Source organism: Hyphomonas sp. (genome assembly GCF_041398385.1).
Lineage (GTDB): Bacteria > Pseudomonadota > Alphaproteobacteria > Caulobacterales > Hyphomonadaceae > Hyphomonas.
Genome location: NZ_JAWKUW010000002.1, coordinates 326,530 through 383,887, shown reverse-complemented (window position 1 = coordinate 383,887; position 57,358 = coordinate 326,530). Strand labels below are relative to the sequence as shown.

49 protein-coding genes, 1 tRNA gene and 2 pseudogenes (1 of these 52 cut by a window edge) are annotated in these 57,358 nt (G+C 64.2%); 26 read left to right on the top strand and 26 right to left on the bottom strand.

Features of this window, described 5'->3' with window-relative positions:
• Both mscL and R3C13_RS06665 read left to right on the top strand, forming a co-directional pair.
• Entirely contained in the window at positions 1–411 is a 411-nt protein-coding gene (mscL, locus tag R3C13_RS06670; protein ID WP_371310039.1) for a large conductance mechanosensitive channel protein MscL, read from the top strand.
• 143 nt (positions 412–554) lie between these two features.
• Entirely contained in the window at positions 555–1,265 is a 711-nt protein-coding gene (locus R3C13_RS06665) for an SDR family NAD(P)-dependent oxidoreductase (protein WP_371310038.1), read from the top strand.
• 2 nt (positions 1,266–1,267) lie between these two features.
• On the opposite strand, the gene R3C13_RS06660 is transcribed toward R3C13_RS06665, so the two are convergent.
• The 12 genes and pseudogenes from R3C13_RS06660 to R3C13_RS06605 all read right to left on the bottom strand — a co-directional run bounded on the left by R3C13_RS06660 (position 1,268) and on the right by R3C13_RS06605 (position 16,857).
• The gene (locus R3C13_RS06660; protein WP_371310037.1) at positions 1,268–2,521 is read right to left on the bottom strand and encodes a folylpolyglutamate synthase/dihydrofolate synthase family protein; all 1,254 of its coding nucleotides are present in this window, start codon (positions 2,519–2,521) and stop codon (positions 1,268–1,270) included.
• Positions 2,518–3,487: pseudogene (locus tag R3C13_RS06655) on the bottom strand (acetyl-CoA carboxylase carboxyltransferase subunit beta). Before R3C13_RS06655 ends, R3C13_RS06660 begins: the two are co-directional and overlap by 4 nt.
• A 28-nt stretch (positions 3,488–3,515) precedes the next feature.
• Positions 3,516–4,343, bottom strand: a complete 828-nt coding sequence (trpA, locus tag R3C13_RS06650) for a tryptophan synthase subunit alpha (RefSeq protein WP_371310036.1) — start codon at positions 4,341–4,343, stop codon at positions 3,516–3,518.
• Positions 4,343–4,663, bottom strand: a complete 321-nt coding sequence (cutA, locus tag R3C13_RS06645; protein ID WP_371310035.1) for a divalent-cation tolerance protein CutA — start codon at positions 4,661–4,663, stop codon at positions 4,343–4,345. The genes trpA and cutA overlap by 1 nt, the downstream gene beginning before the upstream one ends.
• Positions 4,660–5,019, bottom strand: a complete 360-nt coding sequence (locus R3C13_RS06640) for a hypothetical protein (protein WP_371310034.1) — start codon at positions 5,017–5,019, stop codon at positions 4,660–4,662. The genes cutA and R3C13_RS06640 overlap by 4 nt, the downstream gene beginning before the upstream one ends.
• 11 nt (positions 5,020–5,030) lie before the next feature.
• Positions 5,031–6,251 carry a tryptophan synthase subunit beta gene (gene trpB, locus R3C13_RS06635; RefSeq protein ID WP_371310033.1) on the bottom strand — a complete coding sequence of 407 codons (1,221 nt, stop codon included), beginning with the start codon at positions 6,249–6,251 and terminating at the stop codon, positions 5,031–5,033.
• Positions 6,248–6,883 (bottom strand): phosphoribosylanthranilate isomerase, encoded by a 636-nt coding sequence (locus R3C13_RS06630; protein WP_371310119.1) that lies wholly within the window; start codon positions 6,881–6,883, stop codon positions 6,248–6,250. The genes trpB and R3C13_RS06630 overlap by 4 nt, the downstream gene beginning before the upstream one ends.
• 36 nt (positions 6,884–6,919) lie before the next feature.
• Positions 6,920–9,445 (bottom strand): GEVED domain-containing protein, encoded by a 2,526-nt coding sequence (locus R3C13_RS06625; RefSeq protein WP_371310032.1) that lies wholly within the window; start codon positions 9,443–9,445, stop codon positions 6,920–6,922.
• Positions 9,445–14,445, bottom strand: a complete 5,001-nt coding sequence (locus R3C13_RS06620) for a hypothetical protein (RefSeq protein ID WP_371310031.1) — start codon at positions 14,443–14,445, stop codon at positions 9,445–9,447. Before R3C13_RS06620 ends, R3C13_RS06625 begins: the two co-directional genes overlap by 1 nt.
• A 234-nt stretch (positions 14,446–14,679) precedes the next feature.
• On the bottom strand, positions 14,680–15,828 hold the full coding sequence (locus tag R3C13_RS06615; protein WP_371310030.1) for a hypothetical protein: 1,149 nt from the start codon (positions 15,826–15,828) through the stop codon (positions 14,680–14,682).
• Positions 15,829–15,981: 153 nt separating this feature from the next.
• A complete protein-coding gene (locus tag R3C13_RS06610; RefSeq protein ID WP_371310029.1) occupies positions 15,982–16,455 on the bottom strand; it encodes a hypothetical protein in 474 nt (157 codons plus the stop codon).
• A gap of 312 nt (positions 16,456–16,767) precedes the next feature.
• Positions 16,768–16,857, bottom strand: a tRNA-Ser gene (locus tag R3C13_RS06605).
• Between the two features lie 107 nt (positions 16,858–16,964).
• Between R3C13_RS06605 and msrA the strand changes: the two genes are divergently transcribed.
• On the top strand, positions 16,965–17,615 hold the full coding sequence (gene msrA / locus R3C13_RS06600) for a peptide-methionine (S)-S-oxide reductase MsrA (RefSeq protein ID WP_371310028.1): 651 nt from the start codon (positions 16,965–16,967) through the stop codon (positions 17,613–17,615).
• 4 nt (positions 17,616–17,619) lie between these two features.
• Here the strand turns inward: msrA and R3C13_RS06595 are convergent, their stop codons facing one another.
• Entirely contained in the window at positions 17,620–18,687 is a 1,068-nt protein-coding gene (locus tag R3C13_RS06595; protein WP_371310027.1) for a hypothetical protein, read from the bottom strand.
• 140 nt (positions 18,688–18,827) lie between these two features.
• Here R3C13_RS06595 and gluQRS point away from each other — a divergent pair, with 140 nt between their 5' ends.
• From gluQRS to R3C13_RS06555, 8 genes are all read left to right on the top strand, one after another.
• The gene (gene gluQRS, locus R3C13_RS06590; RefSeq protein ID WP_371310026.1) at positions 18,828–19,673 is read left to right on the top strand and encodes a tRNA glutamyl-Q(34) synthetase GluQRS; all 846 of its coding nucleotides are present in this window, start codon (positions 18,828–18,830) and stop codon (positions 19,671–19,673) included.
• Positions 19,670–20,575: a DMT family transporter gene (locus R3C13_RS06585; protein WP_371310025.1), complete on the top strand. Its 906-nt coding sequence runs from the start codon at positions 19,670–19,672 to the stop codon at positions 20,573–20,575. The genes gluQRS and R3C13_RS06585 overlap by 4 nt, the downstream gene beginning before the upstream one ends.
• Positions 20,576–20,637: 62 nt before the next feature.
• Positions 20,638–22,215 carry an alkaline phosphatase gene (locus tag R3C13_RS06580; protein WP_371310024.1) on the top strand — a complete coding sequence of 526 codons (1,578 nt, stop codon included), beginning with the start codon at positions 20,638–20,640 and terminating at the stop codon, positions 22,213–22,215.
• Positions 22,216–22,228: 13 nt separating this feature from the next.
• Entirely contained in the window at positions 22,229–22,996 is a 768-nt protein-coding gene (locus tag R3C13_RS06575; protein WP_371310023.1) for a hypothetical protein, read from the top strand.
• A gap of 70 nt (positions 22,997–23,066) precedes the next feature.
• Positions 23,067–24,167, top strand: coding sequence for a Zn-dependent alcohol dehydrogenase (locus R3C13_RS06570; protein WP_371310022.1), 1,101 nt, complete (start codon positions 23,067–23,069; stop codon positions 24,165–24,167).
• A gap of 256 nt (positions 24,168–24,423) precedes the next feature.
• Positions 24,424–25,737 (top strand): DEAD/DEAH box helicase, encoded by a 1,314-nt coding sequence (locus tag R3C13_RS06565; protein ID WP_371310021.1) that lies wholly within the window; start codon positions 24,424–24,426, stop codon positions 25,735–25,737.
• Positions 25,738–25,867: 130 nt separating this feature from the next.
• Complete coding sequence (locus R3C13_RS06560; RefSeq protein WP_371310020.1) at positions 25,868–26,491, top strand: TetR/AcrR family transcriptional regulator; 624 nt, start codon at positions 25,868–25,870, stop codon at positions 26,489–26,491.
• An 89-nt stretch (positions 26,492–26,580) separates the two neighbouring features.
• Positions 26,581–27,912 (top strand): S41 family peptidase, encoded by a 1,332-nt coding sequence (locus tag R3C13_RS06555; protein WP_371310019.1) that lies wholly within the window; start codon positions 26,581–26,583, stop codon positions 27,910–27,912.
• A 32-nt stretch (positions 27,913–27,944) separates the two neighbouring features.
• On the opposite strand, the gene dapD is transcribed toward R3C13_RS06555, so the two are convergent.
• Genes dapD through argB form a run of 4 tightly spaced genes read right to left on the bottom strand, consistent with a single transcriptional unit; the run spans position 27,945 to position 31,447 of the window.
• Entirely contained in the window at positions 27,945–28,772 is an 828-nt protein-coding gene (dapD, locus tag R3C13_RS06550) for a 2,3,4,5-tetrahydropyridine-2,6-dicarboxylate N-succinyltransferase (protein WP_371310018.1), read from the bottom strand.
• 24 nt (positions 28,773–28,796) lie between these two features.
• Positions 28,797–29,540: a pyrimidine 5'-nucleotidase gene (locus R3C13_RS06545; protein WP_371310017.1), complete on the bottom strand. Its 744-nt coding sequence runs from the start codon at positions 29,538–29,540 to the stop codon at positions 28,797–28,799.
• Positions 29,530–30,576, bottom strand: coding sequence for a DUF1036 domain-containing protein (locus R3C13_RS06540; RefSeq protein ID WP_371310016.1), 1,047 nt, complete (start codon positions 30,574–30,576; stop codon positions 29,530–29,532). The genes R3C13_RS06545 and R3C13_RS06540 overlap by 11 nt, the downstream gene beginning before the upstream one ends.
• Complete coding sequence (argB, locus tag R3C13_RS06535; RefSeq protein ID WP_371310015.1) at positions 30,551–31,447, bottom strand: acetylglutamate kinase; 897 nt, start codon at positions 31,445–31,447, stop codon at positions 30,551–30,553. The genes R3C13_RS06540 and argB overlap by 26 nt, the downstream gene beginning before the upstream one ends.
• Positions 31,448–31,560: 113 nt before the next feature.
• Between argB and R3C13_RS06530 the strand changes: the two genes are divergently transcribed.
• On the top strand, positions 31,561–33,717 hold the full coding sequence (locus tag R3C13_RS06530) for an acylase (RefSeq protein WP_371310014.1): 2,157 nt from the start codon (positions 31,561–31,563) through the stop codon (positions 33,715–33,717).
• On the opposite strand, the gene yihA is transcribed toward R3C13_RS06530, so the two are convergent.
• The 4 genes from yihA to rpmH are packed head-to-tail and all read right to left on the bottom strand — an operon-like array spanning position 33,714 to position 36,774.
• A complete protein-coding gene (gene yihA, locus R3C13_RS06525) occupies positions 33,714–34,355 on the bottom strand; it encodes a ribosome biogenesis GTP-binding protein YihA/YsxC (protein ID WP_371310013.1) in 642 nt (213 codons plus the stop codon). The genes R3C13_RS06530 and yihA overlap by 4 nt on opposite strands.
• A 4-nt stretch (positions 34,356–34,359) precedes the next feature.
• Complete coding sequence (gene yidC / locus R3C13_RS06520) at positions 34,360–36,180, bottom strand: membrane protein insertase YidC (RefSeq protein WP_371310012.1); 1,821 nt, start codon at positions 36,178–36,180, stop codon at positions 34,360–34,362.
• Positions 36,181–36,232: 52 nt separating this feature from the next.
• Positions 36,233–36,601 (bottom strand): ribonuclease P protein component, encoded by a 369-nt coding sequence (gene rnpA, locus R3C13_RS06515; RefSeq protein ID WP_371310011.1) that lies wholly within the window; start codon positions 36,599–36,601, stop codon positions 36,233–36,235.
• 38 nt (positions 36,602–36,639) lie between these two features.
• Positions 36,640–36,774 carry a 50S ribosomal protein L34 gene (rpmH, locus tag R3C13_RS06510; protein ID WP_371310010.1) on the bottom strand — a complete coding sequence of 45 codons (135 nt, stop codon included), beginning with the start codon at positions 36,772–36,774 and terminating at the stop codon, positions 36,640–36,642.
• 318 nt (positions 36,775–37,092) lie between these two features.
• Between rpmH and R3C13_RS06505 the strand changes: the two genes are divergently transcribed.
• The 6 genes from R3C13_RS06505 to R3C13_RS06480 all read left to right on the top strand — a co-directional run bounded on the left by R3C13_RS06505 (position 37,093) and on the right by R3C13_RS06480 (position 42,549).
• The gene (locus R3C13_RS06505; RefSeq protein WP_371310009.1) at positions 37,093–37,803 is read left to right on the top strand and encodes a DUF547 domain-containing protein; all 711 of its coding nucleotides are present in this window, start codon (positions 37,093–37,095) and stop codon (positions 37,801–37,803) included.
• Positions 37,800–38,546, top strand: coding sequence for a TVP38/TMEM64 family protein (locus tag R3C13_RS06500; RefSeq protein ID WP_371310008.1), 747 nt, complete (start codon positions 37,800–37,802; stop codon positions 38,544–38,546). The genes R3C13_RS06505 and R3C13_RS06500 overlap by 4 nt, the downstream gene beginning before the upstream one ends.
• Positions 38,543–39,970, top strand: a complete 1,428-nt coding sequence (locus R3C13_RS06495) for an NAD(P)/FAD-dependent oxidoreductase (RefSeq protein ID WP_371310007.1) — start codon at positions 38,543–38,545, stop codon at positions 39,968–39,970. The genes R3C13_RS06500 and R3C13_RS06495 overlap by 4 nt, the downstream gene beginning before the upstream one ends.
• Positions 39,971–40,057: 87 nt before the next feature.
• Complete coding sequence (locus R3C13_RS06490; RefSeq protein ID WP_371310006.1) at positions 40,058–41,416, top strand: sensor histidine kinase; 1,359 nt, start codon at positions 40,058–40,060, stop codon at positions 41,414–41,416.
• Positions 41,413–42,069, top strand: coding sequence for a pseudouridine synthase (locus tag R3C13_RS06485; protein ID WP_371310005.1), 657 nt, complete (start codon positions 41,413–41,415; stop codon positions 42,067–42,069). Before R3C13_RS06490 ends, R3C13_RS06485 begins: the two co-directional genes overlap by 4 nt.
• Positions 42,070–42,123: 54 nt before the next feature.
• Entirely contained in the window at positions 42,124–42,549 is a 426-nt protein-coding gene (locus tag R3C13_RS06480) for a hypothetical protein (RefSeq protein ID WP_371310004.1), read from the top strand.
• Between the two features lie 19 nt (positions 42,550–42,568).
• On the opposite strand, the gene hrpB is transcribed toward R3C13_RS06480, so the two are convergent.
• Entirely contained in the window at positions 42,569–45,001 is a 2,433-nt protein-coding gene (gene hrpB, locus R3C13_RS06475) for an ATP-dependent helicase HrpB (RefSeq protein WP_371310003.1), read from the bottom strand.
• 142 nt (positions 45,002–45,143) lie between these two features.
• Between hrpB and R3C13_RS06470 the strand changes: the two genes are divergently transcribed.
• The 5 genes from R3C13_RS06470 (at position 45,144) to R3C13_RS06450 (ending at position 50,359) form a co-directional block, all read left to right on the top strand.
• Positions 45,144–46,457: a dicarboxylate/amino acid:cation symporter gene (locus R3C13_RS06470; protein ID WP_371310002.1), complete on the top strand. Its 1,314-nt coding sequence runs from the start codon at positions 45,144–45,146 to the stop codon at positions 46,455–46,457.
• 63 nt (positions 46,458–46,520) lie between these two features.
• Positions 46,521–47,168 carry a DUF937 domain-containing protein gene (locus R3C13_RS06465; protein WP_371310001.1) on the top strand — a complete coding sequence of 216 codons (648 nt, stop codon included), beginning with the start codon at positions 46,521–46,523 and terminating at the stop codon, positions 47,166–47,168.
• A 28-nt stretch (positions 47,169–47,196) separates the two neighbouring features.
• Entirely contained in the window at positions 47,197–47,976 is a 780-nt protein-coding gene (locus R3C13_RS06460) for a phosphatase PAP2 family protein (protein WP_371310000.1), read from the top strand.
• Between the two features lie 25 nt (positions 47,977–48,001).
• Positions 48,002–49,297: an MATE family efflux transporter gene (locus tag R3C13_RS06455; RefSeq protein WP_371309999.1), complete on the top strand. Its 1,296-nt coding sequence runs from the start codon at positions 48,002–48,004 to the stop codon at positions 49,295–49,297.
• Between the two features lie 78 nt (positions 49,298–49,375).
• Positions 49,376–50,359, top strand: coding sequence for a TSUP family transporter (locus R3C13_RS06450; RefSeq protein ID WP_371309998.1), 984 nt, complete (start codon positions 49,376–49,378; stop codon positions 50,357–50,359).
• Here the strand turns inward: R3C13_RS06450 and R3C13_RS06445 are convergent.
• Together R3C13_RS06445 and R3C13_RS06440 are read right to left on the bottom strand one after the other, a co-directional pair.
• On the bottom strand, positions 50,356–51,408 hold the full coding sequence (locus R3C13_RS06445) for a quinone-dependent dihydroorotate dehydrogenase (protein ID WP_371309997.1): 1,053 nt from the start codon (positions 51,406–51,408) through the stop codon (positions 50,356–50,358). The two genes, R3C13_RS06450 and R3C13_RS06445, sit on opposite strands and share 4 nt — an antisense overlap.
• The gene (locus R3C13_RS06440) at positions 51,408–51,749 is read right to left on the bottom strand and encodes a DUF952 domain-containing protein (RefSeq protein ID WP_371309996.1); all 342 of its coding nucleotides are present in this window, start codon (positions 51,747–51,749) and stop codon (positions 51,408–51,410) included. Before R3C13_RS06440 ends, R3C13_RS06445 begins: the two co-directional genes overlap by 1 nt.
• A gap of 92 nt (positions 51,750–51,841) precedes the next feature.
• On the opposite strand from R3C13_RS06440, the gene R3C13_RS06435 reads away from it, so the two are divergent.
• On the top strand, positions 51,842–52,255 hold the full coding sequence (locus tag R3C13_RS06435; protein WP_371309995.1) for a DUF4112 domain-containing protein: 414 nt from the start codon (positions 51,842–51,844) through the stop codon (positions 52,253–52,255).
• On the opposite strand, the gene R3C13_RS06430 is transcribed toward R3C13_RS06435, so the two are convergent.
• Positions 52,236–54,245, bottom strand: coding sequence for a cell envelope integrity protein TolA (locus R3C13_RS06430; RefSeq protein ID WP_371309994.1), 2,010 nt, complete (start codon positions 54,243–54,245; stop codon positions 52,236–52,238). The two genes, R3C13_RS06435 and R3C13_RS06430, sit on opposite strands and share 20 nt — an antisense overlap.
• 181 nt (positions 54,246–54,426) lie before the next feature.
• On the opposite strand from R3C13_RS06430, the pseudogene R3C13_RS06425 reads away from it, so the two are divergent.
• Positions 54,427–55,664, top strand: a pseudogene (locus R3C13_RS06425) (argininosuccinate synthase).
• 54 nt (positions 55,665–55,718) lie between these two features.
• A complete protein-coding gene (locus R3C13_RS06420) occupies positions 55,719–56,270 on the top strand; it encodes a thermonuclease family protein (RefSeq protein WP_371309993.1) in 552 nt (183 codons plus the stop codon).
• A gap of 970 nt (positions 56,271–57,240) precedes the next feature.
• On the opposite strand, the gene R3C13_RS06415 is transcribed toward R3C13_RS06420, so the two are convergent.
• Positions 57,241–57,358, bottom strand: partial view of a hypothetical protein gene (locus tag R3C13_RS06415; protein WP_371309992.1) — the 3' portion only. 98 nt of this gene lie beyond the right edge of the window; only the last 118 of its 216 coding nucleotides appear in the window; the start codon falls outside the window, past its right edge; its stop codon occupies positions 57,241–57,243.

Genomic DNA, 57,358 nt, shown 5'->3' with positions numbered 1-57,358 from the left:
ATGCTCAAGGAATTCAAGGAATTCGCGATGAAGGGCAACCTCATCGACATGGCCGTCGGCTTTGTTATGGGGGGTGCATTCGCAACAGTAGTAACGGCGTTTATACAGGGCGTGTTCCTGCCGATCCTCGCCCCGGTGTTGGGCGGCATCGACTTGTCCTCTCTCAAGCTGACCATCGTCCAGGAACAGCTCGACGCCGCTGGCGAAGTCGTGAAGCCCGCCGCGATCATGGAAATCGGCAGCTTCATCTCTGCCGTCATCTCGTTCCTGATCGTCGCCTTCGTGATGTTCATGCTTATCAAGGGCATGAACAAGATGAAGAAGGCCGAAGAAGCTGCACCGCCACCGGCCCCGCCGCGTCAGGAAGTGCTGCTCGAAGAAATCCGCAACCTGCTGGCCAAACAGTCCTAGCGGGCCCCTGCGGTCATCCCGTTCGGGTTCTGTTAATGTTCAATGCATTAAGGTCCGGACAGTAGAGTAAACGAGTAGAGTGTGAGGGGCGGCCTGTTTGGCCGCCCTTCTTTTTTGTTCGACCAGCCCTAGGTCGATCGCTCATGAAAGCAATTGTCTTCGGAACATCGGGCGGCCTCGGCCGGGCGCTCGCGCAAGGTCTCGTTGCGCGCGGCCGGCATCACGAGATCTACGCCGTCTCACGCCATGGCGATCCTCTGGACGGCGCCATCTCCCTTGCCGCGGATTTTACCGACGAACCCGCCCTCGCCGGCATCGCCCGCAAGCTAATCGGGCCGGAACCGCTGGCGCTCTGCCTCTTCGCCGGGGGGCTGCTCAGCGATGGCGCAGGCCTTCAGCCGGAAAAGACCTACCGGCACCAGACCGCTGCGAATTTCCAGAGGGTCTTCGAGGCCAACACCATCGCCCCTGCCCTTGTGGCAAAGCACATGTTGCCGCTGATGCCGAAGCACGGGCGCAGCGTATTTGCAGCCCTGTCCGCCCGGGTCGGGTCGATCTCCGACAATCGGCTCGGCGGCTGGCACGCTTACCGGGCATCCAAGTCCGCGCTCAACATGCTGATCCGCAATTATGCCATCGAACAGGCGCACCGGGCACCAGGCTGCATTTGCGTGGCCCTACATCCCGGCACGGTGGACACACGCCTCTCCCGGCCGTTTCAGGCGAATGTGCCGGGCGGTCGCCTGTTCCCCCCGCAGCAGTCGGCCGCGTATCTGCTGGACGTCATCGACCGTCTGGGGCCGGACGATTCCGGCAAATGCCTCGACTGGGGCGGACGGGAAATCCCGTCCTGATGTCAGACCGGCGGTTCGCCGTTAGCGGCAAGCACTTCGCCGGCGAGATAGAGCGATCCGCAAATCAGGATCCGGTCGGCGCCTGTGGCAGCCGCAGCCTTCAGGCCCGCCTCAAGGCTCTCGCAGGTGACAGCCTCCAGCCCGGCCGTCCGCGCAGCCTCTGCCAGGGCTTCCGGCTCGGCCGCCCGATGGCCGGGTGCATTCGGCACGGTGAACACGTCAGGCTTCAGGTAGCGGAAGGGCAGGAAAAACCCGGTCGCATCCTTTGACGCCAGCATGGCCGAGACGAGCACCGTCTTTCCCGGCTGCTGCTTCAGGTGGCGGGCAATCGCCCGGGCGGCGTGCGGATTGTGGCCGCCATCCAGCCAGAGCTCCACACCCGGCACAAGGGCCGTTAGCGGGCCGGGTTTAAGGCGCTGCATCCGGGCTGGCCAGGTCGCCGTGCGCGCGCCCTCGAAGATCGCGTCCTGCGTGATGCGCGTCGAATTGCCGAACAGCTGCATCGCCATGGCGGCAAGCGCCGCATTGGCCCGCTGGTGTTCCCCGATCAGGCCGAGGTCTTCCGGCATCGCATCGATAAAGTGGGCCTTCAGCCGGTAGTGCGGCGCCTTCATCTGCGCGGCTTCGGCGGCGATCACGTCATCGCACACCTTGCGCTGGATGGCGCTCAGCACCGGCCGGCCATAGCGGATGATGCCAGCCTTCTCGCCCGCAATCTTGCGCAGGTCCGATCCGAGAAAGGCCTTGTGGTCGAAATCCACCGGCGTGATCACGCACAGCGCCGGATCGTCGATCACATTGGTGGCGTCATAGCGCCCGCCAAGGCCCACTTCGAGGATCAGGAGATCCGCCGGCACTTCTGAAAAGGCCAGCATAGCCGTTGCCGTCGTCGCCTCGAAATGCGTGATCTCCTGGCCCCTGATCGCCTCATAAGTCCGGTCGAGCCAGCCGATGAGACGCGCGTCGTCGACGATCTCTCCGGCGAGCCGGATGCGCTCATTGAAGCGGACGAGGTGTGGGCTGGTGAAGACGTGCACCTTCAGGCCCGCCGCCTCGGCCATCGCCCGCATGAAGGCGCAGGTGCTCCCCTTCCCGTTCGTCCCGGCGACATGGATGACGGGCGGCAGCCGGTCCTGCGGACGGCCGAGCGCTTCGAGCGCGGTCTGGACGCGCCCGAGCGAGAGATGGATCACTTCAGGATAGAGGCCTTCGAAACGCTTGAGCGCCGCGTCAACGGCCGGACTGTTTCCGATCAAGCGTCTTTGGCCTTGGCGACATGGGTCTTCGGCGCGGTGAGCGAGGCCGGGAGACTGTCACTGCTGCGGCGCGACTTCGGCATCAGCATGCCGAGCACCCGCGAGAGCGTCTCTTTCATCTTCCGCCGGTCGATCACGATATCGACCTGTCCCTTTTCACGCAGGAATTCGGCGCGCTGGAAGCCCTTGGGCAGGCTCTCACGGATCGTCTGCTCGATCACGCGCGGCCCGGAGAAGGCGATCATCGCGCCCGGCTCGGCAATGTGCACGTCGCCCAGCATCGCATAGGAGGCCGACACGCCGCCCGAGGTCGGATCGGTCAGCACGACGACATAGGGCAGCTTCGCTTCGGCGAGTTCATTGATGGCCAGCGTCGTGCGCGGCATCTGCATCAGGCTCAGCGTGCCTTCCTGCATCCGCGCGCCGCCGGAAGCGGTGCAGACGACAAAGGCCGCTTTGCGGGCGAGCGCCATGTGCGCCGCAGTGATAAAGCCCCTCGCCGGCCGCCATGCCGAGCGAGCTGCCCATGAAGGCAAAGTCCTGAACCAGCACGACCGCGGGCACGCCGCCGATCTTGCCATAGGCCGCCACCATGCAGTCATCCTGCAGCAGCGGCGCGCCACCGCCCTCGGTTTCCTTCTTCTCCCGCGCAGCGATCTTTGCCTTGGCAGCCTTGAGGCGGGCCGGATAGGGCTTGTCGTCCTTGAACTTCAGCGGGTCCATCGGAACTTCCGGCAGCTCGATCGGCTCCCAGCGTTCGTCGTCGAACAGAAGGCGGAAGCGCGTGCGCGGGGAAATGCGCAGATGCGCCCCGGCCGGCGTCACATGCCAGTTTTCCTCAAGATCGGTCTTGTAGACGAGTTCACCGGAAACAGGACATTTCACCCACAGATCGTCGGGCGTGTCCTTCTTGTTGGTGAGCATGGTCTTCAGGCCCGGAGGCGTGACCTTGTTGATCCAGTTCATCCGACAACCTCCAAGGCTGTAGCCGGGTCTACACTTTGGCGATTGCGGCAATCGCCGTGCTCAGTTCCTTTGCAAGTGCGCCCATTCCCGCCGGCGCGCAAGCGAAATCCCCTGATTCCTGGGCCGCTTCTGCATGCTCCACGAAAGCACTGCCTACGACAACCCCATCGGCGATTTTAGCCATTTCCGCAGCCTGAATGCCGGTTTTTACACCAAAACCGACACAGACCGGCAGGCCCGAGACCCGTTTGACCATGTCGACATTGCCTTTGATCGCCGCAGGATCAGCGCTTCCGGCACCGGTCACGCCCGTGACCGACACGAAATAGATAAAGCCGGAGGCGCCTTCGGCCACCTTTTTCATGCGCTTTTCATGCGTGGTGGGCGTCGCCAGCCGAATGACGGAAAGGCCGTATTTGGCGTATTCGGTCCGGATCGGCGCATCTTCCTCCGGCGGCAGGTCGACAATGATCGATCCGTCGATTCCTGCAGCAGCCGCTGCAGCAGCGAACTCGGCATACCCCATCGAATGGATCGGATTGGCATAGCCCATCAGGATCAGCGGCGTCACCTGGTCATCCTTGCGGAACCGGGCGGCGAGCGCCAGCACATCCCGCAGCGTTGTCTTTGCGGCAAGCGCGCGCAGGCCCGCCTTCTGGATCGCCGGGCCGTCAGCCATGGGATCGGTAAACGGGGCCCCCAGCTCGATGATGTCGGCGCCGTTGTCGCGCAGGGCGCAAAGGCTTTTGTAGCTCGTCTCAAGGTCCGGATCGCCGCCCATCAGGTAAGCGACGAGGGCGGCGCGGCCCTCCCCCTTCGCGCGGTCGAAGGCGGCGGTGATACGTGATGTCGGCATCAGCTTTCCGTATTCTCGTGGACCCAGGCCTCATAGGGCTCATGCGCGCCCACGCAGGGCAGCGCCACCAGCGAGGGCACGTCATAAGGGTGATGGGTCAGCACCAGCGCCTCGATCCGGTCCCAGTTCGCCTTCGGCGCCTTGAGCCAGAGGATGAATTCGAACGCCTGCTCGACAACGCCCTTCCAGCGATAGGTGGACGAGACCGGCCCTTCGAGATTGGCGCAGGCCGCGAGCTTGTGCTCGACGGCGGCATCGCCGATCTCCTCCGCGACGCGACGCGAGGGGCATGTAATGCGGATGAGAAGAAGGTCGGTCATTGGATGAGAGACTCCGGGTCGCACTTGCCAATCTGAACGGCGGCCATGGGCACAACTGATGCAGACCGGCTTTCGTACGGAATGCCAATTCCTGCAAGGGCATTCCAATCATAGCATCTCATGCCGTCATCATCGCCGACGGGCGGGTGCGCCTGTCCGCAGATGCCGGCCTCGGTCCATTCCGCATCGCGCACCAGCGCTGTGCGCCCATCGGCAAAGCACAGGGCTGTTTCGTGTGCCACCAGCGGGATCTTTGCGCCATTCTGCGCCGCCTCGAAATTGGCCTCCGATACCGGAACATACCTGTACTTCGTCGTCGGGACGCAGCTGGCCAGGACAATGAAGGACAGACCCATCAGAAGCCGCCTCACATGTCCACTCCGAGATATTTCGCCACCGAGAAGACATCCTTGTCGCCGCGGCCGCACATGTTGAGGATGATGAGGCCATCTTTGCCCAGCTCATTCGCCACTTCGCCGACGCGAGCGAGCGCATGGGCGGGCTCCAGCGCCGGGATGATGCCTTCGAGGCGCGTGCACAGCTGGAACGCGTCCAGCGCCTCATTATCCGTGCACGACAGGTATTCCGCCCGGCCCGTATCGCGCAGAAAGGCATGCTCCGGCCCGATGCCCGGATAGTCGAGCCCGGCCGAGATGGAATGTGCGTCGACGATCTGGCCGTCATCGGTCTGCAGCAGGTAAGTGCGGTTGCCGTGCAGGATGCCCGGCTTGCCGCCATTCAGGGCAGCTGCGTGTTCGCCGGTTTCGATGCCATGGCCGGCTGCCTCGACCCCGATCAGGCGGACGGACTCATCCTCGATGAAGGGATGGAACAGGCCGATGGCGTTCGAGCCGCCGCCGATGCACGCCATCACCGCATCCGGCAGGCGCCCTTCCCGCTCAAGGATCTGCTCACGCGCTTCCCTGCCGATGACCGACTGGAAGTCCCGCACAAGTTCCGGATACGGATGAGGCCCGGCGGCTGTGCCGATGCAGTAGAATGTGTTTTCAACGTTCGTCACCCAGTCGCGCAGGGCTTCGTTCATTGCGTCCTTCAACGTGCCGGTTCCGGACGACACCGGCACAATCTGCGCGCCCAGCAGGCGCATGCGGAAGACGTTGGGCTTCTGCCGCTCCACATCCGTCTCGCCCATGAAGACGACGCAATCGAGGCCGAAACGCGCGCAGATCGTCGCTGTCGCCACGCCATGCTGGCCGGCGCCGGTTTCCGCGATAATGCGGGTCTTGCCCATGCGCCGGGCGAGGAGGACCTGGCCGAGGCAATTATTGATCTTGTGCGCGCCGGTATGGTTCAGCTCGTCGCGCTTGAAATAGATTTTCGCCCCGCCGAAATGCTCGGTCAGCCTTTCGGCAAAATAAAGCGGCGATGGGCGGCCGACATAATGGGTCCAGAGATCGTCCATCTCGGCCTTGAAGGCGGGGTCTTCCTTCGCCTTGCGATACTCGGCTTCGAGCTCGAGAATCAGCGGCATCAGCGTCTCGGCGACATAGCGTCCGCCGAATTCGCCAAACCGGCCATTCTCGTCCGGCCACTGGTCCCAGGTATTTCTAACGTCCATCGGGCTCATGCTTCCTTGGCGGCGCGGAGGAATGCCCGCACCAGCTCCCTGTCCTTTAACCCCCGCACGCGCTCCACGCCAGAGGACACGTCGACCGCGGCTGCACCTGTCGCGCGGATCGCCTCAGCGACATTGCCGGGCGTCAGTCCGCCGGCAAGAATCCACGGCTTTGGCGCCGTCCAGTCTTTCAGGAGGGACCAGTCAAAGGCCTGACCGTGCCCGCCGGTCCGGTCGGCGCCCGAAGGCGGCTTCGCGTCGATCAGCAGCCGGTCGGCCGCCTCATAGGCCCCTGCCCCGGCAAGGTCGGCCGCCGTCTCCACGCCGATCGCCTTCCACACCTCGCACCCGGTGCGCGCCTTGATGTCGGCCACCCGCTCCGGCGTCTCTGACCCATGCAGCTGCAGCACCGGGAAACCGATATCGGCAATTCGCGCAACCAAAGTTTCATCCGGGTCAACCAGAAGGGCCACGGGAGTCACGTTTCGGGCATACAAAAGCAGCGTTTCGGCCGCCTCGGGGGTTGTATAGCGGGGGCTCTTTTCCGCGAAGACAAAGCCGATCCAGTCCGCGCCTTCGGCCGCGCAGAAGCGCACCAGGTCAGGGTCTTTGAGGCCGCAGATCTTCACAAGGGTCATGGCCAGCCGGTTACGCCAGCCGGGCCCGCCCGGTCAATGATCTCAACGGATTCGGCCGCGAAAAGTGACCGAGAAGGACGGGTCCGGATCGCCCGCCGCCATCGCGCCCTTGGGGTTGAAACAGATAAAGGTCAGGTCCGGCCGGTAGGTGTCATCCACCACCTCCGCCGTGCAGTCGCCAAAAGTGGTCGGCGCCGTGGCGGAGGTCGAAAAGGCAACATCTGTCGCATAATCAAAGCTCAACGACGCCCCGTTCGCCTGCGAGAAGCCGACCGGATCGATGCCTGCATGCGTGTCAGGCCCACCTGAATCCACATCCCCGTTCCAGAAATCGACCTGATCGGGGATCCTGTCGGCCAGGAACACGCTGTCGGTATCGGCCGGTCCGGCGCCGGTATTGCTGACGGTGATCGTGTAGAGCACGTCATTGCCCGGCAGGGCATAGAGACCAAGGCCGTTCGGGTCATAGATCGACATGGTCTTGACGCCAGCAAGCGTGGCCGCCCCACCAATGATGACAAGGTGGTCCTCCACCTCCCCATCCGGCGCAGACCCCGTCGAAGAAAGTCCCGACTGGCTCGACCAGCGCAGCCGCATCACCGTATTCCCCGCCGGCGCACTCGCCGGAACTGTAACAGGAATCGTGATTGTGCCGGTCGCGCCGGCGGTTTGCAGGTCGGTGCCGACCCGCTCGCTCTGGCCATCCACGGTGTCGTTGAAGTCGCCGTCAGCGTTCCAGTCTATCCACGCCTGGAGATAGGCGCCGCTGCCCGTGACGCTGACATTGAAGCTGGTCGAGATGCCCTGCACGAAATTGGTGAGCGCGATGGTGTCTTCATCGTCCGTTCCCGTCGTATCGTCGCCGGAGGCATTGGCCGTGACCTGAGTTGCGCTCTCTCCGTCCGGCACCGTCGCCCCGATATGATAGCCCGCATTGATCAGGTGATACGGCGTGCCATAACTCGTCGGGATATCGCCAAAATCCCGTTGCCGCGGGCAATAGAATACGTCGTGGAAAGACAGTGCCTGATCTGACAGGCCGGTGCTCGCCAGCGGGTTCGAGTAAGTGATAACAACCGTGTCCACCGGGGACAGGAATGTGATTACGACCGTACCGGCGGCATCCGTACCGTCTGCCCCAGCTGTGCCGTATGCGATATTACCAATGACGCTGTTTGCCGCACCTGGGGTCAGGATCGGGGAGACAGCCGCACCGCCGAGAAATCCTGTCACCGCGATCTCGTCACGGAACTGGCCCGCCGCGTAGTCGACATCGAACACGCTTAGCTGGAAGTCCTGTACGCCTGTACCGCTGGTTCCGACGGTGACGGTCAGGCTAACGCTCTGCGAAGGCGATGTCAGATTCTGATAATAGAACAATGACGCTTGCACCGGCGACAGGCCGCCCGTGTTGTCGGTAGTGGTCGAAGGCGACGGACTGACACGATAGCTCGTGTCGCCTGCAAAGGCGAAGCTGAAGTCCGTTCCGTCCGTACCCCCACCCGGATAGGATTTTGACAGAACCGTGGAACTGTAGGTCCATGCGTGTGTATCCCAATCGAACTTGTCAGGCACAGAACAGGAAAGGTTCGGCGCAACACCCGGCGTGCCCGAATACCCCGGCGTGAGGGAAACCGACGCCGTATCGTCCTCGAATGGATCGGTACTCGCATTGTTCGGAGTCGAATCGAGGTCTGTTGCGCTTGAGGCGGATATTTCGGCCAGGAAGTTGTAGAGACCGGACGACTGGACCTGCACCGTCACAGTGCGGCTGATGACATTGCCGGGGGCGACGGTTCCGACGCTCCACTGCCCCGTGGAGCTGTTGAAGCTGCCGGAGCCCGTAGACGACACATAGGTCAGGCCGGTCGGAAGCGGAATCGAGACGGCGACGCCCGTCGCGGTCAGCGTTCCCGTCTCATGGGTGACGGTGAAGGTCAGGTCAACATTGTCGCCATAGTTCGGCGACGTCGTGCTGGCGCTTGCCGAAAGCGCCAGGTCGGCAACGCTCGTGGTTCCCGTGATGTAGAGGTCCGCCCGCCGGTAGTTGCCGGAGTCGCCGCCGTATTGGTCGCAGATTTTCAGTTTCCAGGTGCCCTGCGAGCTTTCGCCGTCAAGCGCCGACAGTGCGGTTTGCGGCCTCAGGGTATATTGATAAGGCGAGTAGGTGCTGTGGTTGCCGGTGTTGGACGTGTAGCCGCTGGCAGCCTCATCACTGAACCTCACATTGATGTTGTCCGCGCCGAGAGTTGAGGACCCCGTCACGAAGGTGACCGAGGCACCGGATGGGGCTTCCAGCGTCAGGACGACGTCACCGCGATAGGAATGCGCGATCAGGACGCCGACATCGATGTCCTGGACGATATAGCTCTGGCTGACCGAGAAGGTGCGGACCAGCGGCGCGGAACAAGAGGCTGCGGTCTCGCTTACGGTCGGATAGGACGCAGGCGCATCCGAATACGTATAAAGTGTCTGCGCCGCGGAGAGTCCCGCGGGCAGCATCAGCGCAAGTGCTGCACCGGTTGCCAACCGGGTCAGCCTGCGCAGGATCGTAGATGGCCCACCCATCAGTCGCGCTTCGGTGATATCCTCTCCAACAAGCCTGACGCAGTCTGCTGGTCAAACTTTACGCGCAACTTAATATAGGCGCCCCGGCGGGCATACTCGGCCGCCTCAAAGTCCCTGTCCTCGAAGCCGCTGAGATTGTATCCGGCACTCAGCCACATGTTTTCGGCCGGACTGAATCCCACATTTGGACCCACGGCATACTTCACCGTGCCGGTCTGATGTTCCACGAGCGCCGTCGCCGCCACACCGACATCCCATTTTTCCGAGATGTCGTGGCGCACTTCTGTACCAATCAGCTGGGTTACGCCGGAAACCCGGACGCCCGCAACATCGCCTTCCTGGTATTTGACGCCCCAGTTCACGGAAACCTGCGTCTTGTCCGTACCCTGCCAGTTTACGCCGAGATTGTTCACGACCTTGGCGACATCCTGGACCGTGTCGACCCGCTCCTGCTTCACATCCAGCCTGTCATAGACGGTCATGCCGGCCCCGCGCGGGCGATATGCCGCACCGAGACGCATCTCCGCAGTGCGCCGGTCGGGCGTCTCCATGCCGGTTTCATCCATGGCCCGAGCAGCGAGGCCAAAGGAAAGGGTCTCGCTTGCCTCGCGCGCGCCGCCGGCCGACAGGGTCCAGCGCTTGCCATTGTCGCCATCGCGCATCTCGGCGCGCACCGATCCGGCCGTCGACTCCGAGCGATAGCCGGCCCCGGCATAGGCCGAGGTGAAGGCTTCTGTGGCCGCCGCGGTCGTGCGCACGCCGTCCTTGAAGGGCGACAGCGAGTCGTCTGGCGTTGCGTCCCGCGCCTCGTCACCACCATCGATGCGGGCCCTGCGGGCGGCGCCCAATGAGACCGACCACTGTTCGGTGATGCGCACGGTCTGGTCGAGCCCGACGGTCGCGCCGAGCCGCTGGCCGGCATCCTGCGTCATCGAGTCGGCAGACACGCGCGCCTCGGCACCTGCCCAGGGCTTCATGGTCAGGCCGAGCAAGGTCGTATTGCCAGACGCATTGGCGCCGTTGCTCATCTCGTGCCGCAGGTTGAGCGTTACTTTTTCGGTCAGCACCTTGTCGGCACTCAGCTGGGTGCGCTCGGGGAACAGGGTCGCATCATCGCCGCGCGCCCCGAGCGGCTGTTCATGCGCGATGGCGACTGTAAGGCCATGGTCCGCGAAGTTCCGGCGGAACGACCCGGTTGCCAGCACCGAGCGGCGCTCGCCGGCTGACTGATAGTCTTCGTGTACGGACTTCATGCCCAGTGACCAGCCCTGAAGATCGTCGCCTCTGGTGAAGGCGGCTTCCGCCACATCGCGCCGGGCGCCTGATGTCAGGCTTTCTTCTCGATAAGCGCTTGCCTCGATACCGTGTGCATCGGCGGCGCTGCGCTCGGCGGCATCGCCGAATGCGTAGCGGCCTTCCACGCCGATCCGGCGAGTGGCGTCGGTCGCTGATCCCTGCTGGCCCAGACCGAACCCGGCATCCTGCTCCTGCATGTATCCGGTAACGGTCAGCGCCTCTCCTTCCCGTTCCACTTCGATCAGGTAGGCATCGGCATCACGCGCAGCCCCTTTGCGGGCGGAGACGGCCTTCTCAGCCCGCACTTCCGTATTCTCGTCGAGCCGGATGGTCAGGTCTGCGGCGGAAAGCTCTGCGCTGTTTCCGTCTTCCCGCAAATGCGTGACGCCGATCTCATATTTGCGGTTGTCCGTGCGTAGCGCGACCCGGCCGCCCGCAACCATTTCACGCGCCGCATCGGCGGCGGCCTCATAATCTACCACGATGACATTCGGGTTGAAGGAAAGATCGGTCGCAGCAACAGGATGGCGGAAAATGATCTCGCCACTGAGCACATCGAGATCGTAGTCGATATGCCGGACATAGGTCTGGCGTGACAGGATGATGTCGGGACGCACCCGGTCGCGCGTTTCCACGCTCACTTGTTCGGAGTTCCGCACGACCGGCGCAACGCTCAGGCGATAAGGGCCCGACGTCCCATCAGCGGCGATCTCATCCTTCACGAAATCCTGGCTCGTCTCGGAGGCAAAGGCGGTCACACCGATATTGCGCCCCTCATAGACGCCCTTCAGGCCAGACAGCTTGCGGGCATACCGGCCGAGATGCGTGTCGGTCAGGTCCGTCTGGAAATCACCGAACAGAAGCTGTGTCGTGTCACGCTCCAGTTTGACGTAGAGCGGATAGCGGCTTTCAGCATCGGAATACTGCCAGGTCCGGTCTCCATAGAGCGTATAGTACGCGTTCGGATCGATATGACCGTCAAACAGGCCGGTGTCGCTCTCGCCCCGACGCTTCGCAGTGTCGAGCGCCAGCGTCATCAGCCAGTCGCCCTTGACCATGCCTTTTGCGAAGAGGGCCACGCGCCCATCCGTGACCAGGTCTGACCCGGACCCGGCTGTGCCGTCGAGGCTTTCGAGACCGGTCATCCCTTCGGCAAGACCGACGACGATCCACTCCCGCTTTTCCGGCGCGAGCCAGGCTTCGATCTCTTCAATCCGGCCATCGTCCAGGTACACCCGCAGGCGCACCCGGCCGGTCTGCATGGTCGGCTCCAGCTCGACCAGGGCGACCCCGTCCTCCCCTGCCCGCAAGCCTGTATTGACGTTGAGCGCGCTGACGGCACTTTCACGCTCGAACTGTTCGATCGTGCGCAAAGTGTATGGTGCATCGACATCCACCTTCACGACCCGGCCCTTGTGCACCGGGCGGCCAGCGGCGTTCTCCAGCCGCACCGCTATGACGGGCGCATCCTGTCCGTCCGCCACCAGGACTGACTGGTCCGCCACAAGGCGCACGCGCTCGACGTCGGCGACGTACCAGACCGTTTCCTCCAGGACGCTCACTTCGGCGCCTTTCGGGTCGAGGATCCGTGCGCGGAACGTGCTCGCGCCTTCCCTGATGTCGATGCCACGCCAGCGGCTGATCTCGGCGGGGCCGTCTTTCGCGGCTTCGCGCCCAGCAAAGTTCACCGCCGGAACCGGCTCTCCATTGAGCATCAGTTCCACGGAATAGCGCTTCGGATGGACAATGCCGATATTGACGCTCTGCGAAGAGGGAGAGTGCGTTGTGTCGGGATAGAGCCAGCGCGGTGCCGGGTCGGCCGTTTCCAGCCATTCCGCATCAAACCGATCTGCTTCGGCGCCTTCGCTGGCCGTGACAGCCGCTTCCTCAGGAAGCTCGCCAGTGCGCTTCAGAGTGAAATCCACGCGCCACACCGTACCGCCCTGTACGTCGACGAATTCGGAGATGGCGGAGCCGGACCGGCGGGTCGAGTCCCTGCAAAGCACGGGCTCGTAGCCTTTAGGCACAGTCACCTGATCCAGCTGGACGACATGCGAGCCAGGTTTCACCGCTTCAAAGTGGTAGAGGCCTTCCTCATCGGTGGCGACATAATCGCCGGTTTCCATATAGAGGCGCACGCCCTCGATACCCGCGCCATCGTCACCCGTGCAGTCGGACTCATGTACACGGCCGATAATCGTCAGGCGCGAACTCAGCAGGTCTTCGGTGATCTCGACGGAGGCGGACGCCTCATTCGAAGCCGGACGGCCATTCGCGTCCCAGGCTTGTACGCGGTTGACCGCCTCACCGAGGCGCGCATCTGGCGACACGATTGCGACATAGGTGATGCGTGCCGATTCGCCGGGGCGGAGGAAGCCGGCCCGGATACGCAACAGGGATCCATCGGTGCTGACCGAGCTTTCGTCGACTGGCGCGCCATTACGGCGCGCAGACCCCGCCACATAGCGCAGGCCGCGCGGCATGATGTCTGTCAGGTCGACCGTTGCGGGGAAGCTGTCGCGGTTCGTCACATCGACCTGGAAGCCCACGGCGTCGCCGATCGAGGCTGTGGCAGAAAGCGCCGTTTTGCTGACGATCAGTTCCCCGGCCGGATCGACGGGAATGTCGAGCAGGAAGGGCTCGGTGCTTAGCTGTACGAAGTCTTTGCCCCGCGACGCCGGAACGATCGTGAACGGCGCACCCGGCAGGCTGGCCAGCTCCAGATCAGACCGGGTGGATGGGAAAGTATAACCAGCCGGTGGCACCACTTCGAGACGGTATGACCCGGGCGGGACCACCGGGAACATGAACTCGCCATCCGCCAGCGGATAAACGCGGCCGGATCCATCCTGGACATCGCTTCCGGTTTCCAGTGTGGAAGGATAGACCGACACGCCGTCCAGTCCGGTCAGGCTGGCCGGCTGGCCAGTAGCGGCATCGACCAGAGTCACGAGTGCACCATTCACGGGCTGGCCGGTCAGGCTGTCGAACACGCGGCCGACATGGCCGGTCGCGGCGACCGCCGCCGAAACTTCGGCCGCATCAAAGGGGTCCGTATAAATAGCTTCAAGCCGCCCATCGGGCGGCGAAGTCAGAAGTACGTCATAAGGAGCCGTCGGCCCGGGCGATGTGGGCGCATACCCCCAGAAGACCCCCGAATTGGGCCCCTCCTCATACAGACGCAGGATTATCTCGTCTCCGCTATCGGAGATGATCGTCACAATGATCGACTCTATCTTGTCGGGGTTCCCATTCTGGCCGGCATCTTCGACCCGGACAAACAGCAACTCATTTGCCAGATACTGGCTTGTCGGAACCAGGGACACCGGCATGCCGGTATCAATCACGACGCCGCCACTGACCGCCTGCCCAACTGGCTGATATGCGGCCGGGTCGCCCGTCTGCCCCGGCGCGACATAGTCCGAACCATTGATCTGTACGGAGATGGCATCGGACGCGCCCGGCGCATAACGATAGAATGCGATCGTCGAAGGGGTCCGGCGCGCTTCAATTACGAAAGCGGCCTCATTTGTCGGGAAGGTCAGGCTGTTGCCATCGGCTTCATAGGTAATCGAAGCAATGTTGGAGACGCGCTCACCAAGGTCAGCCGACGCGGTGGGAGTGAAAGCGGGCCACGTCAGCGCGATGAGAAGGCATAAAACCCTCCCCACCCAACGCCACGTATCTGGCTTACCGACAGCCATTCGTCCACTTCTCCATCGCCCAACAGGGCCACTGCCGCCTTGTTATTTGCGGTCAGTCTGACGGGCCGGCGTCCTTTCGGGATCTGTTCCGGCCTGTTGAAGAAGTATCGCAGACTATGGTTTCCACCCGGCAAAACGGGCCGGGAAATTTCGATGAAATTTCAATGGGTTTGTAAAGAAAACCCCGGACTGCGATAACAGTCCGGGGCCGGATTATCGAGTATTCTACGGTGTCTAGCGGACCAGCGCCCAGATCCTGATCTGGCCGTTTTCTCCGGGCGACAGAATCGCGTCGGACAGGTCGACCAGACAGTTCGTCGAACCGTCGCAATCTTCTGCTGCACCGGGTGCAGCCAGGGTCGGGCCGGTGCCCGAAACGCCACTGTCGTCCGCAAAGCCGGTCGAGCTAGTCGTGTCGAGTTCTGCTTTCAGGAACCTTACTTCCGCCGGAAGCCGGTCAGAGATGTTGAGATTGCTTGCGGTGCCGGAACCGGTATTGCCGACCGAGATCACATACTGCACACAGGCGCCGGGCACCGAATACTGGTCGCCCGATGCCGCAGAGGAGAGTGCCATGCAGGCGGCGTCGGAGCCCGGATCGGTGTCGAACACGGCCACAATCTTGGAAGCATTCAGCGTCGGCGCAAGCACATTCAGAACACCGCTGGCCGAATAGTCGCCCTGGTTCGCACTGTCGGTCACACCGGCGCCATCAGCCAGAACGCTCTCCGCGGCATTCGTCAGGTCGTTGCCATCGGAGTCGCCGACGACGGGGTCGCCCGCCACACAGGTCGATGGCGTACAGGTGACGTCGACAGAGGTGACCGGGAACAAGGTATCGGCGACCAGCGTGAGGGTCGCGCTGTCCCCATCCGGCGTCGCGGCCGGGACGTTGCTGGTAACAATGATGATAACTTCATCGTCGGGCGCGACATCGATGGTCGGATTGCTCAGCGTGTAGGTCTGCAACGCTTCGGAACCGTTCAGCGTGCCCGAACTGTCCTCGTCGATGAAGTAGGTGATCGTCACACTGCCCGGCGTGTATGTGCTGCCGGCGGTGGAGACTGAAAGGTCATAGGCCTGATTGTCGTTGCCCAAATTGGTCAGCCGGTAGCGGATGGTGTTACCGGTCGAGTTCGGCGCAACATTCTGAGTTGCATCAAGTGTTGTAATGGTGAGATCGACCAGGCGGTCAACCGTGAAGACGGTCGGCGACGACGTATTGTCAATCTGCGGCTGGGCCGTTCCTGCTACGTCATAGTTGAGCGTGAAGGTGTTGCTGACTGTCGTGCCGGCATCTGTGCGCTGAGCGGCCGCATGACCGGCCAGGAGCGCTGCTCCGGCAAGTAATGCGGCGATGCGCATTCTGAAGTTGATCGGCATTGTTTTTATCCATCTTTGTCTGTTCGACAATCATGGAGAGTGGCGCAAATACCTTAAATTCAGCCTAAAACGAACCGCGCATATTAAGGTTAACAAGGCATTGTATTCTCGGCACTTACAGGTTCGCATCCTGTTGGAATAGCTACAGCGAGGCTATTTAAGAATTGCGTGGAACATCAGCGTGCCCGAGGAGCCCGGCTCGATTTTGTTCCGGAAGGTCCAGCGCACATGTGTGATCTCGCCAGCCAGCGCTTCGCGCGATTCACCGTCTACCGAAACCTTGAGATCCCCGCGTGGCGCGAAGGATTTGCCGCCATCGGCTGAAAAGGCCACAAGCGCGCCGCCGGTTGCCGCCGAATTCTCGACATAGCTGACTTCCGAAGGCACCGGCACGGTCAGGACGACGTTCTCGGCTGCCGCCTCGCCATCGTTCCGGAAGTTCAGCGAATAGACCAGCTCCTCGCCGGGTGTGACCGTCTCGGCCGGCACCAGCTCGACTTCCGTCGAGCCGTCTTCCGACTCCGTGACGATCATCCGCTCGATCACCTGTTCGGCCGACAATCCCGCCGCAAAGGCAGGCATGGCCAGGAAGAGTCCGCAAAGAGCCGTGAGAGCAGGTTTCAGCATGAGGTTAATCCTTCAGCGCGATCGGTTAACTCCTGCAACGTGCCGGAAAACCGTTAACAAGGTTTTGAAATGACCGGTTATCCGGGTATGACCGTGAGGTTTTACTGGGAATCTCCTTCCGCACGCGGTGTGACCCGGCGCGGCATAAGCCGGACCACCACTGGTCGTGCGCGGCCTTGCAAGCATGAGGCATCTCAACACCCCCACCAAATCCTGTTATTCTGGCGAATCTGTGTCCTTAGCAGCCGCAGCGCAGGATCCCTGAAAATTCGCGGTAGCGATGTTCGGGATCCAACTATCGGGAGGTCTGGCTGGCGGTGAGACAGGGATTCGAACCCTGGAGACTATTGCTAGCCTACACACTTTCCAGGCGTGCGCCTTCGACCACTCGGCCACCTCACCATTCCAGCAGCGGACGCTGTAGACGATGGTCTTCCTGATCGCAAGACTGTGATTGCCGTTGCGCAGCAGCGCGCCCATATGGGGGTTCTGCTGAAGGAGCCGACCCCATGCTGTTCTCGCGCAAGCCGATCGACCTGCCGACCGACGACACCGCCCTCAAAGGCCGCGCCCACCCCATCCCGACAGCCTCGACGCATTCTGTGTATGGCCGCGATCTGCTGGCCGACGTGCCGGCGGGCTTTGAGCGTGCCGTCTTCGGCCTCGGCTGTTTCTGGGGCGCTGAACGCAAGTTCTGGCAGCAGGATGGCGTCTGGCTGACGCGCGTCGGCTATGCCGGCGGCATCACGCCCAATCCGACTTATGAAGAGGTCTGCTCCGGTCATACGGGACATACGGAAGTCGTGGATGTCATCTACGACCCCGCCAAAGTCACATTTGCGGACCTCGTAAGGCTGTTTTTCGAGAACCACGACCCGACCCAGGGCATGCGCCAGGGCAATGACATCGGCACGCAATACCGTTCCGCCATCTATGTGACGTCGGAAGACCAGAAGCAGATCGCAATGGACATGACCGTTGCCTACCAGTCCGCCCTTGCCGCGGCAGGACATGGCGGCAAGGTCACGACCGAAGTCGGCACGCTCACGAATATCTATTTCGCGGAAGACTATCACCAGCAATATCTGGCGAAAAACCCCAATGGTTATTGCGGTCTCGGCGGCACGGGCGTGTCCTGCCCGGTGGGCCTCGGCGTCTGACGCCTCAGGTGCCGAAATTCACCGCGAAGCGCTTGCGGCTTTCCAGCATGCTCTGCGCCTTGAACATGGCGTCTGACGCACCCTGCGCGCGCAAGATGGTCGGATCGGTGCGTAACGCCTCGACGACCAGCGACAGGTGCGAGATCGCCTCCTGCACCATGGCGGTGTCAAATTTCTTTGAGGCCCGCGCCAGCAGGGCCCGGCCAATGTCCATCCTTGCCTGAAGCGCGCGATCCGGCCGGGCCTTGATCGCGTCTTCCGCAAGGTGGGCGCGGCTGAGCGAAATCACCCGCTCGAGCCCTTCGAGGTCGCCGGCATCCTCGGCCACATGCACAGCGGAGGCGCAATAGGCCGCTTCGACCTCCGAACGGAGCGCGGCGGGCAAGCCGCCCGGATGATCCAGGATGGCGCCCAGTTCATCGGCCAGCAATTTGATCTTCTCGGACCGGAAGGATTGCGGATTGGCCAGTGCCGGCTGCAGCTGGCGCGCCAGAAGGAACGCTGCGGCGCTTGGCATGGCCCCTTCAAGCTCGGCTTTGCGCGCCGGCAGGCGGAACGTAAAGAGCTTAGCCTCAGCCGGCGTCAGGCCGCCTCCGCGGGTCAGGCCGAATATCTCGAACCCGTCCGGCTTGCGCCCTTTGCGGCGGGCCCAGACCAGCAGGTCCGCATCGGCCACAGCCATGCGCCGGCGGGCGCGTGCCACAGTATCCGGCGCCATCCCTCCCTTCAGCACATTCAGGCGCACGACCTTGTAAGGCGCACCGAAATTGTAGGACGGCAGATGGCTGCCCAGCGCCGCGGCCAGCCAGGCCAGCGACGCCCCGCGGGCATGGCCCTCAGGCTTCATCAGGACAATGCGGTAGCCCGGCGACTTGTCGAGCTTCAGGGCACGGGCCTTCCCGGCGTCCTGCATGGCGCGCCAGGCGCGGATCATCGCACGCACCAGCACCATTACCAGCCACAGGGCCAGAATCGCCGTCACCACTACGCCAAGCGCAGCAAGGTAACGCGTTTCCTGGGGGTGGGCTGCCGACCAGGCTTCCGCGGAACTGAACCAGTCAGTCACAGGCATGCATGTGGACCTTTCGAACCCCATGCGGATACGGGTCTTGAGGGCGCCACGCAACAGGGAAACGCTGTTGACGCGGGCATTCTGCATCGGTGAGCATGCAAATGTGACAGGTGCTGAAAACCGGGGGCAGGTGGCGTTGAATGGGCGATTTCGTGACGCGGTTTGCGCCTTCGCCAACCGGCTACCTGCATCTCGGCCATGCCGCATCGGCCTTCCATGTCTGGGACGCGGCCCGGACAGCCGGCGGAGCAGTCCTTTTGCGGATCGAGGATATCGACCGGACACGCTGCCGGCCCGACTACGAAACGGCGATCCTCGAAGACCTGGAATGGCTCGGATTCGACTGGCCGGAGCCCGTGCGGCGCCAGTCGGATCATTTCCCTGACTATGCCGCCGTGCTCGAATCCCTGCAGGCCCGGGGCCTCATCTATCGCTGTTTCCGCACAAGGCGCGAAATTACGGCCGCCCTGCCCGCAGGCGCCGATCCGGACATGGCGGGCTATACCGGCCGGCCGCTGCCCGAAGCGGACGAAGCAGCGCACCTCGCCCGCGGCAATGCCTTTGCCTGGCGCCTGTCCCTGGCAGCGGCCCGCGACGCGCTCGGCCCCCGCTACCGGACGCTCAGCTATATTGACGAAACAGGAGGCACGGCCCGCAGCGTAGCGGCAGACCCGGCGCCTTATGGGGACGTCGTCCTCGCCCGGAAGGACACGCCAGCCTCCTATCACCTGGCCTGCTGCCATGACGACGCGCTGCAGGGCGTCACCCATGTCATCCGGGGCGAGGACATCCGCGAGATGACGGCGATCCATGCCCTCTTGCAGGCGCTGATGGACTGGCCCCAACCAGTTTACCGCTTCCATCCCCTGATCATCGGGCCCGACGGCAGGAAACTCTCCAAGCGCGCGGGAGACCGGGGATTGCGCGCCTACCGCGATGAAGGCATGACGCCGGACGACCTCCGCCGCCTGACGGGCCTTGCATGACCAACCCGGATCGATCCCTGCCCGCGCCGCGCACCTGGACGGGCCCTCTGATGGTGCTTATTGGCGGCGTAGCAATTGGCTTTGCCCCCATAGGCATGCGGCTGGGCCTTGGCGATCTCGGCCCACAGGCGATCGCCTTCTGGCGCTATACGTTTGCCCTGCCCTTCCTGCTGGCGCTGGTTTTCATCATCCAGCGCAGGCCCCCGGCCCGGCCTAACCGGTTCGTCTTCATCGCCGGCACCCTGTTCACGCTCGACATGGCGCTCTGGCATTGGGGCCTGACGCTGACCACGGTGTCGAACGCCACCTTCATCGTGAACCTCGGCAATGTCCTGGTCGGATTCGGCGCCTGGTACTTCCTGAAGCAGCGCCCGGCACCTGTCTGGTTCGCGGCGGCCGCGCTTGCCGTACTCGGCGCAGCGGCGCTCTCGCTCGGCGGCGATTCCGGCGGCAAGGGCGACCTGCGCGGCGACCTCCTTGCCTTCGGCGCGGCGATCATGGTGTCCGGCTACATGCTGGCTTCGAACGTCGCGCGCCGCACGCTTGGTGGCATCGAGACGATCTTCTGGCTCACCTGCGTCGAAGTCTGTGTCGCCGGCCTCATCGTTGCGGCAAGCGGGGAACGCTTCTTCCCGGAAACCCTTGCCGGCTTTCGTGCGCCCTTCTCCCTCGCGCTGATCGCCCAGATCGGCGGACAGGCCATGATCGTCTCAGGCCTCGGCCGCACGTCGCCAGCGCTGGCCGGCCTGCTTGTCCTCGTCCAGCCTGTGGTCGCCGCGGCCGTGTCCTGGCGCCTGTTCGACGAGCCGCTCAGCGGCGTTCAGACCGGCGGCGCGCTTATCATCCTCTGCGCCGTCTGGCTGGCCCAGCGCGGACGCAAACCGCAAGTGGCGGTCGACTGACGGCGAAAACCGTCACAAAAGACCCCTATGACACGCCCGTAATCATGAGACCGGAGATTTCCATGCGAAAGTTTCTCGCCGCAACGCTGCCCGCCCTCGCCCTGCTCGCGGCCTGTTCCCCACAAACAGAATCCGGGGCTGAGCCGAAACCCCTGCGCACCGGCCAGGTGCCGCAGCAGTCGACAGATGCCTATTATGTCCGCGCCGCTGAAGCGGTCGACACCCGGATCGCCCAGCGCGGCGTAAAGCCCGCCAGGAACGTCATCATCTTCATCGGCGACGGCATGGGCATTTCCACCGTCACCGCTGCCCGCATCTATGCCGGGCAAAAGCGCGGCCTCGACGGCGAATCCTATCGCCTCACCATGGAGACCCTTCCGTACACGGCCCTCTCAAAGACCTATTCCAACGATTTCCAGGTGGCCGACTCCGCCTCGACGGCGACGGCCATGGTCACCGGCGTCAAGACCAATTCCCGCACGCTCGGCATTACGTCGGATGCCCGCTACGACAATTGCGCCAGCATCGAGGGCCACCGCACCGACTCGCTCTTCGATCTCGCGGAGCGCGCCGGCCTTGCGACCGGCGTCGTCACGACCGCCCGCCTGACCCATGCAACACCCGGCGCCACCTATTCCGAAGTGCCGAACCGCGACTGGGAAGCCTATGTGGGCGCAGACGACAACGGCGCCGACGGCTGCGAAGACATTGCCGCCCAGTTCATCGACTGGCCGGAAGGCGACGGGTTCGAAATCGCTTTCGGCGGCGGGCGCAGCGCCTTCCTGAAACAGGGCGCGACAGACCCCGAAGACGAGCGCCGCGAAAGCTTCCGCCGTGACGACCGCGACCTTGTCGCCGAATGGCAGGCCAAGTCGGCCGGGCACAAGTACATCTACGATGCCGCCGGGTTCGCCGCGGAGGACTTCACCGGCAGCGACAAGGTGCTCGGCCTGTTCGAGCATTCCCACCTGCAATACGAACTCGACCGCGCCGACGATGTCGCGGGCGAACCTTCGCTCGTAGAACTGACGCGCGCCGCCATCACCCGCCTGTCGCAGGATCCGGACGGCTTCGTCCTGATGGTCGAAGGCGGACGGATCGACCATGCCCACCATGCCGGCAATGCCGCCCGCGCCCTCGACGAAACCGACATGTTCGACCAGGCCATCGCCGCGGCGCTCGACATGACGAACAGCGAGGACACGCTGATCATCGTGACCGCCGACCATTCCCACACGATGACGATTTCCGGCTATCCGAAGCGCGGCAACCCGATCCTTGGCCTCGCCTCCTCCGCGCTGGACGGCACACCCGACAAGGCGCTCGACGGCAAGCCCTACACGACGCTCGGCTACATGAACGGTCCCGGCGCCTGCCGCTCCGTGGACGGAAAGCTTGACTGCACCCGTCTCGACCTCACGGATGTCGACACGACGGACAAGGAGTTCCTTCAGCAGTCGCTCTATCCCATGTGGTCGGAAGCCCATGGCGGCGAAGACGTCGCCATCTTCGCCTCCGGCCCTGGCGCAGAACTGGTGTCCGGCGTAATGGAGCAGAACGAGATTTTCCAGGTCATGGGCCGCGCCAGCGGGCTCGTCGCCGCCCCTGCCCCAGCACCTGCCCCAGAACCTGCCGAGTAAGAGTACACACCAGTTGAGTTTCCCAGACCTGTTCAGGCGTCCGCGCGCGACCGGCTATATTTTCGTTTCCGGCCGCAAGGCGGACGCACGCTTTCTGACCGCAAAGGAAGGCGACACGATCCGCAACGCGACGCGGGAGTCGCCGTGGATCGTGGTCGAGCATGCGCTCGACGGCGTGCTCATCACGGACTGGCCGGGCACCCTCTGGGAGGCCGAAGTGGTCGACGCGCTGGAGCCCCAGGACCATACCGGCAACTATACGCGCAGCGTCGCCATCCGGCTGGTGCGCCGCCTGCCCGCACACACGCTGTTCGGGCCGCATGGCGAAGGTGTCGCCTGGGTGGCCGAGCGGGCCAGGGCCCTGACGCCTGAAGAAGCGGAAACCCTGTCCGAGCATCGCGCACCGGAGGCCGGCCGCCTCTATTCTAAGGCATGGCTGAACTGGAAAGGCCTCAGCCCCTCGCGCCGCGAATTCACCGACTGGGAAGGCATCATCGGCGCCGGAGGCGAAACGCCCGTCTCGCCCATCGGCCGGGGGCTCAGCGCTGTGTTCAACTGCGTGACCACCCGCGCCTACGAACTCCTCGGCGACGATTGCATGTATACCGATGGCGGGCCGGAAGACGACCCGAACCTTCACCTTGTCGAGCCCTGGGGCCGTGCCGCGCTTGCCCTCTGCGAAACCGCGATGGCGCTCGGCGCGCCGGATCTCCTGCCCGCAGACGACCGCGCCATGCTGACCGAAGCCTGGCGCGCCCTGACGGGACCGGGCCTCTCCTAGCGGCAGGGCTCGCCAAGGCCCGCTTTGCCCGTCATGCTCCGGAAAAACATGAGACCGGAGGAAACACGCCATGAAAGCAGCCGTGATGCGGGAGGCAAACAAGCCGCTCTCGATCGAGGAAGTGACCATCGACAAGCCTGGCCCGCGCGAAGTGCTAGTGCGCCTGAAGGCCGTCGGCGTCTGTCATTCCGACGTGCATTTCTGGGACGGCAATTTCCCGGTCGAGATGCCGGTCATCCTCGGCCATGAAAGCGCGGGCGTCGTCGAGGCCGTAGGCTCCATGGTCTCGGCCGTGAAGCCGGGCGACCATGTCATCTCCATCCTCTCCCCCTTCTGCGGCACCTGCGAATATTGCCTATCGGGGCACATGTCCGTCTGCCACACGATCAATCGCGACCAGTTCCAGCGCCAACCCACAGAGGCTCCGCGCCTCTCCATCAAGGGCGAAAAGGTCGGCCAGTTCCTCAACCTCTCCTCCTTCGCCGAACAGATCCTCGTGCACGAGAACACGCTCTGCGCCATCGACAAGGACATGCCGCTCGACCGCGCCTGCCTCATCGGCTGCGGCGTGATCACCGGCGTCGGCTCTGTGTTCCATGCGGCGCAGGTGGAACCGGGCTCGACCGTCGCCGTCGTCGGCTGCGGCGGCGTCGGCCTCGCTGCCATCAACGGTGCTGCGATCGCCGGGGCCTCCCGCATCATCGCGGTCGATCTTTCCGACGAAAAGCTCCAGCTCGCTGTCCGTTTCGGGGCGACCGATGTGGTCAATCCGTCCAAGGTCGATGCCGTCGGAACGGTCAAGGAACTCACCAAAGGCGGCGTGCACTATGCCTTCGAATGCGTCGGCCTGAAGCAGACGGCCGAACAAGCCTATCACATGATGCGCCCGCGCGGCCTCGCCACGCTGATCGGCATGATCACGCCGGGTGTGAACATCGAGATCCCCGGCATCGAGATGCTGGTCACCGAAAAGCGCATCCAGGGCGCCATCATGGGCTCCAACCGGTTCCGCATCGATTTCCCACGCCTCATCGAGCTGTACCGGCAGGGCCGCCTGCATCTTGACGACCTCGTTTCCGACCGGATCGGCCTCGATGGCCTCACCGCCGCCCTGCAGAACCTCAAGGACAACAAGGGCACCGTCGCCCGCCAGGTCGTGGTGTTCGACTAGACCCGATTAACACACGCAGCATTGACGGCGGCGGCGTTCCCGGGCATGGGGACGGCGTCGCAGCGCATTTTCATGCGCATGGGGCTGGCAGCGTGAATCGCGACCTGCACGGATTGCAGGGAATGAGCCTCCCCCCTTCAGGCATCAGATCCTGACGCTCCCCGTCACGCGGGGCCGTTCCCAACAACACCCGGACATGACCGGGACCCGACGGCGCGCGCACATCGCAGCGCCGTGCGCGCATGAAAGATTCAAAGTGACCACATTCAAAGACATCGGCCTCAACGCCAAGCTGCTGAAGGCCGTGACCGAAGAAGGCTATGATACGCCGACGCCGATCCAGGCCCAGGCCATCCCGCACCTGCTCGACGGGCGCGACCTGCTCGGCATCGCCCAGACCGGCACCGGCAAGACCGCAGCTTTCGCCCTGCCGACGCTCGACCTCCTGATCGAGGAACCGGGAGCGTTGCGCGCCAAGCACACGCGCGTGCTGGTCCTCGCCCCGACCCGCGAACTCGCCGGCCAGATTGCGGACAGTTTCCGCACCTATTCGAAATTCATGGATTGCCGTGTCGAAACCGTGTTCGGCGGCGTCGGCATCGGCCGCCAGATCCAGGCCCTGCAGAAAGGTGTGCACGTGCTCGTGGCAACGCCCGGCCGCCTGCTCGACCTGATGAACCAGGGCGCCGTGAAGCTCGGTGAAGTCGAAGTCCTCATCCTCGACGAGGCCGACCAGATGCTGGACATGGGCTTCATCCATGACCTGAAAAAGATCCTCGCCAAGGTGCCGGCAGATCGCCAGACCCTGCTCTTCTCCGCCACCATGCCGAAGGCCATCGCGGAACTCGCGGGTCAGTACCTCGACGATCCGGTGAAGGTCTCCATCGCCCCGGAATCGACCACAGCCGAGCGTGTCGATCAGGGCGTCTACCATGTCGCCACATCCGACAAGCTGGACCTGCTCGAAGCCGTGCTCGCCACGCCCGACATGGACCGTGCCCTCGTCTTCAGCCGTACCAAGCATGGCGCGGAGAAAGTCGTCCGCAAGCTGATGGCCAAGGGCTTCTCCGCCATGGCGATACACGGCAACAAGTCCCAGCCGCAGCGCCTGAAGGCGCTTGAGGCGTTCAAGGACGGTCGCTGCAAGATCCTCATCGCCACAGACATCGCCGCCCGCGGCATCGACGTGGACGGCATCAGCCATGTTATCAATTTCGAGATGCCGAACGTGCCGGAACAATATGTCCACCGTATCGGCCGCACCGCCCGTGCCGGACGCGCCGGCATCGCCGTCTCGCTGGTGGCAGAAGACGAGTTGTACTATCTCCGCGACGTCGAAAAGGTGACGCGCCAGCACATTCCCCTGCTACCCGCGCCGGAAGGCTGCGAAGCCATCGTCCGCCCCGAACCCTCCCGCGACCTGCGCGTCCCGAAGCCGAAAGGCCCGGCGGGCCGCAGCGGGTATGGCGGCGGCAATCGCAGCCAGGGCCGGCGGCCCCAGCGTCCGGCGTCGAAAAAGCCCCATGGCAGGCCCGGCACCAAACACCGCCCGGCCCGCGCGAAGACATAAAAGCGTCGGATCCGAAAAACTGCGCTATTGCTCCGGAGCACCAACAGGCACATTGGCGCGCTCCGGAGCATCTGTATTTGACTGAGGCACGGAAACGGTCCTTTCTGGCCTGCCAGAAAGGGATCGGGTCGTGACCGGGATACGCGACAGCAAGAAGCGCAACGTGTTCGAAGCTCTCTATGAGGCTTCCATCTCCCTGTTCGAAGCGAAGGGATATGATTCCGTCACGGTCACGGAAATCACCCGGGCTGCCGGTGTCGCCAAGGGGACTTTCTTCAATCACTTCCCCGCCAAGGCGGACATTCTGGCCGAATGGTACCGGCGGCTGGTCGCGGCGGCGATTGCCCCTCCGGAGGCCGCGCAGGCGCCTACACTGACGGCCGCCGCACTTAAAACGTGCCGCAGGACAATCAGCCTCTGCGAGGCCACACCTGAATTGTGGAAGGCGACAACCCGCCTTTCGCCGACGACGCCCGCGATCCAGATCGTCGAGGCGCAAAGCGATGATGCCGTCCGCAATGCATTCGAGGGTCTGGTAGATCGCGCGAAGGCGAATGGCGACTTGCCTGACGAAACTGACAGTCCGGCAATTGCAGACCTGATGCTCACCCTGTTCACCGGCACCGTGCGCCAGTGCGTCGTGACCGGCCAGCGCGAACACATACTGCGTGACCTCGAAATCCGTTTCAGGGCAATTGAACACCTGGCTGCAGGCGCCCGGTTGCCTCGGGCGGCGAGTAAACCTAAAAAGTGACCGTGGTCATTTTTTAGGTTTACTCAATGCTTCGAACGCTTGCGCCCCTTTTCGCTCTCATGGTCTGCACCTGCAGCAGTGCCGCGCCTGTGCACGCCAACAGACAGGCGCTCGATACCGGCAGCGGCATGCTGGAAGCGGCACAGGGTGTCTGGCGCTCCGAGGAATCCGGCTGGCTGCTCCAGATAACGCCGGATCGGATCATCCGCTGGCAGGAAACGCCGGTTGCCTGCTATCCGACACGGCAGGACGGCCCAACCCTGATGGGCCAGATCGAGTACCGGTACTTCACACCGCACTCCAGCCATAGCGCGCGATTTGAATACCTGCCCTCGGATGGGCACGCGATTTTCCGGCGAATTCCTTTTCTGCCGCCCGCCTGCCACGAAGACCCGGATGTCAGCCCTGAAGCGGTGTTTGACGTCTTTTCATCGGTCTTCCAGCGCCACTACGCGTTTTTCGAGCAACGCGGCGTTGACTGGGCCGGGAATGTTGCCGCCGCGAAGGCAGCCAATCGGCCCGACATGAGCGACGCCGATCTTCTTGGCGCCCTCGCCGGCCTGCTTGAGCCGCTTCAGGATTCGCATACCAAGCTGCTCGCAGAAATTGATGGCCAAACGCAACGGGTCCAGTTCGGACTCGGCACGACGCTGCCGCGCGTCAGGAACGGCCTCGGCGAGACCCCCTGGCTCATCGGTCTCCTGGACAATCTCATGGCCTATCTGGATGAGGGTGCGGTCCAGGCGGGCAACGAACGGTTTGTCCGTGGCACGATCAACGGCCATATCGGGTACATCCAGATATTCACCATGGGCGGATTCACAACCGAGTTCGAGCCCGGCACGCCAGAATGGTCTCTCGCAGAGATCGATGCCCTGCACGCCCTGTTCGACGACGCCCTGATGGCATTTGAGGACACGGATGCCCTGATCCTCGATCTCTCGAACAATCGCGGCGGATATGACGCCATTACACGCGCCATCGCCAGCCGCTTCACCGACGCGCCTTTCGATGCGTACACGGTCAGAACGGAATGGGATGGCGCACCGCAAATTACCTATACGATCGATCCGTATCAGGATGGGCCGCGCTACACCAAGCCGGTCTATATCATCACGAGCGACGTGACCGTCTCCGGAGGCGAGATAACCACGCTGATGCTGAGGCAGTTGCCCCATATCAAAACGGCTGGCCAGACCAGCCGTGGCGCGTTCTCCACACCTCTGGCAAAGCCTCTGCCGAATGGCTGGTACCTGGAACTGTCCAATGAAATCTTTGCCGATGCCGATGGCACCTCATTCGAAGGCAAAGGCATCCCGCCCGATATCGAGCTGCCGCTGTTCGGTGAGCACGACCTGATCGAAAGCCATCTCGCCTCCCTGAAGCTGCTTGTCGCATGCATCGAAGATAGCAGCTGTTGAAATGGCAGTGCCCCGGTATCGCCGGTGCAGGCCTAGTCCCTCAGCAGTTCGTTCACGCCCGTCTTCTCGCGCGTCTTCGCGTCGACGGTCTTCACGATCACGGCACAAGCGAGGCTCGGGCCACCCTTCGGGTCCGGCAGGGTGCCCGGCACGATGACCGAGTACGGAGGAACCTTGCCATAGCTGATCTCGCCGGTCGCGCGGTTCACGATCTTTGTGGACTGGGTGATGAACACGCCCATCGCGATCACCGAGCCTTCGCCGACGATCACGCCTTCGACCACTTCCGAACGTGCACCGATGAAGCAATTGTCCTCGATGATGGTCGGGTTCGCCTGCAGCGGCTCCAGCACGCCGCCGATGCCGGTGCCGGCCGAGATATGGCAATTGGCGCCAACCTGTGCGCACGAGCCGACCGAGGCCCAGGTGTCGATCATCGTGCCTTCGCCGACATGCGCACCGATGTTCACATAGGACGGCATCAGCACGGCATTCTTCGCCACGAACGCACCCCGGCGCACGGCGCAGGGCGGCACGGCGCGGAAGCCGGCTTCCTTGAATTCGGTCTCGCCCCAGCCTTCGAACTTCGATGGCACCTTGTCCCACCAGTGGCCACCACCCGGCACGCCGCCGATCACGCCATTGGCATTCAGGCGGAACGACAGCAGCACGGCCTTCTTCAGCCACTGGTGCACCACCCATTCGCCGTCGGCGTCCTTCTCGGCCACTCGCGCCTTACCGGTGTCGAGCATATCGATCGCAAGGTCCACCGCGTCGCGCTCTTTGCCGCGCGTATGCGTGCCCAGCGCGTCACGGTTCTCCCAGGCAGCGTCGATCAGGTGAGCAAGGTCGTCAGTCATGGCATGTCCCCCAGCAGGAAAGTGTCAGAGCGTTTTGCGCGCCGCTTCAAGGAAGGCCGCGAGGTCGCCGGTGACATAGTCGATGTGGTCCGGCCCGTCATCCTTCAAAATGTCTTCAAGTGTCGCAGGGCGCGCCTCGATCGGCTCATGGCTCCAGTCCTTCTCGGAATGCACGAGCACCGTGGTGAAGCCCATATCCTTGGCCGGCAGCAGGTTGCGGGCAAGATCCTCGAAAAAGACCGCCCGCCTCGGCTCCACCGCATGTTGCTCGCAGAAGGCGTCATAGCTCCCCTGCTTCGGCTTCGGCGTGTAATTCGAATCCTCGATCCCGAAACTGCCATGGAACAGATGGTCGAGCCCCATCTTCTCCGTCACCCGCTCGGCATGGCGGCGCGAGCCATTGGTGTAGACGAACTTCTTGCCCGGCAGGGCCGCGAGCGCGGCGCGCAGCTCCGGCAGGTCCGGCAGCGGCGAGAGGTCGATGTCGTGCACATGATGCAGGAAGTCCGCCGGCTCGATCCGGTTCACCTGCATCAGGCCGGCGAGCGTCGTGCCATAGGTCGCATAATAGTGCTTCTGCACCCGGCGCGCCTCGGCCGGACCAAGGCCCAGCGCACGGGAGACGAAATCCGTCATCCGCACATCGATCTGGGCGAACAGGTCGCATTCGGCCGGGTAGAGCGTGTTGTCGAGATCGAACACCCAATGGTCAACATGGGTGAACCGGCCGAACGGCGCGAGGTGGACGCCAGCCGGCTTAGCGGTCATTCGCACCGGCCTTGGCGAAATCGCGCTCGAAGAATTCGAACACCAGTTTGCGGTCGTCCGGCGGCGGCGTCGCCGCGAAGAGCGCCGTGCGATAGGCAGAGGCCTCGCACTGGTCGCGCCCGATGATCGCGAACTTGGCGTGGCCGACGCAGAAGGCATCCGACGCCTTGGCGAGCGTGCGCACCTTGGTGCCGTCCTCCATCTCGCCATAGACATAGTATTCCGTGCCGCGCAGCGGCCGGTCGATCACGCGCGAACAGCCGCCTGCTTCCAGCATCCACCAGCCCCGGCTTTCCCAGCCTTCGGCCCCGCGCCGGGCAATCGCGCTCCACACGCGGGACTTGGTACGGTTGCACAGGGTGAAACCGACATTGCGGCCGCGTTCCTTGGCGACCTGTTCGAGGAAATCGATCAGGTCCGCATCGGATGTGTTCTCCGGCAGGCCGTTGGATTTCAGGAACTCCCCGATCGCGACGCGGGTACGGTGGCCGATATGGCCGTCTACTGCGCCGGAGGTGACGCCCGCCTCTTCCAGCAGACGCTGCAGGCCGGCCGACCGGGCCGTTTCGAGGTCGTAATTCTCGATTTCGGTGAAATCGGTGGTCCAGCGCCGCGTTGACGTCACTTCGACCGGGCGGAAACCGCGCGCTTCAAGCCCCATGGCCGAACATTCGGGCGGGTTCTCGATGGTGAAGCTTCCGGTCGGGTCGACGCAAAGCATCGTGCGGCCGCCCCATTCGCGCGTCCCTCCCCGGTGCGCGGTCGAGGTACGTCCGTAGAGGAAGTGGAATTTGGGCTCCAGCGGCGTTTCGACCGCCACCCGGCAGGTGCCCGGCTGTAGTTTCAGCCAGCCATCGACTGTCAGCCCGGTGCCTTCCGGCCGGCCGACCGCCGCCTCCAGGATGTAGGACGTCTTGTTGCAGAGTTTCCAGCCCTCTGCCTGCCCGGTTTCCTGGGCAGCAGCGGCAAGACCGGGGAAACACGCCGCAGCCGCAAGGGCCGCGAGCACGTTACGAAATGAGCGTACCAGCGCCATGTTCGGTGAACAGCTCCATGAGCAGGGCGTGCGGCGCACGCCCGTCGAGAATAACTGCCGCCCCAACCCCATGATTTACGGAATGCGCCGCGGTTTCAAGCTTCGGAATCATACCGCCTGCAGCTGTGCCGTCCTCGATGAGGCGCGGAATGTCCGCCACTTTCAGCTCGCGGATCAGCTGCTTGTCCTTGTCGAGCACGCCTGCAACGTCCGTCAGCAGCAGGAGACGGCTTGCGCCAAGCGCCGCGGCCAGTGCGCCGGCGGCCGTGTCGGCATTGACGTTGTAGCGGTGGCCGTCGGGCCCCATGGCAACCGGCGCGACGACCGGGATCAGCTGGCTGTCGGCCTTCAGCAGGGCGTCCAGCACGCTTGTATCGACGCCGCTCGGCTCGCCGACGAAGCCGAGGTCCAGCACCTGTTCGATATGGCTGTCGGGGTCGCGCTCGGTCTTGGTCGCCTTTTCGGCCTGGATCAGCCGCCCGTCCGAGCCTGACACGCCGACCGCCCGGCCGCCGGCCTGGTTGATCGCCCGCACGATGGATTTGTTGATCGGGCCTGACAGGACCATTTCGACAACTTCCATCGTCGCTTCATCGGTCACGCGCAGGCCGCCCTTGAATTCCGACACGATGCCCAGCCGGTCCAGCAGCTTGCCGATCTGCGGCCCACCGCCATGCACGATCACCGGATTGATGCCGAGCGTCTTCAGCAGCACCACATCGCGCGCGAACATCGCGGCAAGGCCTTCGTCGACCATGGCATGGCCGCCATATTTCACGACGATGGTCTGGCCCGTATAGCGCTGGATATAGGGCAGCGCCTCGGACAGGGTCCGGGCGGTGAACTGTGCCTCGTCCTTTGCGCTGGTCATGCCCCTGGTCCCTCCGGCCGATGCCTGTTGCGGAATGCCTCTTAGGGCGCTTTGACCTGCCGGGAAAGGCACCTATGCTCATCGCGACAAAAGGCACGGGGGAGGCGACGGCCATGAAACGCATTCTGACGGCGCTCGCCGCGCTCCTCGCCGTGTTTGTTATCGGCGCCGGGGCGTATCTCTGGGATCCCCTGCCCGCGAACCCGTCAGCCGAAACGCTCGCGGCTCCGGCCGCTGCCTATGACGCCGACATTATCCGCGACGAATTCGGCATTCCGCACATTCGCGGCGCCCGCGACCGCGACGCGGCCTTCGGCCTCGCCTATGCCCATGCCGAAGACGATTACGAGACGATCCAGGAAGTCGTCGCAGCAACGCGCGGCAATCTTGCCCGCTATCGCGGCAAGGACGCCGCGCCCGTCGACTACATGGTCGCCCTGCTCGGCGTCTGGGACACGGTGGAAGCGCGCTACGAACCAGACGTGCCGGCAGACGTGAAAGCCATGGCCGAGGCCTATGCCGCAGGCCTCAACCTCTACGCCTCCGAACACCCGGACACGACCTGGGCGGGCCTCGCCCCCTTCCGCGCCGAAGACATCATCGCCGGCTTCATCTTCAAGACGCCCCTTTTCTACGGCCTCGACGACACGCTGAAAAACCTCTTCGCCACCGACCATACTCAGGCCATCGCGCTCGACCCCGAAGGTGACCGCAAGGCCTTCCTGATGGCGCCGAAAACACTTTCCGAACGCGGATCGAATGCCTTTGCCGTCGCACCCGAACGCTCCGGCGACGGCGTGACGCGGCTCATCATCAATTCCCACCAGCCGCTGACGGGCCCGGTCGCCTGGTACGAGGCGCATCTCGCCTCCGATGAAGGCCTCGACATCACCGGTGGCATCTTCCCCGGCACACCGGTCATCCTGCACGGTTTCAACCATGACATCGGCTGGGCCAATACGGTCAGCGCGCAGGATCTTGTGGACACCTATGTCCTGACCGTGAACCCGGACAATAAGGGCCAGTACCGCCTCGACGGCGAATGGCGTGACTTCGACAAGTCCACCGCCACGCTGCATGTGAAACTCTGGGGCCCCTTCGCCCTGAAAGTGAAGCGTCCGGTCCTGCGCTCCGACCACGGACCGGTGATCGAAGGCCCGACCGGCACCTACGCAATTCGCTATGCCGGCATGGGCGAGATCCGCCAGCTGGAGCAGTATTATCGCCTCAACAAGTCGACCGGCCTCGACAGCTTCCTCGATGCCATGTCGCTGAACGCCCTGCCCTCGATCAACTACGTCTTTGCCGACAGGGCCGGCAATGTCGGCTTCATCCACAATGCGCAATATCCGGCGCGCAACGATGCCTGGGACTGGTCCGGCGACCTGCCGGGCGACCGCTCAGACCTGATCTGGCAGGGCTATCGTCCGTGGGACGAAGTTCCGAAACTCATCAATCCGGTCTCGGGCTTTGTCTTCAACTCGAACAATACGCCTTACATCGCCACCGACGGGCCGGACAATCTCAGGCCTGAGGACTTCCCTCAGAGCATGGGCCTGCAGACCGACATGACCAATCGCGCCCTGCGCGTCCGCGAACTGACGGACGGCACCGGAACGATGGACAAGGAGCGCCTCCTCGCCATCAAATTCGACACCGCCTATGCCGAAGGCTCGGAAGCCCGCGCGGTCGTCGCCGCCGTCCTTGCTCATGACTGGAGCGCCGAGCCGGACATGGCCAAGGCCGCTTCCTTCCTCGCAGAATGGGATTTCGACATGGACGTTGCCTCGCGCCATGCTGCCCTTGGCGGTCTGACCACGCTCAAACAGATCACCGCCCGCTTCACCCATGAGCCGCCACCCGCCCCGGAAGACGCCTTCCGCGAGGCCGTCAGCTGGCTGAAGACCCATCATGGCCGCATCGACCCGACCTGGGGCGAGGTCAACAAGCTTGCCCGCGGCGGCGAGACCTGGCCCCTCAGCGGCGGTCCCGACACGCTGCGCGCCGTCTATCCTGCCGCGATCCGCGACGATGGCGAATTGCACATGAATGCCGGCGACACCTGGATCGCGCTCATCGAATGGGATGCCGACGGCACCCAGACCGCCCGCGTGATCAATAATTACGGCTCCGCCGTGCAGGATGCCTCCTCGCCGCATTACATTGACCAGGCACCGCTGTTCGCCGTCGAAGACTGGCGCACGCCGCATCTCGACTGGGAAGAGATCGAACTGAGTGCGACGCGGCGATACCGTCCGGGCAAGGACTAGGCCAGCGCCGCAATCTCCGCGCGCAATTCCGGGATGCCCCAGCCCTTTTCGGAGGAAGTCATGCGCACCACAGGATGCGCCGCGCCGCGCTTCTTCAGCTTGCCGGCGATCTTCTCCGCCATCTCGTCGACTTCGCCCTTGGCGATCTTGTCCACCTTGGTCAGCACGATCTGGTAGGTAACCGCGGACTTGTCCATCATGTCCATGACCTCATCGTCCGTATCCATCAGGCCCCTGCGCGCATCGACCAGCAGGAACACACGGCGCAGCGACGGGCGCCCGCGCAGATAGGCCTTGGTCAGCTTCGTCCAGGCCTCGGCCTGCGACTTCGACACTTTGGCATATCCGAAGCCCGGAAGGTCGACGAGGTAAAGCCGCCCTTCGCCGATGTCGAAATAATTGAGTTCGCGCGTGCGCCCCGGCTCCGCCGAGGAGCGGGCGAGCTTGGCCCGGTTGGTCAGCGCATTGATGAGGCTCGACTTTCCGACATTCGACCGGCCGGCAAAGCAGACTTCCGTCCGGTCGGAGGCTGGCAGGCCCTTCAGGTCAACCACACCCTTGACGAACTTTGCATCACCAGCGAACAGCAGCCGCCCGGCCTCCAGCGCGTCCTCGGAATATCCGGCTTCGTCCGCCATCGGATCAGCTGGCAGGCTTCTTGTTGCCGCTCACCAGCTTCTTCACGAACTTGCCGATCTCGGTCTCGACCCCGTTACGGCGCATGATGAAGTATTGCTGGATGTAAGACAGCGTGTTCGACCAGACATAATACATGACGAGGCCGGCCGGGAATCCTCCGAACACGAACAGGAAGATCAGCGGCATGAACTGGATCATGCGGCGCTGCATCGGGTCCGGTGGCGGCGGCGACAGCGTCTGCAGGGCCGCCATGGTCGCCCCATACAGGATCGGCAGGATGCCAACACCGATGACCATGCCGATGTACGGCACGGCCTTGATGTCGGCCGCGGACCACCACGGGATGAGACCGAACAAATTGCCGAGTGCCGTCGGGTCGGGCGCTGAAAGGTCCTTCAGGAACCAGAAGGGCGTGTGGCGCATCTCGATGGTGACATAGAGCGTCTTGAACAGGGCAAAGAAGATCGGGATGGTCAGCAGGATCGGAAGGCAGCCGCCCAGCGGGTTGGCGCCCTCTTCCTTGTAGAGTTTCATGATCTCCTGCTGCTGGCGCTGCGGGTCGGCCTTGAAGCGTTCGCGGATTTCCGCAGTCGGCTCCTGCAGCTTCTTCATCTTCGCCATCGACTTGTAGCTCTGGTTATAGAGCGGCACGAGCGGCAGTTTGACGAGAACGGTAAAGGCGAGGATCGCCCAGCCGAACGAGCCGACCACACCCGACAGCCATTCCAGCGCCAGGAAGAAGGGCTTGGTCAGGAAGAAGAAGAAGCCCCAGTCGATCGCATCGACAAAACTCGGAATGCCGAGGTTGTTCTGATAGCCCTGCAGCACTTCATACCGCTTGGCACCGGCAAAGATCCGGTTGGTCATCGTCGCGCTGGCGCCCGGCGCGAGGTCCAGCGGCGCGGACTCGGTGCGCAGTTCGAGGTCGCCGCCCGCGGCGATCTTGCGCTTGTCGACAAGGCCCGCAAAGAACGTGTCCTGCTGCGGCACCAGCGCGCCCAGCCAGTATTTGTCCGACAGGCCCCACCAGCCGCCCTTGTCAGACGGGAACGTGCCGTCAGCCGTCTCGCCCTTGATCTTCTTCAGCTGCATCAGCGGCTTGAACTTGCGCAGGCGCAGCGTGCCGTCCGTGTCGCCCATCAGGCCCATATGCGCCGTGGTCGCCGTCGACGAGCCGGGATCAGTGGCTTCGAGGAAGTCCTTGAAATTGCCATAGCGCTCGATCGACCCGATGGCGCGCAGGGCGCGCGGCGCATCGCCCGTATTCGTCACCGTGTCGGTGAAGCTGAACATGTAATGTTCGTCCAGCGCGATCACCCGCTCAATGGTCACGCCATCGGTTTCAAGGCGAAGCGTGACCGGGCTCGCCGGGGTCAGCTCCTTGCCCGAGACCAGCTGCCAGGGCGAATTGCGCCCGGCCACCAGCGAGGTGCCGTCGGCCCAGTAATAGGTGGCGAAATAGCCGAACTCGGCGTTTTCCGGCCGCAGCAGGCGGACTTCCTGCTTGTTCTCAACCGTCAGGAAATGCTTTTTCAGGCTGAGATCGTCGATCCGCGCGCCCTTGAGGCGGATGGAGCCGTCGACGGAATCGCCATCGAAGGCGACCCGCACATCGTCGGCCAGCGCCTGTTCAACCGGCTTTATCTGGTCGATGGCGGCAACGCCCGTCTCTGCCGTATCCGCCTGTTTTTCTGCTTCGATGGCAGCTTGCTGGGCTTCGTACTTCTTCGCCGCCGGCCCGGCCACGAATTGCTGGTAGGCGAGCACAAGCGCGATCATCAGCACCATCGCGAGCAGGAAATTGCGCTGGTCTTCTTTTTCCATGTCGGGGTTCCGGTGAAAATCGGCAGGAATCGCCCGGATCGGGCAGGCGGGGTCAGTCGGAGGCGAGGCTTATCAGCGCGCTTTCCATATCGTCAAGCAAGCGGGCCCACGCAATATCAGCAGTATCCTGACGCGCGATGAACACATAATCCCAGCCGGGCCGGGCCAGTTGCGGCAGCAAAAGGCGTACCGCCTCACGCAGGCGGCGCTTCGCCCGGTTGCGCTCGACGGCCCCGCCGATCTTCTTTGTCGCGGTAAAGCCCGCCCCGGCATGCGGCCCCGGCGTCTCGCCCGGCCGCGCGCGGGCCTGAACCAGCAGGGCTTTGCGCTTTTCGGTGCGCCCGCCGCGGACATAAACGAATTGAGGCCGCACGCGCAGGCGGGCGACCTCAATCGGATCTTTGCGTGCATGAACCGTCACGGCCTTCTCCCCCGGAGAGGCGGACTGGCGCGTCCCGCTTAAGCGGTCAGCGTCTTGCGGCCCTTCGCGCGGCGGCGTGCCAGCACCTTGCGGCCGTTCTTGGTGGACATGCGCTCACGGAAGCCGTGCGTGCGCTTGCGGCGGAGGTTGCTCGGCTGGAAAGTGCGTTTCATCGGTCTGCTCTGGAAGCTGGTAAACTCGGAAAGGGCGCCGATACAGGAAGGGCAGATTGGGGTCAAGCGGCCGGGGCAGCGAATCTGCGCCTCGCAGGCCGTTCACATCGGTTTGATAGGTTTTTGCCGAGGCGTGAGAAGCCTTTGGCGGTGCAACCCGCTATGTCAGGGGCTTCCAACGTCCTCCAAAGTCAACGCTATCGCCCCATGCAGTCATCCTTTCGTCCCCTTCTGGCAGCCCTTATCCTCCCTCTTCTCCCCATTGCAGTCCCCGCTGCCGCGGGCGAAGCTGGGCCCCCGGCCAATATGGAGGCCCCCATGGCCAAGCCCCGGCACGCCGCCTGGACGGCGCTGCTCCAGACCTATGTTTCCGAAGGGGCCGACGGCATCACGCGCGTCGATTACGCCGCCCTGAAGGCCAATCCGGCCGACCGGGCCGCCCTCGACGCCTATATCGCCGGCTTCGAGACCATGGACCTCTCCGGCGACAGCGACGAAGCCTTCGCCGCCTGGGCCAATCTCTACAACGCCGTCACCGTCCGCTATATCGTCAGCAAGTATCCGCTGGGCTCCATCCGGGACGGCTACCTGCTCGGCGGTCCCTGGAAGAAAATCAAGGTCAAAGCAGGCGGCGACACCGTTTCGCTGGACGATATCGAGCACAAGATCCTGCGCCCGCGCTTCCATGACCCGCTGGTGCATTACGCCATCAACTGCGCGTCCTATTCCTGCCCGAACCTGCAGCCGAAGGCCTGGGAGGCGGCGACCCTCATGCCGGATCTCGCCGCTGCCGCGCGCCAGTACGTCAACAGCCCCCGCGGCGTGACGGTGACGGACAAGGGCCTGGTCGTCTCCAGCATCTATGACTGGTTCCGCGACGATTTCGGCGGCTCGAACATGGCCGTCGTCAATCACCTGCTGCAATACGGCGATCCGGAACTCAGAGAGCAGATTTACCCAAATCCACGCATCCGCAGCTATCAGTACGACTGGTCCCTCAACGACACGAACAAGGCGCCTGCCCCATGAGTGATACGACGCCCAAAACCGCAAAGCCGCTCTGGTTCCGCCTCTGGCCGGTCTATCTGATCGCCACCGGGCTGGCGATCAGCTGGCGGCTCGGCCTCTTCAACTATCTCTCACTGGAGACATTGCGCACGCAGCAGGAAACGCTGCGCAGCTTCGTCGAGAACAACCTCGTCGTCGCCATCGTGGCCTATCTCGCGGTCTATGTCGCGGCGACGGCCCTGATGATGCCGGGAGCGCTCTGGATTACCATTGCCGGGGGTTTCCTGTTCGGCCTTGCCGGCGGCTCGGTGGCGACGACCATTGGCGCAACGCTGGGCGCCAGCGTCCTCTTCTTCGCTGCCCGCACAGCCTTCGGCGGCATGCTGCGCGAACGCGCCGGCCCCTTCCTCAGGAAGATGGAGGCCGGCTTCAACGAAAACCCGCTCTCCTACATGTTCGCCCTGCGCTTCCTGCCCCTGGTGCCGTTCCCCGTCGCAAACATCGCTCCCGCCCTCCTCGGCGCGAAGTATCGCGACTACGCCCTCACCACCGCGCTCGGCATTATTCCAGGCGTCATCGCCTATACCTGGATCGGTGCCGGCCTTGGGGCGACCTTTGCGGCGGGCGAAAATCCTGACATTGCCAGCGTTGCCCGCAACATGCTGCCCGCCTTCGCCGCGCTCGGGATCGTGTCCCTGTCGCCGGTGATCTGGAAGAAAACCCTTGGCCGCAAGGCTCAGCGCATCGAAAGCCCCTCTGCATGACCGAGACGCTCAAGGCCGACCTCTGTGTGATCGGCGCAGGTTCCGGCGGCCTCTCCGCCGCCGCCGGGGCCGCCATGCTGGGCCTCAAAGTGGTGCTCTACGAAAAGCACGAAATGGGCGGCGACTGCCTGAACTATGGCTGCGTGCCTTCCAAGGCCCTGCTGAGCTGCGCCAAGGCCGCCGCCAGCGTGCGCGAAGCCGGCAAGTACGGCATCGGCGCCAGCGCGCCGACAACCGACTGGTCCGCCGTGAAAGCCCATGTCGCGGGCGCCATCGCCACGATCGCCCCGGTCGACAGCCAGGAACGGTTTGAAGGCCTCGGCGTTACCGTCATCCGCGAAGCCGCACGCTTCGCCGATCCCAAAACCATCGTGTCCGACACGACCCGCACAACCGCCCGGCGCATCATCATCGCCACCGGCTCCCGCGCCTTCATTCCCCCGGTCGAGGGCCTCGACCGGGTGCCCTATATCACCAACGAGTCTATCTTCACCCTGCCGGATTTCCCCAGCCATCTCGTCATCCTCGGCGGCGGCCCCATCGGTCTTGAAATGGCGCAGGCGTTCCGCCGCCTTGGTGCCGAAGTGACCGTGATCGAAATGGGCCGGGCCCTTGCCCGCGCCGATGCCGGCCATGCCGCCATCGCGCTCGACGCGCTGCGCGCCGAAGGCGTCACCATTCTCGAGCAGCACAAGGCGGTGCGTATTTCCGGCGAGGCAGGCAAGATTCGCGTCCACACCGAAAACGGGTCCGGCAGCCCGGTTATCGACGGCAGCCACCTTCTCGTCGCCGTCGGCCGCCGGGCCGTCATGGACGGGCTCGATCTCGAAAAGGGCAATGTCTATCACAGCCCCAAGGGCATCGAAGTGGGCGACACTCTCCGCTCCCGATCCAATCCCCGCGTCTGGGCGCTCGGCGATGCGGCGGGCCGGGAACAATTCACCCATGTCGCCGGCTGGCACGCCTCGGTCTTCACGCGCCGCGCCCTGTTCAAGCAGCGCACGAAGGCGACCAGCCTGCCCGTTCCCGCCGTCACCTATACCAGCCCCGAAGTCGCCCAGCTCGCCCTCACCGAGGCCGACGCCCGCGACCAGTTCGCCAGCGGTGTCACCACGTCCAGCTTCCCCTTCCACGAAAACGACCGCGCCATCGCCGAAGGCAAGACAGCAGGCGAATGCAAGCTGGTGCTCCACAAGGGCCGGCTGGTCGGCGCCTCCATCGTCGGCGAGGGCGCAGGCGACATCATCCAGATGGTGGGCCTCGCCATGTCCAACGGGCTGAAGCTTTCCGCCCTCACCAATTTCATCTCCCCCTACCCGACCCGTGCGGAAGTCGTGAAGCGCGCCGCCTCGGCCCATTTCACCCCGGTCGTGTTCGGCAAGAACATGCGCCGCCTCGTCGGCTTGCTCCAGCGCTTCCCCTAGGCTAACCCAGCGCGGGTGAACCGCGACGCCAGCGCACCCCCTCCGGCTCCTGTCCGCCAGCCTGCGCCCGCACGCTGGTTCGACAGCTTGTCGTTCCGCCTCTTCGCCCTGACGCTCGCCTCCATCCTGTTTGTCGAAGCCCTGATCTTCGTGCCCTCGGCGTCCGGCTTCCGGAATGCCTGGCTGCAGGAACGGCTGCAGGCTGCGCGGATTGCCGTACTCGCCCTCGATGCCGCGCCCTCCCGAATGGTGTCGGAGGAACTGGCCAGACAGTTGCTGCAAAATGCGGAAGTCTTGAACGTCTCTGAAATCGAAGACGAGATGCACTTCCAGCTGCTCGATTCGAAAATGCCCATCGAAGGCGAATCCTACACGCTGGACCTGCGCGCTGCGACGCCGATGAACCGCATATCCGACATGTTCGGCGCCTTCTTCGCACCGGCAGACCGCATCCTGATCGTGACTGCCGAAGGCTCCAGCCCCGAACGCACCATTGAAGTGGTCCTTCCTCAGGCACCGCTCAAGAAAGGGCTGATCGATTACGGCCACCGGATTGCCGGCCTTTCCCTGCTGATCGCCCTCATCGCCGCTACGGTGATCTATGTCGTCCTTCACTTCCTGGTCGTGCGCCCGATGAAGCGCGTGACGACCAGTGTCGAACAATTCCGCATGGATCCCGGCGCCTGGACCCGCCGCCTGAATCGGACGTCCCGACGCGACGAGATCGGCCGTGCCCAGAATGCCCTTGCCGACATGGAAGAGGCCGTGGCCGACGCTTTCCGCCAGCGCGCGCACCTTGCCGAACTCGGCACCGCCGTCGCCAAGATCAATCACGACCTGCGCAACTCACTCGCTTCGGCCCAACTCGTGTCGGACACGCTCGCCCGTTCGGAAGATCCGCGCGTGCAGAAGGCCGCCCCGCGCCTCGAACGCGCCCTCACCCGCGCGATCAATCTCGCCTCCGAAACGCTCGACTATGGCAAGGCCAAGCCCCTGCCGCCGGACCTGCAGCCGGTGAACCTGCGCAGCACGGTCGACGAGGCCGCTGCCGAAGCGCTCGCCGCCTGGCCGGAAGTGGAATTCGTCAATGACCTGCCCGGCCCGCGCATGGTCGAGGCAGACCCCGAGCACCTGCACCGCCTCGCCACCAATCTCATCCGCAATGCGGCGGAGGCCATGGTGTCCGGCGCGTCCCTGCCGAAGCGGATCACCGTATCGCTGTCGCCGGAAGGCGTCGACTTCGCGGACACCGGCCCTGGCCTTCCGGACAGCGCGCAGGCCAACCTCTTCAAGCCCTTCGCCGGCTCCACAAGAAAGACCGGCACGGGCCTCGGCCTCGTCATCGCCCGCGAACTCGCCACCGGCATGGGTGGCGACCTCGTTCTGGCGAATACCGGACCAAAAGGCACGACGTTCCGTCTCACCCTGCCGGGCTTCTACATGTGAACCCTTACGCGCCGCCACCGGACCCGCTGGTTGTCGTACATGTGGACGCCAGCCTTCTGGTCATCGACAAACCTTCCGGCCTTCTCTCCGTGCCCGGACGGGGCGTCGACAAGGCGGACTGCGCTGTCTCTCGCGCCGATGCCGCATATCCCGGCGCGCTCACCGTTCACCGGCTGGACATGGCCACCAGCGGCCTCCTCGTCCTCGCCCGCTCGAAAGAAATGCAGGCAGCCCTGTCTGGCCTGTTCGAGCGGGGCGAAGTGACAAAGAACTATATCGCCGATGTCTGGGGCGCCCCCTCCCCGCCCGCGGGCGAGATCGACTTGCCGCTGATCACAGACTGGCCGAACCGGCCGCGCCAGAAGGTGGACCATGACATCGGCAAGCCGAGCCGCACGCGCTACGAAACCCTTTCGGTCGAAGGGAAATGTGCGCGCCTGAAGCTGACCCCGCTTACCGGCCGTTCCCACCAGCTGCGCGTGCACCTCGCCGAAATCGGCCATCCGATCCTCGGCGACGAACTCTATGCGCACGACGCCGCCCGGTTGGCCGCGCCGCGCCTGCACCTCCATGCGGCTCGCCTCGCCTTCCGCCATCCGGTGACCGGCGACAAGCTGGATCTTGTCAGCGACTGCCCGTTCGAAATGCCTTGACGTCCCCCTCCGGTGCGATTATCGTTTTTCGATAACCTTTCCGGAGTCCGCACAATGCTCGCTGCCGAAATCGTCCGCCTCTCGCTCCACCACATCGACATCAAGATCATCAGCGGTGAACGCATGCACGTGCTGCAATGGCGCCGCAACCTGCTCTGGGATGAAGTCCTGCTCGATGGCAAGCGCCAGGCTTCCAGCCATGGCCTCTGGGGCCGCGAAAAAGTCTACGGCCTCGTCTTCGGCCGCGACGAGGAGGGCCGTGGCGGCACGCAGGTCATGTTCCTGATTGATCCGGCGACGGACCATAACTGGACGAATGGCGACCAGCGCGTCAAGGGCGTCCGCCTCGAAAGCCGCGACGGCCCGCTCTGCGCCTTCGGCACGCTGGACCCCCGCACCCTCGAAAAGCCCGCCACCTTCACCGACTGGATGAAGAAAAACATGGGCATGGAATGGGGCGACGACCGCCGGCCGAACTAAAGCAACCCTTGGCGGCGCTTCAGTCCTGCAGCCGCTTCTTCGTCTTCCCCACATGCGCGGCGGCATTCGCCGGATCGTCCGGCCAGTCATGCTTGGGGTAGCGGCCGCGCATGTCTTTCGCCATGTCCTTGTAGCCGCCGCTCCAGAAGGCTGGCAGGTCGCGGGTCGCGGCGACCGGCTTCATGCCGGGGGACAGCATTTCGATCGTGACCGCAACCCGGCCGCCCCCGAGTCGCGGATGCTCCGCACACCCCCAAAAGGCCTGCGCCCGCGCAGAAACCAGCGGCGCGCGCGGGTCGAGATAATCCACGCGCGCACTCTGCCCTGATGGCAGCTCCAGCGTCAGTGGCGCCTCCTTCCTCAGCGCGTCCTGCACCGGCCAGTCGAAAGACTGGACCAGCGCTTCCCGCACGGCATGGTCCGGTGGCACGACGCCGCCCTTACGTTCGATCAGCGGCGCCAGCCACTCGCCCGCCTTCCGTTGCAGCGTCTCCGATGTTGGTTGGCCTGGCGCCACCAGCCCCGCTCCTTCCACAAGGGCGAGCCGCATCAGCGTTTCACGAATGACATCCTCTGCCCCGATCGCGGCAAAACCATCTGTCTTGACCGCTGCGACAATCGCCTCGGCGCACAGGGCCGCCGGCGGTTTCGGCAATGGCGTGTCGGACAGAATAATTGCGCCCAGCTTGCGGATGCGCCGGGCCGAGACCTTCCCGCTCTTCGCATCGAAGGCAGCGATTTCCTCCGTCTCCGGATGGCCGTGTGCCATGGCCACTGCTTCAGCGATGGGCAAGGCGAGCGTGATGCGCGCATCCTTGGCCGCCCCGCCAAGGTCCGCCACGACCAGCCACTCAGACTTGGCCAGCGCGTCGGCTTCCGGCAGCGTCGCGGCGCGGCCGGATGTCATGAGATAAGTGCCTGCCTGCCCCGGCCTGCGCCGCGCGATCTGGTCCGGCCAGGCCCGCGCCAGAAGCGTCGCGAGATCCCCGCCGGGCGCCGCCCCCTTCCCCCAGGACTTCGCCTGTGCCTTCAGTGTGCGGGCGCGCTGCGAACCATCCTTCCGGAACCCTGCCAGACGGTCCCGCAAATCGCTCGACGCGCCGCCCATGCCGCGTTCGCCGGCCAGCGCCGCAATCTCCGCAGCAAGGGCCCGCTCCTCCGCCGTCGGAGCACCCGCCACCAGCGCCGCAAGGCGTGCCGGCAGGGGCAGCCGCGCCATTTCCTTGCCGAGTGACGTCAACCCGCCAAGCCGGTCGAGCGCGCCGAGCGCGTGCAACTGGCTGACCGCGCTGGCGATCCGTCCACCGGGCGGCTGGTCGAGCCAGGTCAGATTGCTCGGCGACCGCTCGCCCCATTCCGACAGGGCGAGCACAAGACCGGAGAGGTCACTTGTCAGGATTTCCGGCTGCGGCGCAGGCATCAGACCCCGCGTCGCCTCCTCGTCCCAGAGACGGTAGCAAACGCCCGGCTCAAGGCGGCCCGCGCGGCCCCGGCGCTGGTCCACCGATGCACGGGAAGCCCGCACCGTCGTCAGGCGCGAGCCGAGCCCGCCAATGTCATCCTCCGCCACGCGCGACAGGCCGGAATCGATCACGATGCGCACGCCCTCAATGGTCAGGGCGCTTTCGGCAATATCCGTCGACAGAACGATCTTCCGCTGTCCGGGCGGCGCAGGCGAAACGGCAGCATCCTGCTCCGCCGGCGTCAACGCCCCATAAAGCGGCGCGACGATCACATCCGGCCCGAGGCCCTCCAATCGCTCCGCTGTGCGCCGGATCTCCCCTGCCCCCGGCAGGAAAGCGAGGATAGAGCCTGTCTCTTCCCTCAGCGCCCGCTTCACTGCTGCCGCCATCCGGTCCTCGATCCGGTCTTCGGAGCGGCCGAGATAGCGTGTCTCCACCGGATACATCCGGCCCTGGCTCTCGACCACCGGCGCCCGAAGCGTGCGCGAAACGCTCACGGTGTCCAGCGTTGCGGACATGACGACCAATTTCAGGTCTTCGCGGAACGCAAGCTGCGCCTCGATCGCCAGCGCGAGCCCCAGATCCGAATTCAAACGCCGCTCGTGAAATTCATCGAACAGGACCGCGCCGACGCCCTCCAGCTCCGGATCGCTCAGGATGCGCCGGGTAAACAGGCCGTCCGTGATCACTTCGATCACCGTCTCTTCCGAAACCTTCCGGTCCACCCGCGTCGTCAGGCCGACGCGCTTGCCCAGCGGCTCGCCCAGGCTTTTCGCCATCTGCGCTGCAGCCATGCGCGCCGCGATCCGGCGTGGCTCCAGCAGGATGATCTTGCCGTCGACCGCCGCCGGCAGATCGAGGAAACCCGCCAGCGACAGCGGCACGCGCGTCGTCTTGCCCGCGCCCGGCGGCGCCGCCAGAACCAGCCGCGAAGCCATCTCCAGCCGGCCGGAAATCTCCGGCAGCACGTCATCAATCGGCAGGGGCATCCTGGGCACGCTCATCCCCCGGCAGATAGGGGCCCCGACCGCCCTCTGGCAAGCCATGCTGTATGCGGGGGCTGTCAGCCCTCCGATTGCCTTGCCTGTCGGACCCCCCTAGGGTTTCCCGCAACCGTATGGGGAGCAACAGATGAAGTGGTGGTTCGGGATCGACCTCTGGAAACGCGTGATGGTGGGCCTTGTGCTCGGCACGCTGACGGGCCTCGCCCTCCGGGCCATGCTTGGCCCCGAAGCTGCCGCTGCCAATGTCACCGCCTGGGCGAAACCGCTGGGCGACGCGTTCATCAGCCTCATCAAGATGCTGGTCGTGCCGCTGATCTTCACCACGCTCGTCACCGGCGTCCTTGCCATGGGCGACCCGAAGAAGCTTGGCAGCCTCGGCGGCCGGGCCCTCGCGCTGTACATGGGGACGACGGTCATCGCGATCTGCTTCGGCCTCTTGATGGGAACGATCGTCCAGCCCGGCGCGGGCTTCGACACCTCCATCGCGACTGCTGCAGACCTTGAATCGACCCGAGCGAAGCTCGCCGCGAACCCGCCTGCAGGCAGCGTCGGCGAACAGCTGATGCGCACCCTGCTCTCGATCATTCCGGACAATCCGGTCAAGGCGCTCGCCAATGGCGACGTGCTTCAGATCATCTTCTTCGCCATCCTGCTCGGCATCGGCATCCTGATGTCCGGCGAGGCGGGCAAGCCGCTACAGCGCCTTTTCGAAAGCGCGTCTGAAGCGGTGATGAAGCTCACCCTGATCGTGATGGAAACCGCGCCCTTCGGCGTCTTCGCCCTGATGGCCTGGGTGCTGGGCGACCGGGGCCTCAGTGTGCTGACCGTGCTCGGCAAGATGACGCTGGCGCACTATGCCGCCTGTTCGCTGCACATTCTGATCACCTATGGACTCATCATCAAGGGCATCGTCCGCCTGCCGGCCCTGCCCTTCTACCGGGGCGCCGTCGATGCACAGATGGTGGCCTTCTCCACGTCTTCGTCCAACGCGACGCTGCCGATGACGATTTCCTGCGCCACGAAAAACCTCGGCATCGGCAAGCCGGTCGCCTCCTCTGTCCTGCCTCTCGGCGCGACGATCAACATGGACGGCACGGCACTCTACCAGGGCCTCATCGCCCTCTTCGCCGTTCAGGCGCTTGGCATCCCGATGACGGCCGGCATGTATCTCACCATCATCCTGATGGCGACGCTGGTCTCGATCGGCACCGCCGGTGTTCCGTCCGTCAGCCTGCTGCTCGCGACCACGACGCTCAGCATCGTCGGCGCGACGCCAGACCAGACAGTCCTCATTATCGCGGTCCTCTTCCCGTTTGACCGCATCCTCGACATGATGCGGACTGTCACCAATGTGACCGGCGACCTTGCCGTTGCCACCACGGTGGCAAAATGGGAGGGCGAACTGGATCCTGACATTTATCGCGCGCGCGATCCGGTTTGATCTTCCCCCATGCCGGGCGAAGGCATAAGGTCTTCGAACCTAGGGTGATGAGGGAGACACGTGATGTCTGGTATCAATATGTTCGACATGATCTCGCAGGCGGCCGGTGGCAGCGCCGTCAAGCAGGTCAGCGAAAAGACGGGCCTTCCGCCCGAAATGGCGCAAATGGCGATTAAGGCGCTGCTGCCTGCGATTGCCGGCGGTGTGCAGCGCAATGTGCAGCAGCCGGGCGGCCTCGAAGCGCTCCTCGGCGCCCTGCAGAAGGGCGATCATGCCCGCTATCTCGACAATCCGGAAACACTGACGCAGCCCGAAACGATCCAGGATGGCAACGCCATTCTCGGCCACCTGCTCGGCTCGAAGGATACCAGCCGTGCGGTCGCCGCGCAGGCGTCTCAGAAAACCGGCATCCCGCCTGAAGTGCTGAAAATGCTCCTGCCGATTGTTGCATCCATGGCGATGGCCTCACTGTCGAAACAGTCGAAGAAGCCTGACCTTGCCTCCGTGCTCGCGGGTGCGGTCGCCGGCCAGATGGGCGGCAAGGGCAATTCCGGCCTCGGCGGAATGCTGGGCGGCCTTCTCGGCGGTGGACAGAAGCAACAAGCTCCGGCGCAGGGCGGTCTCGGCGGAATGCTCGGCAGCCTTCTCGATGCCGATGGCGACGGCAATGCCATGGACGACATCTTCCAGATGGTGATGAACCGCAAATAGGTTCCCGCCGCAGGTCAAAGGCCCTGCCATGTTCCGCGCGCCGCTGCTTGTCTGGTCTGCTGCTCTCAGCGCCGGGCTGCTTGCGGTTCTGATAGCGGGCGTGGCGGGCTACTGGCCTCTGCACGGAATTGACGAAGCCTTCGACCGCCTCCTCGCGCCAATGCGCGAAGGGCCGCTGGCGCCCGTTATGCTCGTGACAACAGCGCTCGGCGACGGGCTGTTCCTGACCCTTGCGGGCGTTGTGACCGTCATCGCCTTCCTGTTCGCTGGTGCCCGCTATCGCGCGTCGGCCTATGGCATGGCCTTCGTCGCCATGCCGTTTGTCGTGCAGGGCATCAAATGGCTGACAGAGCGCGCCCGTCCGCGCGCGATTGCCTATTCGGGTACGGACGTTTTCAGTTTCCCTTCAGGCCATGTCGCCAATTCAGCCCTGATCTATGGGGCGATTGCCGGCCTTTCCCTCGTAACCTTCAAGGGCGTGACCGGCCGCCTGCTCGCAGGGGCCTTTATCCTCCTGCCACTGATGATCGGCGCCTCGCGGCTCTATCTCGGCGCGCACTGGCTGAGCGATGTACTGGCAGGCTATGCTCTTGCCGGCCTGTTTCTGGTCCTGCTGGCGCTCGCGGTAAAGCGGCACCCGGAACCGCCCCGCTTTTCCCGCGCGGTGCCGATCGCTCTGTTCGTCATCGCCGCGGCGTTTCCAGCCTATCTCCTGATAACCCTGCCGGATGCATCCGAACTCTACCGCGCCATCGAACTGCATGAGCCGGTCGGGCGGACGCTCCCGCCGTCCCCCTCGCCGGACTGAGCAAAACCCGCTAGACCGGCGCGCCATGCTGACCCGCGCAAAGACCCTTCAGCTTGCCCTGCCCGTCATCGCTGCGCAGGCCGCCACCGCCACAACCGGCGTCGTGGACACAGCCATCATGGGCCGGTTCGGCGACAAGTCCGCCCTTGCCGCCGTCGCCATCGCCGCTGTGGCCTTCAGTTTCATCTACTGGGCGTTTGGCTTCCTGCGCATGTCCACGACAGGCCTTTCCGCTCAAGCGGGCGGGCGGGGCGACGAGGAAGAAAAGCGCGCCATTCTCCTGCGCGCCCTCCTGCTCGGCGGCGGCATCGGCCTCGCCTTGCTGCTCCTCTCCCCGCTCCTGAAGCCCCTCGCCTTTGCCGCGTTTGCCAGTACCGACCATGTCGAGACCCTCGCCGCCGGCTATTTCGATACGCGCATCTGGGGCGCGCCCGCCTATCTCATGGGGCTGGCCGTAACGGGCTGGATGCTCGGCACCGGGCGCACCGGCCAGATGCTCGCCTTCCAGATCGTCATGAACGGCGTCAATGCCGGCCTCGACACATGGTTCGTCGCAGGCCTCGGCTGGGGCCCGGCCGGCATCGGCGCCGGCACCGCAATCGCCGAATGGGTGGCCCTCCTCTTTGGCCTCGCCCTTGTGCGCGGCGCTTTCGGGGCCCACGCGGCATTGCTCGATCGATCCCGCCTCATTGCGCTCTTCACCGCTAACCGGGACATCATGATCCGCACGCTGGCGCTGGTCCTGTGCTTCGGCTGGTTCGTGCGGTCCGGCACGCTGATCTCAACTGCGGCGACAGCCGGAAATGAAGTCCTCCTGCAATTCATTACCGTCGCCGCGTTCGTGCTCGACGGCTTTGCATTTGTCGCGGAGAAGGAAGCGGGCGAAGCCTATGGCGCCCGCGACCCCGCCCGGCTCGGGCGCGCCATGCGCCTGACCAGCGAGTTTGCCCTCGCCTCCGGCGCCGCCATCGCACTCCTCTATTTGCTCGCCGGCGGCTGGGTTATCGACACCTTGATCCGCGATGCGGAGGCACGCGCGGCCGCGCTCGCCTACCTGCCTTTCTGCGCCGCCGTCCCGCTCATCGGCATCGTCCCCTGGCAGCTGGACGGCCTGTTCCTTGGCACCACGCAAGGAAGGGCGCTGCGCAATGCGGGGGTCGCGGTCGCCATCGCCTATATCGCGACAGATCTCATCCTGCGGCCCGCCTTCGGCAATACCGGCGTGTGGACCGCCTTCCTGCTGATGTACCTTTATCGCGGGGCCGCACTTGGCGCCTATGTTCCTGGCCTCTTTCGCCGCCTGCGACCCACCACCAGTTAGCGCCAACAAATCCCTGCGTCCGGCCATTTCCCGCCCGCCCGCGCGGCCCTATACAGGCCCGGCACGACAGGGGTTGGCATGTTCCACAGCAAGGTGTTCACGGCCTGGTTCTTCGCGGCGATCGCCGTCTGGGCCCTCCTGTTCTGGCAGCTCAACTCGCTGAGCTTCCTCGCCGAATACTGGTACTATCCGGCCGTCATGGTCGTGGGCGCCTTCGTGGCGGGCCTGACGCCGGAGGGCGGCGGCGCGGTCGCCTTCCCCACGCTTAACGTATTCATGGAAGTCGACCGCGGCATCGCCCGCGACTTCAGCCTGATGATCCAGTCCATCGGCATGACGTCGGCCTCGATCTTCCTGCTCACACGTCCCGGCGCCGTGCGCCGCGATTATGCGCCCCTCCTCTGGTACATTCCGGTCTGCTTTGCCGGCTTCCTGATCGGCTTGGAGACACTTCAGGCCATCCCGGTCTACCTGATCCAGGCGCTCTTCCTCAGCCTGATCACCAGTTTTGTCACGGCTTATTTCTTCTCCGATCATCGCGGTCGCGAAACCCACCCGCACATCCGTACCATGACGGATACAGCATGGACCGTGGCCATCCTCCTCACCGGCGGCCTCGCCGCAAGTCTCTTCGGCACCGGCGCGGACATCATCCTCTACACGCTGCTCGTCACCCGCTTCCACATGCAGGAGAAGCTCGCGACGCATTATTCCATCATGCTGATGGCCGCCGTCAGCGTGCTCGGCTTTGCCTGGCGCGGCCTCGTCGAACAGGACATTTCGAACTTCCAGATCCGCACCTGGCTCAATGCCTACCCGGTCGTCCTGTTCATGGCGCCCTTCGGCGCGCTAATCCTCACCCGGATCAATGTCGAATGGATGCTGAAGGGCCTCATCGCCCTCAACGTGATGCAGCTCGCCTATTTCAACCTGAATGGTCCGAGCCTTGAAAAGTTCGCTGCCTCGGCCGTCTTCTCGCTCGTCCTGGGCGGCGTCTTCTTCCTCTCCATGCGCCATGTCGCGGCGAAAGCCCGCGAACGCGCCGCCGCGGCAAACGCCTAGAGGTCCGCCCCGACCATGTCGGAGATATAGCCGCAGCCATCGGCATGCAGGCAATGCAACAGCTCATGATGGATGCGCTGCACGAGACCCGGCCCTTCAAAGGCCATGGCGGAATAGAGCTGCACCGCTTGTGCACCCGCCCGGATCTTTGCGTAGGCATCCGCACCACTCGCAATCCCGCCGGCACCGATCAGATCGAACGCGCCATCCAGCGCCCCGGCAAACTGCTTCAGCACGTCAGTAGACAGGTCGAACAGCGGCGCGCCGGAGAGGCCTCCTGCTTCGCTCTTGTGGCCACTTTGCAGCGTCTCGGGCCTTGAAAGCGTGGTGTTCGACACGATGAGACCGGCAAGCCAGGCCCCCTCTTTCTTCACCACACTGACGATGTCGGCAATCGCGGTCTCGTCGAGGTCCGGCGCCACTTTCAGGAAGACGGGCTTCCCTGCCCGATCCGCCTTGCCGCACGCCGACAGCAGCGCTTCCAGAGAGGACCGGTCCTGCAAACCGCGCAGGCCCGGCGTATTCGGCGAGGATATGTTGATCGTGACATAGTCGGCATGCGGCGCGACAGCCTCGACCCCGGTCACATAATCCGCGATGCGATCTGTGCTGTCCTTGTTCGCGCCGACATTCGCCCCGATCGGCACCGCGCCGCGATAGGCCTTCAGCCGCCGGACGAAATAGTCGAGCCCATAATTGTTGAATCCCATCCGGTTGATGACGGCCTTGTCCTCGGTCAGGCGGAAAAGGCGCGGTTTCGGATTGCCGGGCTGCGGGCGCGGTGTCACCGTCCCGCACTCGACGAAGCCGAAGCCGAACTTCGCCATCGCCGCCGGCACCTCGCAATTCTTGTCGAACCCAGCCGCAAGGCCCACAGGCGAGGACAGTTTCAGGCCGGACTTCGGCAGCGTCACCGCCAGTGCCGGATCATGCTCCGGCTCGCGCAGCGGCACACCCAGGCCCGCCTTCAAGGCACGGACCGTCGCCTTGTGCGCCGCTTCCGGCGGCAACAGCTTGACCACTTCCGCGCCAAGGTCGGTGAGGCTCATCAATACTCCTCCGGCATCTGCGGCGCGCCATCCGCGTCCGGCACCAGCAGCCAGACCGCCTCAGCCAGCGACACTTCCAGCGGCGCATAAAGATGCGGAAACATCTGACCGCCGCGGCTTGCCTCCCAGGTCAGTTCCGGCAGGTCGCCGATATCGAACCGCAACAGTCGCACAGGCCCCTTTCCGGAAAAGTGCAGGCGCGCCGTCTCCGCGGCCTGAGCCCGGGTCGACAGGTGTACATAGCCGTCAGCCTCGTCGATCCCGGTCGCGGTCACGCCGAGCTCGCAGGCCGTCTTCCAGTCATCCGCCGTCAGCAGCTTGTAGACATGTGTCTCAGTCATGGCCGCCATTCAGCAGGCTTTGGCCCGGCTGGCAATCGGGCTTGCCATCGCAGGACTTTGCGGCAAGCTCATTGAGGTAAGGGGAGGCAGGCATGGCGAAGGAAGACAAGCGGGCCCTGCTGTTGCCGGACGGGCGCAGCGTCAGCGAGGCGGTGGCCGGCTTCGACCTCTTCAGCGAGGCGCTCGATTCGAAATTCCGCGTCGGCGGCGTGAAATTCGGCGCCGATTCCCTGATCGGCCTTGTACCGGTCGCAGGCGATGTGCTGACCGGTGTTGCCGGCCTCTATGCTCTTGGAACGGCCTGGCGCCACCGCCTGCCGCTTTCGGCCTCGATCCATATTCTCTGGAATATCGGCTTCGACATGACGCTCGGCGCCGTGCCGGTGGCCGGCGATGTGTTCGACTTTTTCAATCGCTCGAACCGCAAAAATTTCCGCGTGGTCGAGAAACACCTTGTCCGCCGGGCCGAGGCCCATGCGAAATCGCTCAAGGCGCCGGCGTCGTAATCCTTGCGGTTGCCGGCTCGGTCGCCCGGGCAAGACCCCATCCGCCATCCGGCCGTTCGCAGGCTGCGAAGCGTCCGCGCTCCCTGCCCTCGAACGTGTAATACACATCGCGGCACATCACCGACACTTTCACCTGCACCGGCTCTCCGAAGCTGCGCGAGACTTCATTCGTCCCCATCGTGTAGCTGATCGTGCGCACGGATGATTTCAGCACGCTACGTGTATAGGTCCGCTCGAACGTGACATCGAGACCGGGGCCAGCCGGCGTCGCGAGGCCCTGCGACGCACCGTCGGCGGCATAAGTCAGCAGGGAGATAAAATCGGATCGGACGGCTGCGAGGTCCGCCTCCGAAACATTCCCGCCGGCATTGCGCTCAACCCGGCTCGCCAGGAAATCGTCCGGCGATTGCGGGCTCATCTCGACGAAGCCATCGAAACTGCGCACGGACGGTTTCGCGGCCGTCAGCGTCGCGGGGGCAGCCCGTCTTACCGGTGCGGAAGTCAGCACGGCAGGTTTCGCCGGCTTGAATGAGGCCGGTTGCGGCACCAGTCCTTCATAAGGGGAGAACACGATCGGCTGCGGCGCGGGGCGCGCCACAGCGGCGGCCGTAGCAGCCACTTTCTCCGCAGCCAGACGATCAGCTTCCGCCTTGGCGGCGGCAACTTTCAGAGCCGCCAAACGGTCCGCTTCCGCTTTCGCGTCCTGTTCTGCCTTCAGCGAGGCAAGACGCAACCGTTCGGCCTCTTCGGCCTTGGCAAGCTCAAAGGCTTCCCGCCGTGCGGCTTCCTCGGCGGCCTTGCGCTCGGCTTCGAGGTCGGCAAGCCGTTTCGCCTCAAGATCGGCCAGCCGCTTGGCTTCGGCGTCTGCCTCGGCCTGGCGTTTCGCTTCCAGATCGGCAAGGCGCCGGGCTTCGGCATCAGCCTCGGCCTGTCGGAGCGCCTCGGCCTCAGCAGCCTTGCGGGCCTCTTCGTCCGCCACGCGCGCGGCTTCTGCGTCGGCAAGACGCTGGCGCTCGGCCTCTTCGGCAAGGCGCTCCTGCTCCGCCAGCGCCGCCGCGGCAGCCTGCTCGTCGGCAAGACGCTGCGCCTCAGCCTCGGCAATCGCATTTGCGGCCTGGATCTTGGCTTGTTCTTCAGCTGCCGCTGCTGCGACGGCAGCCTCGGCGTCCATCTCCGCCTTGCGGGCGGCCAGCATGTCCGCCATGCCCTGGTAATTGAACCAGGCTTTCGGCGCGGCCTCTTCCGGTGCGGCTGCCGCGATGGCAACAGCAGAGGCGGCCCCTATCTGCGGGCCCTGCTTCGGCCCGCCCGGCGTCGCGGTCGTCAGGCCTTCCGGGCCTTTGCGGTTCAGCGCGCTTTCCGCCGCCATGACCGAAAGGCCGGCAAGGCCCAGCACGGCGAGGCCGGCAAAGGCTATCTGCGAAATGTCGCCGATGCGCGTCGCAACGCCGACCGGCGCGTTATCGTCATCATCGTCATAGCCGTCGTCCCCGCCGCCAAACAGGCTCCAGCCGGACTTGCCGCCAGCCATGGGCAGCGCGCCGCCCATCGTCGCCTCGGCACGCAGCTCTTCCGCCACATCCTCTTCGGGCTCGGCCACCGGCATGCGAACAGCGGGCGCGGGCGCATCATGGCGCGCGGCAACCTCTTCGAACATCGCTTTCAGCCCGGTCTCGCCGGCTTTCGCTGCAACAGGGGCAGCAACAGGTGCTGCCGCCACGACAGGTGCGGGGCGGGGCGCAGGTTCCGGCATGCGGGGCGGCACAACCGCCGCAGCAGCGGCCCGGCGCTGCTCGATCGCGTCGCGCGCGGCCAGCGCGGCCCGCCGCGCCTGGTCGGCCATCTCGCTGTTCGGCCGGTAAACGATGCCGGAATCGATCGCCAGCGTCGATTGCGGCCGGCTGGCCTCACGTGCCCTCAATCGCGCACGGAAGGACATGGCCTCCAGATTATCGGTCCCGCCTGCGTTTTCCACCGTCCTGTCGAACATGGTCCACTGCTCCATTGCCACAACTGCACCCCTCAGGGAGGTGCGCCCAAACCCTTTTCGCCTCAGACTAGACTATTAACGTTCCGGAAACCATAGCAAAGCCGGCCTGCCCGCTTGTCAGGCCCCCGATGGGCCCTTAATGCAACAGCGGTCAGCGCCAGCGCCCAGGGAACAAGCATCCATGTCCAAGCCGAAAACCGCTCCGAAAAAGGTCGTTCTTGCCTATTCCGGGGGTCTCGACACGTCGATTATCTTAAAATGGCTGCAGACCGAGTTTGGCGCTGAAGTCGTCACCTTCACCGCAGACCTCGGCCAGGGCGAGGAGCTGGAGCCGGCCCGCAAGAAGGCGCTCGCCGCCGGGGTGAAGCCGGAAAACATCTTCATCGAAGACGTGCGCGAGGATTTCGTGCGCGATTACGTCTTCCCGATGTTCCGCGCCAATGCCGTCTATGAGGGCGTCTACCTGCTCGGCACATCCATCGCCCGGCCGCTGATCGCGAAGCGCCAGATCGAGATTGCCGACATGGTCGGCGCCGACGCCGTCTGCCATGGCGCGACCGGCAAGGGCAACGACCAGGTGCGCTTCGAACTCGGCTATTACGGCCTGAACCCGGACATCAAGGTCATCGCCCCCTGGCGCGACTGGGATTTCAAGTCCCGGACGGACCTCCTGAAATTCGCCGAGGAGCACGGCATCGAGATCGCCAAGACAAGCGCGGCGAGGCCCTTCGGTCGACGCGAACCTGCTCCACTCCTCCTCCTGAAGGCAAAGTGCTGGAAAACCCGGCCGAGGCGGCGCCGGAATTCGTCCATATGCGCACGATTTCCCCGGAAGAGGCCCCGGACGAGCCGGAGATCATCACCATCGGCTTCGAGCGCGGCGACGCTGTCGCCATCAATGGCGAGGCGATGAGCCCGGCGACGCTGCTCACCGCCCTCAACGCCTATGGCAAGAAGCACGGCATCGGCCGGCTGGACCTGCTGGAAAACCGCTTCGTGGGCATGAAGTCCCGCGGCATCTATGAGACGCCCGGCGGCACCATCCTGCTGGTCGCCCACCGCGGCATCGAACAGGCGACGCTCGACAAGGGCGCCGCGCACCTCAAGGACGAGCTGATGCCGAAATATGCAGAGCTCATCTATAACGGCTTCTGGTGGAGCCCGGAGCGCGAAATGCTGCAGGCCGCCATCGACTATTCCCAGCGCTGGGTGACCGGCGAAGTGACGATCAAGCTCTACAAGGGCCAGGCCTACCTGATCGGCCGCTCCTCGCCCTATTCTCTGTACTCGGAAAAGATCGTCACCTTCGAAGACGACCACGGCGCCTACGACCAGAAAGACGCCGAAGGCTTCATCAAGCTGAACGCGCTGCGGTTGAGGTTGCTGGCAGGGCGCGACCGGAAGTTCGGGAAGAACTGAGTCCCAAGAATCGGCAACTTGCGATAGTGTAGACTCCAATCGGGAGGAAACACTATGAAGGCGGCTTTGATTTTAATTTGCTTAGCGGCTGCTTGCGCATCTGCTTATGCGGAACCAACCGGTCTGGAACCCTACTATCCCGGCGTGGAGTTCAAGGCAGGCGATGGACCCATTGTCATCGAGGATGGCGATTCCTTTTGGATTGGCATACATCGAGTGCGGCTACTTGGTATCGATACGGTTGAACCAAACCAGCCCTGCGAAGGAGCTTCGCAAACCGTCGATTGCCACGGCATGACTATGCAATTTGTCTCCGGTCTATTCGAGAGCCCCTCCTTGGTGTGCCAACTGCACATGGGCAAGGAGGGGCTACCACTGATGGATGACGGGCGGTACATTTCCACTTGTTTTGTGGGCGGGAAGGAGCTGAACCGAATGCTTGTCGAAGAAGGCTTTGCAGTCGCCTATGATCCCAAGACAAGCGAAGTCTACACCAAGGCTGAAGCGGTTGCCCGAGCGAAACACAAGGGGCTCCACAAATACAAATTTGAAGATCCCATCGAGTACAGACGCCGGGGCCGAACAAATTCTTGTCCCGCCCAATAGAGTCCCCGCACCTCCGTCATCCTTCGACTTCGCTCAGGATGAGTTCCGTGCCTGCGGATAAATCGCGGCCAATCCCCGCCTGATCTTCGTCATCCCGGAAAACGTGGAACGCTTAGCGGGGGCCAGGAAACGGTGTGCCGACTGCAGGACAGGGTGCCAGAGATGTGCTGCGCAAATTCCGCGAAGACGCAGGAGAGGCAAACTCAATCCGGCAGGCCGCCGCACCGGCGCACACTGCCCGAACGATGCACCCAGGCCTCAAACCCTATTTCGATCATGTCTGGCCGCTGTTCTGGCCGTGGCTGATCTGGAACCTTGTCCGCTTTGCCCGCTGGCATGAGCGGACAGGCCTGAACGCGCTGCTCGCCGTCGACTGTTTCGGCAACATCCGCATCACCATGCTCTGCGATCCGCCGCCTGCGGAGGATCTTTATGCGTATGACGCGCCCATCGTGGCGCGCTGGGAGCGGCTGGCAATTCAGCCCCTCTCCCTCGGGAGAGGGGTTGGGGTGAGGGGTCAAGGCATTGCGGCAAGCGCTGCTCGCGCCGAATCTCCGTCGCCCCTCATCCCCAACCCCTTCTCCCAGGGGAGAAGGGGCCAACTCCCCCGCGCCCCTCCGGAGCCTTCCCGGAGCCTCACCGTAGTTTTTACCGGAGCCTTGCCGCACGCACGGGCCCCGCCCCAAGGCACCCAACTCTCCGCAGATACCTGCGAAAGCAGGTATCCATCTCCTGATGGCGCCTCATGCACATGCGGTAGTTGTGGGAGATGGACCCCTACCTCAGGAAATCGATCCATGGACCGATTTCTGATCTTCGGCAGCTGCGCAGGGGTCTGCAGAAACTGAACCCCAAAAAGCAAAACTGAACCGGACGGCTCCGCCGCGCCGGCCGCACCTGCTGGCAAACTCACTTTTCCCCGAACAGGCCGCCCGGGTCGCCACTGGGGCTCAACCCGCCCTAAAGCGCCTCACACCCTCCGGAACCGCGCCCAAAGCATCCGCACGGCAAAAGGCAGCATACAGACCAACAGGAACGGCACCCCCTGCGCCGGCTGGAGCCCGCTTTCATAGCCCGTCGGCCGCTCA

Excerpts from the sequence above, each read along its gene's own strand:
- mscL (WP_371310039.1), top strand. The coding sequence starts at position 1 with ATGCTCAAGGAATTCAAGGAATTCGCGATGAAGGGCAACCTCATCGAC.
- R3C13_RS06665 (WP_371310038.1), top strand. The coding sequence starts at position 555 with ATGAAAGCAATTGTCTTCGGAACATCGGGCGGCCTCGGCCGGGCGCTC.
- trpA (WP_371310036.1), bottom strand. The coding sequence starts at position 4,343 with ATGCCGACATCACGTATCACCGCCGCCTTCGACCGCGCGAAGGGGGAG.
- cutA (WP_371310035.1), bottom strand. The coding sequence starts at position 4,663 with ATGACCGACCTTCTTCTCATCCGCATTACATGCCCCTCGCGTCGCGTC.
- R3C13_RS06640 (WP_371310034.1), bottom strand. The coding sequence starts at position 5,019 with ATGGGTCTGTCCTTCATTGTCCTGGCCAGCTGCGTCCCGACGACGAAG.
- trpB (WP_371310033.1), bottom strand. The coding sequence starts at position 6,251 with ATGAGCCCGATGGACGTTAGAAATACCTGGGACCAGTGGCCGGACGAG.
- R3C13_RS06625 (WP_371310032.1), bottom strand. The coding sequence starts at position 9,445 with ATGGGTGGGCCATCTACGATCCTGCGCAGGCTGACCCGGTTGGCAACC.
- R3C13_RS06620 (WP_371310031.1), bottom strand. The coding sequence starts at position 14,445 with ATGGCTGTCGGTAAGCCAGATACGTGGCGTTGGGTGGGGAGGGTTTTA.
- R3C13_RS06615 (WP_371310030.1), bottom strand. The coding sequence starts at position 15,828 with ATGCCGATCAACTTCAGAATGCGCATCGCCGCATTACTTGCCGGAGCA.
- R3C13_RS06610 (WP_371310029.1), bottom strand. The coding sequence starts at position 16,455 with ATGCTGAAACCTGCTCTCACGGCTCTTTGCGGACTCTTCCTGGCCATG.
- msrA (WP_371310028.1), top strand. The coding sequence starts at position 16,965 with ATGCTGTTCTCGCGCAAGCCGATCGACCTGCCGACCGACGACACCGCC.
- R3C13_RS06595 (WP_371310027.1), bottom strand. The coding sequence starts at position 18,687 with ATGCCTGTGACTGACTGGTTCAGTTCCGCGGAAGCCTGGTCGGCAGCC.
- gluQRS (WP_371310026.1), top strand. The coding sequence starts at position 18,828 with ATGGGCGATTTCGTGACGCGGTTTGCGCCTTCGCCAACCGGCTACCTG.
- R3C13_RS06585 (WP_371310025.1), top strand. The coding sequence starts at position 19,670 with ATGACCAACCCGGATCGATCCCTGCCCGCGCCGCGCACCTGGACGGGC.
- R3C13_RS06580 (WP_371310024.1), top strand. The coding sequence starts at position 20,638 with ATGCGAAAGTTTCTCGCCGCAACGCTGCCCGCCCTCGCCCTGCTCGCG.
- R3C13_RS06570 (WP_371310022.1), top strand. The coding sequence starts at position 23,067 with ATGAAAGCAGCCGTGATGCGGGAGGCAAACAAGCCGCTCTCGATCGAG.
- dapD (WP_371310018.1), bottom strand. The coding sequence starts at position 28,772 with ATGACTGACGACCTTGCTCACCTGATCGACGCTGCCTGGGAGAACCGT.
- R3C13_RS06545 (WP_371310017.1), bottom strand. The coding sequence starts at position 29,540 with ATGACCGCTAAGCCGGCTGGCGTCCACCTCGCGCCGTTCGGCCGGTTC.
- R3C13_RS06540 (WP_371310016.1), bottom strand. The coding sequence starts at position 30,576 with ATGGCGCTGGTACGCTCATTTCGTAACGTGCTCGCGGCCCTTGCGGCT.
- argB (WP_371310015.1), bottom strand. The coding sequence starts at position 31,447 with ATGACCAGCGCAAAGGACGAGGCACAGTTCACCGCCCGGACCCTGTCC.
- R3C13_RS06530 (WP_371310014.1), top strand. The coding sequence starts at position 31,561 with ATGAAACGCATTCTGACGGCGCTCGCCGCGCTCCTCGCCGTGTTTGTT.
- yihA (WP_371310013.1), bottom strand. The coding sequence starts at position 34,355 with ATGGCGGACGAAGCCGGATATTCCGAGGACGCGCTGGAGGCCGGGCGG.
- yidC (WP_371310012.1), bottom strand. The coding sequence starts at position 36,180 with ATGGAAAAAGAAGACCAGCGCAATTTCCTGCTCGCGATGGTGCTGATG.
- rpmH (WP_371310010.1), bottom strand. The coding sequence starts at position 36,774 with ATGAAACGCACTTTCCAGCCGAGCAACCTCCGCCGCAAGCGCACGCAC.
- R3C13_RS06505 (WP_371310009.1), top strand. The coding sequence starts at position 37,093 with ATGGCCAAGCCCCGGCACGCCGCCTGGACGGCGCTGCTCCAGACCTAT.
- R3C13_RS06500 (WP_371310008.1), top strand. The coding sequence starts at position 37,800 with ATGAGTGATACGACGCCCAAAACCGCAAAGCCGCTCTGGTTCCGCCTC.
- R3C13_RS06495 (WP_371310007.1), top strand. The coding sequence starts at position 38,543 with ATGACCGAGACGCTCAAGGCCGACCTCTGTGTGATCGGCGCAGGTTCC.
- R3C13_RS06480 (WP_371310004.1), top strand. The coding sequence starts at position 42,124 with ATGCTCGCTGCCGAAATCGTCCGCCTCTCGCTCCACCACATCGACATC.
- hrpB (WP_371310003.1), bottom strand. The coding sequence starts at position 45,001 with ATGCCCCTGCCGATTGATGACGTGCTGCCGGAGATTTCCGGCCGGCTG.
- R3C13_RS06470 (WP_371310002.1), top strand. The coding sequence starts at position 45,144 with ATGAAGTGGTGGTTCGGGATCGACCTCTGGAAACGCGTGATGGTGGGC.
- R3C13_RS06465 (WP_371310001.1), top strand. The coding sequence starts at position 46,521 with ATGTCTGGTATCAATATGTTCGACATGATCTCGCAGGCGGCCGGTGGC.
- R3C13_RS06460 (WP_371310000.1), top strand. The coding sequence starts at position 47,197 with ATGTTCCGCGCGCCGCTGCTTGTCTGGTCTGCTGCTCTCAGCGCCGGG.
- R3C13_RS06455 (WP_371309999.1), top strand. The coding sequence starts at position 48,002 with ATGCTGACCCGCGCAAAGACCCTTCAGCTTGCCCTGCCCGTCATCGCT.
- R3C13_RS06450 (WP_371309998.1), top strand. The coding sequence starts at position 49,376 with ATGTTCCACAGCAAGGTGTTCACGGCCTGGTTCTTCGCGGCGATCGCC.
- R3C13_RS06445 (WP_371309997.1), bottom strand. The coding sequence starts at position 51,408 with ATGAGCCTCACCGACCTTGGCGCGGAAGTGGTCAAGCTGTTGCCGCCG.
- R3C13_RS06440 (WP_371309996.1), bottom strand. The coding sequence starts at position 51,749 with ATGACTGAGACACATGTCTACAAGCTGCTGACGGCGGATGACTGGAAG.
- R3C13_RS06435 (WP_371309995.1), top strand. The coding sequence starts at position 51,842 with ATGGCGAAGGAAGACAAGCGGGCCCTGCTGTTGCCGGACGGGCGCAGC.
- R3C13_RS06430 (WP_371309994.1), bottom strand. The coding sequence starts at position 54,245 with ATGTTCGACAGGACGGTGGAAAACGCAGGCGGGACCGATAATCTGGAG.
- R3C13_RS06420 (WP_371309993.1), top strand. The coding sequence starts at position 55,719 with ATGAAGGCGGCTTTGATTTTAATTTGCTTAGCGGCTGCTTGCGCATCT.